The following is a 52,813-nucleotide window of genomic DNA, read 5'->3' on the forward strand; positions in this document are numbered from 1 at the left end:
TGTGCCGGGGGTTGGTGTTTGTTAAACTGTTTTAAAACAGTTTTACCCACTCACGACCCCGGGCGGCACAGACCTCGCTCGTACGCCAGCAAGCCGGCTCCGGTCCGGTGCGCGCAGCCCAGCTTCCGCACCACCTGGGCCACCAGGGTCCGCACCACCGGCTCCGCCACGCCCAGCCGCGTCGCGATCTCCGCGTTCGACAGCGCCGAGCCGATGCCGACCAGCACCTCCCGCTCGCGCGCGGACAGCCGGTCCACGCCCGCGAGCCGCTCGTCGCGCGGGCCGGACAGCCGCGTCGCCGCCGAGACCAGCCGGCGGGAGGCGTCCGGGGACAGCACCACGTGCCCGTCCGCGGCCAGGCGGACCACCCTGATCAGCTCGTTGCGCCGGGCCGAGCGCAGCACGTACCCCGAGGCCCCGTCGCGCAGGGCCCGCAGGATCCCCGCGTCGGAGTCGAACGTCACCAGCGCCAGGACCGCCGGGCGGCGGAACACCGGCCCCAGCGGGCCCAGCCGCAGGTCCAGCAGCACGACGTCCGGCAGCCGGCGGCGCAGCGCGGTCCGGGCCGCCGGCGCGTCCGGGGCCGACCCGATCAGCTCGATGCCGTCCGCCTCGCCCAGCAGGGCGCCCAGCCGGGCCCGCACCGCCGGGTCGCGTTCGGCCACCAGGACCCGGACCGGCGGTGGCGGCAGCACCCTCAGTCCTTGGGCCGCAGGCGGATCAGCGGCAGGTCGGTGCGCGAGGCGCCCACCAGGTCACGCCCGCCCGGGCCGCGCAGCCGCAGCTCGCGGAACCGCACCGAAGACAGCTGCGCCGCTTCGATCGGGTACACGTCGCCGTAGCGCTTGATCTTGTCGACCAGTTCCTTGCCCAGCAGCTCCACCAGCCCGGCGTGCCGCGTCGAGCCGCCGCCGAGGGGCACGTCGAGCTGCTTGCGGACCTCGGGGAACCGCTGGTCCAGCTCGACCGCCAGCTGGTGGATGGTCACGTAGGCCGGACCGAACTCCGGCGCGTCCGGGCCCGGCGGGATCTCCTTCAGCACCTTGATGAGCTTGTCGTCCATCCCGAGCCTGTCCCACAGCGTCACCGCCGCAGGTCTACCAGAGGACCGGCACGCGGTCCACTCCCCCGGTCACGCGGTTGGTGCGGACCTCCAGGTCGTCCAGCGGCACCGCGAGGCGCAGCCCCGGGAACCGGCGGAACAGCGAACCGAACACGACGCGCAGCTCCGTGCGGGCCAGGCTCGCGCCGATGCAGAACCAGCCGCCGTACGCGAACGCCACGTGCGAGTTCGGCTTGCGCCCGGCGTCGAACTCCGCGGCGTGCGGGAACACGGCCGGGTCCCGGTTCGCGGCCCCCAGCGCCAGGACGACCGCGTCCCCGCGCGCGACCCGCACGCCGCCGAGCTCGACGTCGTCGTGCGCGTACCGCAGGACGCCGAGCCCGCTCGGCGCGGACAGCCGCAGGATCTCCTCGACCACGCCGTGCACGAGGCCGTCGGGGTCGGCGACCAGGGCGTCGCGCCGCGCCAGGTCGGAGAGCAGGTAGAGGACGCCGAGGTCGATCCGGTTCGACGTGGTCTCGTGGCCGGCGAAGAGCAGGCCGGCGGCGAGCCGGGCGAGGTCGTCGTCGGTGAACGCGGGGTCGTCGGCCTGGGCCCGGACCAGGTCCGAAACGACGTCCTGGCCGGGGTCGCGCCGCTTGGCGGCCGCGAGCCGGCCCATGTAGGCGGCGAACTCGTCGAGGGCGGCGTCGGCGCCGGAGCCGATGTCCATCCGGCCCATCCGCTCGGACAGGACGCGGAAGGTGTCGCGGTCTTCGTACGGGACGCCGAGCAGTTCGCAGATCACCAGCACCGGCAGCGGGAAGGAGAGGTGTTCGTGCAGGTCGACGGGCTCGTCCCCGTGCCGGGCGCGCTCCATCGCGGCGAAGCAGCCGTCGGCCAGCTCCTGGACGTGGCCGGCCAGCCGCCGGATCCGGTTGGCGGAGAACGCGGGCACCAGCAGCCGGCGCATCCGCGCGTGCTGGGCGTGCTCGGTTTCGTGGTCGCCCTGCGGCCGGCTGAGGATGGCGGCGTCCGACAACGCCGACGCCTCTTCGGGCGCGGGGTGCGAGCGGCCGAAGCGCGGATCGGTGAAGACGGCGCGGACCTCCTCGAACCCGGTGACGAGCCAGGCGGGATCCCCGGCGGGAGTGGTCACCGCGGTGACCGGCCCCTGCCGGCGCAGCACCTCGAACAGCGGGGCGATCTCCAGGACGTTCGGCCGCTCGAACGGCAGGCGCGGGGTGTCCGTGGTCGCGGTCATCGGGTCTCCTCCCGAGCGCGGCCGGTTGGTGCGGACGCGGGCGGGCCGGTCACCGGCCGCTCCCCCGGTCCCCCTGAGGTCCACGGTACTCAGAAACCCCGGCCAGGGCGGGGAACGCCCGATTCCCCGCCCTTTCGGGCCAATCCCCGAAACTGTCGGTGCCCTTCGGTAGCGTGGACACCGGGGGCCGGAGGCGCGCGCTAGCTGTACTGCCTGGGGAGGTTGGGGACGCGGCTGACCGGTGGGTGGCCAGCGAGAGCGGTGTGTCCGCGGTGATGGTTGTAGGTGTGCAGCCAGTCTGGCAAGGCGCGGCGTCGTTCGGTATCGGTGTGATAGGGCCGGGCGTAGGCCCACTCCTCGAGCAGGGTCCGGTTGAACCGCTCCACTTTTCCGTTCGTCTGAGGCCGGTAGGGCCAGGTTCGTTTCGGGCTGATGCCCGTATCGCGCAGCGTGTCGCGCCAGAGGCGGGAGCGGTAACAGGAGCCGTTGTCGGTCAGCACCCGGCGAACACCGTGATGCCCGTAGCCGGCGAAGAACGCCTGCGCCCGACTGCAGAACGCGACCGCGGTCTCCCGGGTCTCGTTGGCATGGATTTCGGTGTAGGCCAGGCGGGTGTGGTCGTCCACGGCGTTGTGCAGGTAGGCGTAGCCGTGGCCGCGTTGGCCGCTGTTGCGGCGGCCGGCGGCGCGGCCGTGCACCTTGTGGCCGCCGCCGTCGGGAATGTTGCCCAGCTTATTGATGTCCACTTGCACCAGGTCACCGGATGTGGGGTGTTCGTAGCGGCGGACCGGGGTGGCGGTGGCTCGGTCCAGGTGGGTGAGCCGGGGTAGCCGGTAGCGGGTCAGGATCCGGTGCACCGTGGAGGGGTTGAGACCGAGCAGGTAGGCGATCCGGGCCGGGCCCCATCGGCGCAGAACACGGACCTTGATGACCCGCCGTTCCGTTTTGGACGGGGTGCGGTCGGGCTGGTGCGCGGGCGGCTGGACCGGTCGGTCATGCCGGCTTCGCCGTGGTCGCGGTAACGGCAGGCCCACCGGGCGGCGGTGGAGACCGAGACCTGGAACCGCTCGGCGGCCCGCCGCAGCGGCCAGTCCTCGTCCACAACACAACGGGCCAGGCGGAGTCTGCCGGTCGGGGTCAGCGGTGCGTTAGCGTGGGTCACGAGGGCCTCCGTTGCTCGGCGTAGATGTCGCAATCCACACCGAACCCGGAGGCCCTCCCTCACACCAAGATCATCCGATCACGTGTCACCACGATCGCAACCTCCCCGGACAGAACAGCTACAGCATCTGCCACGCCCGCGTCAGCGTGTCCCGCAGGATCTGCTCCATTTCGTCGAACTCGGCCTGGCCGCAGATCAACGGCGGCGACAGCTGCACCACCGGCTCGGCCCGGTCGTCGGCCCGGCAGTACAACCCGGCCTCGAACAACGCCTCCGACAGGAACCCGCGCAGCACCCGTTCCGACTCCGCGGCGCTGAACGTCTCCTTGGTCGCCTTGTCCTTCACCAGTTCGATGCCGTAGAAGAACCCGGCCCCGCGGACGTCGCCCACGATCGGCAGGTCCGTCAGCTTGTCCAAAGTGGACCGGAACGCGTCCTCGGCGGAAAGCACGTGCTCGTACAGCCCCTCCCGCGCGATCAAGTCCAAGTTGGCCAATGCCACCGCGCACGACACCGGGTGCCCGCCGTAGGTCGATCCGTGCATGAACGTGGTCGACCCCCGGGTGAACGGCTCCATCAACCGCTCCGAAGCGAGCACCGCACCCAGCGGCGCGTACCCGGACGTCAGGCCCTTCGCCGTCGTGATGATGTCCGGCTGGTACCCGTAGCGCTTCGCGGCGAAGTCGTACCCGACGCGGCCGAACGCGCAGATCACCTCGTCGGACACCAGCAGGACGTCGTGCTTGTCGCAGATTTCGCGCACCCGCTCGAAGTAGCCGGGCGGCGGCACGAAACAGCCGCCGGTGTTCTGCACCGGCTCGAGGAACACCGCCGCGACCGTGTCCGCACCCTCGAACTCGATGGCCTGCTCGATCTGGTCGGCGGCCCAGCGCCCGTAGGCGGCGTAGTCGTCGGCGTGCTCGGTGGCGCGGTAGAAGTTCGTGTTCGGCACGCGCAGGGTGCTCGGCACGAGCGGCTCGAAGTCGGCCTTCGCGCCCGGGATGCCGGTGATCGACAGCGCGCCCTGCGACGTGCCGTGGTAGGCCAGCGCGCGGCTGATCACCTTGTGCTTGGCCGGTTTGCCGACGAGCTTGAAGTACTGCTTGGCCAGCTTCCACGCCGTCTCGACGGATTCGCCGCCGCTCACGGTGAAGAACACGCGGTTCAGGTCGCCGGGGGACGCGTCGGCCAGCCGCGCGGCGAGTTCGATCGCCGTCGGGTGCGCGTGGCCCCACAGCGGGAAGTACGCGAGCTGCCTCGTCTGCCGCGCGGCGGCTTCGGCGAGTTCTTCACGGCCGTGGCCGACCTGGACCGCGAACAGGCCCGCGAGCCCGTCCAGATAGCGCTTCCCGCGGGCGTCCCAGATGTACGGGCCTTCCCCGCGCACGATCACCGGGACGTCGGTCTCGTCGTAGGAAGAGTGGCGGGTGAAGTGCATCCAGAGGTTGCTGCGGGCCGCCCGGGCGAGGCCGGCGGCGTCGACGGAAGCGAGGTCGGCGGTAGTGGTCATGCCTCGGTTATCGCACGCAGTAAGCCGCCGAAGCAAGCGATTCAGTCGTCCAGCCGAACTTGCCCGACTAATTCAAGGTCATCTAAGCGCCGGAACCTTCGGATTTAGTCGTCACGCTCAGCGAGTGCCCCACTGGTAGGTCTGTTTCCGCAGCTTGAGGTACACCATCGCCTCCGCGTGCCGGACGCCCGGCAGCGCACGGATCCGCGTCGAGATCAGCTGCAGCAGCGCCTCGTCGTCCGCGCAGACGGCCTCGCACAGCAGGTCGTAGCGCCCGGCGCAGAGGATCACGTACGCGATTTCGTCCATTTCGGCCAGTGCGTCGCCGACCGGCTCGAGGGGCCCCTCGACGGTGATCGCGATCATCGCCTGCCGGAAGAGCCCGACCTGCAAGGGATCCGAGACGGCGACGATCTGGATGACGCCGGAGTCGGACAGCCGCTGCACCCGCTGCCGGACGGCGGCTTCGGAGAGGCCGACGGCCTTGCCGATCGTCGCATACGCGCGCCGGCCGTCCTCCTGCAGCTGCGCGATGATCCGCCGCGAGATGTCGTCGAGCACCGGCGGCGCGGGCCTGGGGGTGTCCTGGCTGCTCACGCCCCGGATCATCCCCGACGCGGGCGACACAGGGCAATCCCGGCACGCCGTCACACCCCGTGACTAAATCCGAAGGCCCAGTTCCGTCCGGACGACGATTTCAGTCGTCTTCCCGGCGTTGACAACACCGAAACGGTGCTGTTCCATCCGTCGCACCTTGCCCCCGGCCGGAGGGAACGCCCATGCCCCGCACTCCCGCCCCGCCCGACGTCACCGCGCCCGCCGAAGCGAAGAAGACCCTCACGCGTTCCATCGGCGTCGGCGGCGGCACCCTGCTCACGCTCAGCTGCGTGACGCCGGCGTCGTCGCTGTTCGTCCTCGTGCCCCCGCTGTTCGCCGACCTCGGCACCGGCACCGCGCTCGCCATCGCCCTCGCGGTGCTGCTCTGCGTCGGGATCGCCTTCTGCTACTCGGAACTCGGCACGCTGGTGCCGAGCGCGGGCGGCGAATACGCCATGGTGACGACGGTGGCGAACCGCTTCGCCGGCTGGCTGACGTTCATGCTGTCGTTCATCGTCATCCTCGTCGTGCCGCCGATCATCGCGATCGGCGTCGCGGACTACGTCGCCGCGATCGCCGACATCGATCCGTCGGTGGCCGGGGCGCTGGTGATGCTCGCGTCCACCGTGATGGGCCTGCTGAACCTGCGCGCCAACGCCTGGATCACCGGGATCTTCCTGGTGATCGAGGTCGTCGCGATCTTCGCCGTGTCCCTGCTCGGGTTCACGCACACGACGCAGAGCCCGGCCGTGCTGCTGAAGCCGAGCCTCGGGACGAGCCCGATCGGGCTGATCGCCGTCGTCGCCGGGCTCGCCGTCGCGTTGTTCGTGGTGCAGGGCTTCAGCACCGCCGTCTACCTCGCCGAGGAGATGCGGGAGCCGCGCAGGACCGTCGCCCGCACCGTGTTCTGGACGCTCGGGATCAGCGCGCTGGTCATCCTCGTCCCGGTCGTCGCGGTGACCCTCGCCGTGCCGGACGCCGCCGCGCTCGCCGGCGTCGACCTCACCGCGCTGGTGACCGGCTGGAGCAACTCCGCCGTGGGCGCGGCGATCAGCCTGTGCATCGCGGCGGCGATCGTCAACGCGGTGATCGTCATGGTCATCCAGAACTCCCGCGTGCTCTACGCCTCCGCGCGCGACCAGGCGTGGCCGACGCCGGTCAACCGCGCGATGAGCGTGGTGAGCGACCGGTTCGGCGCGCCGTGGGTCGCGACGCTCGTGGTCGGGCTGTCCGAAGCCGTCCTCTGCTTCGTGCCGGTCGAAACGCTCAGCGGGGTCACCGGTGTCGCCGTCGTCGCGCTCTACCTGAGTGTCGCGGCCGCCGCGTTGCGGGCCCGCCGGGCCGCGCACCGGAAGCCGCACGTGTGGCGGATGCCGGCCTGGCCGGTGGTGCCGGTGCTCGCCGTCGGGGCGCTCGCCTACGTCCTGGTGGAGCAGAGCGCGCTCGACCTCGGGATCACCGCCGGCGTGCTGGTGGTGTCGGCGCTGTACTGGTGGGGCTACCTGCGCCGCCGTCCCGAACGGTGGGTCGTGACGGTCCCCCAGGAGTAGCTCAGTCCTTCCGGCGGCCCAGCAGCTGCCGCAGGCCGACGACGATGACGGCGAGCAGGCCGGCGATCACGACCACGGTCCAGATCCAGCCGGGGATGCCGGTGTCCACCGCCACCGGGGCGGGCGACTGAGCCTGGACGGTGGACGCGGCGGTCGCCGGCGCGGCGCCGGAGGCCGCGGTTGTCACGGTGAAGTGCACGGTGCCGGTGAGGTTGTCGCCGTCCTTCGCGATGACCTTCCAGGTCAGCGTGTAGGCCTGGGGTGGTCCGGACGGCGTCACCGGCGCCGTCACGACCGCCCCGGCGACGGTGGGCGTGCCGACCGTCCAGGCGGTGCCGTCGCGGCCGGTGACCTTGACGGCCTCCGGCGGCAGCGTCACGGGCTCCTCGAAGGTCAGCCGGACCTCGGCCGGCGCGGACGTCAGCGAGGCGCCTTCGGCGGGCGAGCTGGACGTCAGCTCGGTGTGGGCGGTGGCCGGCCCGGCCAGCACCACGAGCCCGGTGAGGGCGGCGAGAACGGCTCCGAACGCACGACGCGGGATCATCCGGACATCCTGCCCTATCCGCCCGTGCAGTCTTCATGTCCACCCGTGCACCCGGGCGGGTCGCTCTTCTCAACGCGGCGGCCACCGGCCAGGATGGACGCCTGGGTGGCGAGGGAGGACCTCCATGGCGACTGTGCGCGACGAGGCCGACGCGCGGCGGCAACTGCAGGCGGAACGCGAGCACCACCGGCCGGTCATCGCGGAGCCGGCCGGCGCGCCGGGTATCGAGCTGCACTACGACGGCGTCGAGGACGCCAAGAGCGCCATCGACGCGCACTACGACGAGCTGGCCCGCCACCTCGAGACGGCCGGTGCGCTCGACACCGAGCTGGCCGACGGCAAGGGCCCGGTGGCCCACTGGATGCGCCGCTCGTTCGCGGTGCGCGGCGGCGCCGGGACCGGCGGGGTCCAGGCCGCGCTGCGGTCGTACCTGGCCGAGCTGGCGACGCTGCGGCAGACGCTCGACACCGTCGTGACGATGCACCAGGGCAACGACGAAGAGGCCGCCGCCGCACTGCCCGCGGGGGACCTCGATGCCTGAGTTCCATTCGACCCACCACGCCCCGACCGCGCGGCAGCGGACCAGGGCCCGGCGGGTGCGCCGGGAGAAGGCCGTCAACAACCGCGAAGCCACCTTCGGCAAGATCAACTGGGACGCCTACGAGCACCGCGAGCTGTGGGACATGGTGCAGTCGGCCGTCCCGGCGGAGCTCGGCCGGCACGCGGACTGGTGGAAGCAGGTGGCCGAGGGCGTCCGCTCGACGACCGACGAAGTGTCGAAACTGGTGCGGAAGCTGCGGGAGTCGTGGCAGGGGCCGTCGGCGGACCAGGCCGCGGCGTCGGTCGACCGGCTGACCGGCTGGGCCGCGACGGTCGGCGAGAACGCCCACCGCGTCGGCTCCGGGCTCGGCGAGTACACGTCGGTGGTCGGCGAAGCCAAGCACCGGATGCCCGAGCCGGTGCACTACTGGGCCGAGCGGTGGTTCAAGCAGGGGTACGCGGTGAAGCGGCTCGACGGCCCCGAAGGCACGTACATGCTGGAGCAGCTGCTCGACGACAAGCTGCCGACGAAGCGGGAAGCCGACGCCGCCAAGGCCGAGGCGGTCCGCGTGATGGAGCAGTACGAGAGCGCGAGCCACGACGTCCGCCACCGCCTGCCGCCGGAGTTCGACACGGCCCCGCCGGTGACCGCCGGCACCGCACCGCCGCCTGTGCCGCCTGCGCCTCCCGGGCCTCCCACTCCTCCTGGTCCCCCTGCTCCTCCTGGTCCGCCTGCTCCTCCCCGCCCGCCTGGCCTGGCGCCGGGTCTCCAGCCGCACGACCAATCCGGCGACGGACCGGACGACTCGACGTCGACGGCGGCCGCGCTGCCGCCCGCGTTCACCGGCACCGGCGTCCCGGGCGCGCTCGACGGGGTGATCGGCGCCGCCGGCCCGGGTTCCCCGGCGGCCGGCTTCCCCCTGGCCGGGCTACCGGGTTCCGGGACGCTCGGCGAAGGCGGCCGTGCGGGAGCGGGACGGTTCGGAGCCGGGACGGCGGGCTTCGGACCGGCCGGGGCGAGCACCCGCGGCACGGCGGGCGGGTACGGCATGTACCCGCCGGGCCAGCAGGCGCGGCGCGAGGAGGACACCGAGCACCGCGACAAGTACGCGAAGGGCTACGACCTGCTCGACGACCTCCCGCCGGCATACCCCCCGGTGTTCGGCGAATGACCGGCTTCCACGCGGACCCGGCGGCGCTGGAGGCACTGGCGTCCCGGCTGCAGGACACGGCCGCGGAGTACCGCTCGGCCGCGCTTTCGCTGGAGGCACCGGACGACCTCGGGCCGATCTCGGTCGCGCTCGCGGGGCTGACCGGCGAGTGGTCGGGCCGGATACGGGCGGCGGAGCGGGACTTCGCCACGGCAGCGGCGGGTGTCCGGACGGCCGCGAAAGCTTACCGGGCAACGGATGCGGCCGCGGCCGAGGAGCTGGACCGCACCGATGGCTGAATTCCATGGCCTCGGCTTCGATCCCGTCCCCGGCAACCCCGACACGGTCACCGAAGCCGCCGGCCGCTACACCGCCACCGCGGCCCGCCTCGAGGAAATCCCCGCCGCCGGCGAAATCCCCGGCTGGGCCGGTCGCTCGGCACAGGCACTGGCGGACCGCGCCGGACGAACCGCCGCCGGCCTGTCCTCGACCAGCGAAGCCCTCCGCGCCGCCGCCTCCGTCCTCGAAGACTGGGCCGGCACCCTCCTCGCGAACCACCGCCGCGCCGAAGACCTCGACCGCCGCGCCGCCGCCGCGCGCCGAGCCGTCACCGCCGCGCGCGACGACGTCGAACGAGCCGAAACCGAAGCCCAGTTCTCCCCCGCCACCCAGGCGGACCTCGCCACCGCCCGCGCCCGGCTCGTGGCCCGCCGCGACGACCTCGACCGCGTCCTCGCCGAAGCCCGCGACCTGGAACGCGCCCACCACAGCGAAGCCACCCGCGTCGCCGAGCGGCTCACCGCGCTCGGCGACGGCACTCCCTTGCCCGAAGCACCGGACTTCGCGGGCGTGGCCACACATCTGGAGACGTTCTCGGCCGCCGGGCGCGAGCTGGGCGCCACCGTCGCGAAGACTCCCGCCGTACCGGTCACGCCGCCGCCGGGTGCGGTCGGCGCGTTCGCCGCGGCACTGGGTGGCCGGTGAAACTCCCCGCCGTCCCGGGGATCACCCCGGTCTCCCTGGACTCGGTCGAGCGCACGACCGCCGAGCTGCACGCGCTGATGGCCCGCCTGCGCGGCCCCGACGCCGCTCGCGACCTCGGCCTCGAGGCCGCCGCCGTCCAGTGCGCGGAGATCGCCCACGAGCAGCGGGCCGGGCTGCTGGCCCTCGTCGAGCACCGCGACGCCGACCCCGCCCTGCTCCTCGCCGGCGTCGTCCCGGTCGACAACCCCGGCGAGGCCGCCGAGCTCGGCTACCACCTCGCCGACACCACCCCCGGCATCCGCGACGTCAGCACCGCGCACACCGGCCGCGGCTACCCGGTGGTGATCGTCGAGCGGATCGGCCTGTCCGGCGCGCAGCTGCAGGCCGTCGTCCTCGACCCGGACCGGCCCCGCGCGGCCGTGTTCACCCTCCACTCCCCCGGCGGGCGCGGCTGGCTGGAGGTCGCCGGCCTGGCCGGGACGCTCGTCGCCGGCGTCGACCTCACCCCCGCAGCGCCCGCTCCCGGAACTCGCGCGGCGTCCGGCCGGTCGCCTGGCGGAACGTCCGCGAGAAGTGCGGGGCGCTGGTGAACCCGCAGTCCCGCGCGATCTCCGCGATCCCGCGTCCCGCCTTCGCCGGATCGGCCAGCACCGCCTTCGCGCGCTCGATCCGCAGGCCCTTCAGCCGTTCCGCGACACCCTGGCCGTCGTCGAACAGCTGGTACAGCCGCCGGCGCGAGATGTACAGCGCTTCGGCGATCCTGTCCGCGCTGAGCGACTGCTCGCCGAGGTGCGCCCGCATGTACTCCAGGGCCTCGCGCCGCCGGGCCGCGAGCGCGTCGACGCGGTCCAGCTCGACGCGCAGCGCGCTCCGCAACACCAGTTCGGCCAGGCCCAGCAGGTGGTGCGCGAGCCCGTGCGGGTCGAGCCGCGGACCGGCCGCGACGACGTGCGCGACCGCGTTCGAGAACAGCGAGCGCAACTGCGCGTCGACCTCGACCGGGCGGAACATCAGGTGCCGCAGCTCGGCGAAGGAGATCGACAGCTTCGCCGCCGCGACGGTCAGCATCACGACGCCGGACGGCTGCAGGTGCAGCGTCGCGTCGGCGAACGTCAGCTTCGCGCCGGACTCGGCGACCGCCCGCGGAACCGGGCAGCGCAGCAGCAGCTGGACGTCCTCGGGGTCACCGCGGCCGCCGAGGATGGCGGCGCGCGCGGCCGCCGCCCCGGACGCGCGGACGACGAGGTACCCGCTCGCGGGGACGTCCATCGACTGCGGCTCGGCCATCGGGACCATCGTGCCCGACGGCGGCCGCCCGGCACGGGAAGGGGGACCATGGCGCGGCGCACCGCGACGGCGGCCGGAGTGATCCTGTCGCATCTGGAATTCGATCTCCTCTGGGAGGACCTGGGGCCGGGCGGGCCGCCGCCGTACCCGTTCGACGTGCGCTCGCACGGCGCGACGCACGCCGAGCGCGACGACCTGGGCGTCCAGGTGTTCGCGGGGCTCGCCGAGGCGGGACTCACCGACGGCGACGACGTCGACCCGGAGCTGGCGGACCTGGTCGTGCTGCTGGGTTCGCCGTCGGTGAGCGTCGACGCGCTGGTACTGGGCGAAGCGCCGTGGCGGCTGCTCGCGGCGGCGCGGGACGGTGCCGGCGTGCTCGCGGTGCTGGACGAGCGCGACCTGGTGCTGGAGCCCGTACACCCGGACGGCCTGGTCGCCGCGGTCGCCCGGATGGTGGGCGAGGTCGAGGCAGGGCCGGGTGACCAGCTGCGGCTGCCGCGCGCGGCGTATTCGGCGGCGACGGACGCGTACGCGCGCAGCGGGTACGACGCGTTCGAGCGGGCGTTGAGCACGGCCGGGATCACCGGCCGCGCGGTCCGTCCACTGGCGACGCTGGTGACGGCGCAGCGGTACACGGCCGGTCAGCTGGCGACGACCGGCCCGGCGGGCCGAAGCCCGGTGCTGGCGTGGTTCGACACGGCGGCCGGCCGGTACGCGGTGACCCCGGAGGACGTGGGCGGCGAGCCGTGGGTCACGGTCACGCCCGCCGGCGGCGCCTGGCTCGCCGACCGCCTGGCCCGGATGGTCGACGACGTCCGGTGAGCGGTCTCCCGCGGCGCTGTCGTGAGCGGGAAACAGCGTTCTAACCCTGTTTCTCACTCACGCCTGCCGGCAGCAGGTCGCCCAGCACCCCGCGGCCCTGCGCCAAGGCAGCCGCGCCCGCCTCCGCGGCCAGCCGCCGGACCAGCCCGGCCAGCTCCCCCGGCGACCGGTTCAGCGCCCACCGGTCGAACCGCAGGTCCACCAGCGCGCCGCGCAGGTCGACCACCACCGACACCCCGTCGGCCGCCGCGGTGGCGCGGATCGCCGCCAGCCGGGTCCCGTAGCCGGGATCCGGCGCCGCGAAGGCGTCGTCGGCCAGCTCCAACGCCGTGCGGTTCACTGGACCCGCCAGCTGTCCGGTGTGGTCTCTTCCGCGGCATCGTCCGGCTCGGGCAGGCCGAGCGCCTCGACGCCGTTTCGGGTGTGCCACAAGGAAGCCGTGGCCCGCGCCGAAGCGGCCGCCGTCAGCAGCAGGATCCGGCGCGCCAGCTCGGCCGGCTCCAGCCGCAGCGCCGCGGCTTCCAGGGTCAGCTCCTGCAGCGCCCCACCGGGCGCGACTTCCACGGCGACCGTCCGGTCGGCGGCTTTTCCGGTGATCACGGGTGAACCCCTCCGTAGAACGTCGACGCCGACAGCGTGTGCGTGTTCCGGCGGACCGCGTCCCCGGAGTTGCCCTCGATCATCGTGACCCGGTTCCCGTCGACCTTCTCGACGATGCCGATGTGCGTGCTCGTCGACGTGTTCTGCGGCCCGGTGCCGAAGATCAGCACGTCCCCCGGCTTCGCTTCGTGCAGCGAGTTCCTGCCGTAGGCGTGCCCGTTGCGTTCGCCCCAGTGGTAGACGTCGCCGCTGAACGGCAGGACCGGGATCTTCACCCCCGCCTTGCGCCACATCGCCGTCGCGAACGACGAGCACCACGCGGCCGTCGGCCCGTACGGGTTGCGGTTGCTGCCCGGCGGGCTCTCGCGCGTGCCCAGTTCCATCCGCGCCGCGTGGACGATCTCCTTGCCCCGCCCCGAAACCGCCGTCGCGGGCGCTGTCCTGTCCCCGACGTCGTCGTGCGTCAGGTCCTTCCGCAGTTCACGCAGCTTCCGCGCCGCCGCCTCGAGTTCCGCGTGAACGTGCCGCAAGGTCGACGCCGACTGCCGCGTGTACCGCGGCGCCAGGTCCGCGGCGTGCCCGACGGCCCGCATCAGCGCCGCCTGCGTCCCGGCCGCGACACCCGCGTCGAGAACCTGCTTGGCCTGGGCGGTGTACTCGTCGACCAGCCGCTGCACGGCCGTGTGGCCGCTGTCCACTGTGGACGCCACGTGCGCGGCGATCCGCTCCGCCGCCGAGCCGGCCGCACCGGTGACCCGAAGTTCCTTCGTCAGCTTCGCGCTGGTGTGGCGGAAGCCGTCGGCGCCGTGGCCGTGCCAGTGGCCGAGAACCGTGGTGCTTTCCTTGTGGTAGGCGTCGTGCTGGGCGTCCAGCACCGCGGCCACCCGGTGCAGGGCGTATTCGGCGCGGACGGCGTCCTCCGCCTTCCCGGCGAGCTTGTCGCGGTGCGCGACGAGGTCTTTCGCGAAGGAGCGCGCGAGCGCGGCGGTGTCCACGTCAGGCCGTCCCGTTCAGCGCGGCGGCGGCGGTGGCGGTCTCGTGGTCGCGATAGGACTTCGCGGCCTTCCCGGCCGCCGACGCGAGCCCGTCGGCGTGCGCGCCGACGCCCTTGACCTGCCGTTGCAGCGCCAGCCCGAACTCCGCCAGCGCGTCGGCGAAGCCCGATTCCTCGCCGATCTTCCCGAAGCTGTCGCGGGCGATCTCGCGGACGTCGCGCAGCTGCCCGGTCGCGGTGCCCAGCGCGTCGGCGACGTGCCGGGTCCGGTGCACGTAGGAGCGCAGCACCGCGTCGTCCACCCGGAGCGTGCCGCCACCTCCTCGCGCCTGCGGCTCGCCGTGGTGCTTCGTGACGTCTCGGGCGGCCTTGCGGGCGGCCGTCAGGTGCTGCTTGTAGGCGCCGTTCGTGTACGTCGACCAGGGCGTGAAGTCGTGGCCGTCGCCCGAGATGCGGTGGGCGACCCGCGCGTTGGTGTCCGGGTCGAACAACCGGTCGTCGGACTTCAGGTGGTACCGGCGGCGGCGTTCCGGGCCGAGCGCGCCCAGCATGTTGATCTGCCAGAGGCCGTAGGAGTCGTCCGGCGGGGTGGCGTTGTGCGCGGTCGTCCGCCCGCCGGACTCGGCCAGCGCGACCGCGACCGCGGTGGTCAGGCCCTGGCCGCGGAACCCGGCCGCGTAGGCGTGCCGGGCGATCTGCTCGGCGCTCAGCTTCGTCATGGTTCGACCTTGTCCGTCCGGGTACCCCGGGCGGTAGGCGCGGTGCACGCAGGGACAACCCGGGTGCACGCGCGGCTCAACCTCCGGGACCGCTCACCCGTACTGATCGGGGAGAACTTCGGCGAGGGGATGACGGGATGCGTGGCACCGGGGTGCTGGCCCTGCTGGGGTTGACGCTGGTCACGGCGTCGTGCGCGGCACCGCGCGCGACGACGCCGAGCCCGATCGCGGAACCCGCGCCGCTGACCGGGACGGCCACTCCGGTCACCACCGCGACGCCGCCGCCCGCGCCGCCGTGCGCGGTCACGACCGGCGCGTGCGTGAGCCTCGGGCAGCACCTGGCCTGGCTGCTGCGCGACGGCCGGGTCGTGCGCGGCCCGGTCCCGGCCGGGTTCGGGCCGCCCGGCCAGACGACGCCGGCCGGGTCCTTCCACGTCGTCTGGAAGGACCGTGAGCACACGAGCAGCGAGTACGGCACGAACATGCCCAACTCGGTGTTCTTCGCCGCCGGCGGCATCGCGTTCCACGCGGGGCCCCTCGACGCGCCGTCGCACGGCTGCGTCCACCTCACCGACGCCGATTCGGCCGCGTTCTTCGACGGCCTGAACGTCGGGGACGCGGTGCAGGTCCAGTAGGCTCCTTCCCCGTTGGACACTTCACCGATCATCTCCCGGCTGCGCGCGGCGGGCTGTGTTTTCGCCGAAGACGAGGCGGACCTGCTCGTCGCGGCCGCGTCGAGCCCCGCCGAGCTCGAGTCGCTGGTCGATCGCCGGGTCGCCGGGCTGCCGCTGGAGCACCTGCTGGGCTGGGCGGAGTTCCACGGGCTGCGGATCACCGTGCGGCCCGGCGTGTTCGTGCCGCGCCACCGCACCGAGTTCCTGGTGGACGTCGCCGTCTCGCTCGCGCCGCCGGACCCGGTGGTGCTGGACCTGTGCTGCGGCTCGGGTGCGCTGGGTGCCGCGTTCAGCGCCGCGGTGGCGCCTCGTGAGCTGCACGCGGCCGACGTCGAACCCGCGGCTGTCTCCTGTGCGCGGGTGAACCTCCCGGGCGCTCGGGTCTACGAAGGCGACCTTTACGACGCGCTTCCGTCGTCCCTGCGCGGCCGGGTCGACGTGCTGCTGGCGAACGTGCCGTACGTCCCTTCGGAGGCCGTCGCGACGATGCCGCCCGAGGCGCGGCTGCACGAACCGCGCGTCGCGCTCGACGGGGGTGCCGACGGCCTCGACCTCGCCCGCCGCGTCGCGGACGGTGCGCCGCGCTGGCTCGCGCCGGGCGGGACGCTGCTGGTGGAGACGAGCACCCGTCAGGCACCGGTGCTGAGCGGGATCTTCGCCGCGGCCGGGCTCACGCCGCGGGTGCACGAGTCGGAGGAGCTGGGCGCCACCGTCGTCACGGGTACCACGAAGGTGTGACCTCACGTTCCGGCCGTTCCGGACGTCTACAGGGTGTGATCGTGAAACCGTTCGAGCAGATCGTGGCCGAGCACGGGCCGATGGTCCTGCGCGTCTGCCGGGCCGTCCTCGGCCGGGCGGACGCCGAAGACGCCTGGTCGGAGACCTTCCTGGCCGCCCTCAAGGCGTACCCCGAGCTGCCCGCCGACGCGAACGTCCAGGCGTGGCTCGTCACGATCGCGCACCGCAAGGCCGTCGACGTCACCCGGGCGCAGGCACGCCGCCCCGTGCCCGTGGGCGAGATCCCGGACCGCCCGGGCCGCGACGACGCGTGGGACGGCGACCTGTGGGACGCGCTCGCGAAGCTGCCGGACAAGCAGCGCACCGCGGTCGCCTACCACTACCTGGCCGGGCTGCCGTACCGCGAGATCGCGGAAATCACCGGAGGCACAGCCGAGGCCGCCCGCCGCGCGGCCGCCGACGGTGTCAAGGCCTTGCGGGCCGTCTACCCCCTGGAAGGAGCGCACTCATGATCGACGCATTCTGGTCGTTCCCGGTGCAGGCCCAGGTCCTGCCGCACCACATGCACGAACGCCTCACGGCCGAAGCGGAGCGCGAGGGCCTGCTGGACGTCGCGTACCGCACGATGGACAGCCCGGTCGGGTCCCTGCTGCTGGCCGCGACGGAGGAGGGCCTGGTCAAGGTGGCGTTCGACCGCCAGGACCACGACGCGGTCCTGGCCGAGCTGGCCTCGTCGATCAGCCCGCGGATCCTCCTCGCGCCGGCCCGCCTGGAGGCCGCGGTCCGCCAGCTGGACGAGTACTTCACCGGCAGCCGCCGAAGCTTCGACCTGCCGTTGGACTTCCGCTTGGCCCGCGGGTTCCGGCTGTCGGTGCTGGAGCACCTCCCGGAGATCGACTACGGCCACACGGAGAGCTACGCCCAGGTAGCGGCGGCGGCGGGCAGCCCCAAGGCGGTGCGGGCGGTCGGCACGGCGTGCGCGCTCAACCCGCTGCCGGTGGTGGTGCCGTGCCACCGGGTGGTCCGCTCGGACGGGTCGTACGGGCAGTACGCGGGAGGCGAGGAGGCCAAGCGAACACTGTTGACGTTGGAGGCGGCTTGAGTATCGGGACGCGTGACACCGCGGGAAATTCCCGCCGACCCGATCTCACGTTTCCCCCCGCCGGGGCGTCTACCAGGTATGAGCACCTTCGAGAAACGCGTCGCCGCCGCTGATTGGGAGGCGGTGGCCGCCGAGGTCGACGACTACGGCTGCGCCCTGCTTCCGCAGCTGCTCACGCCGGCCGAGTGCGCGAAGCTCGTCGCCCTCTGGGACCAGCCCGAGCACTTCCGCGCCACCGTCAACCTGCGGCGCCACCGCTTCGGCGACCACGGCGACTACCACTACTTCGCCGAACCCTTCCCGGAACCCGTACACCGGCTGCGACAAGCCCTCTACCCCCGCCTGCTTCCCATCGCGCGGGACTGGTACGCCCGGCTCGGCCGCGATCCCGACTGGCCGTCCACATTGGACGAATGGCTGCGGGTCTGCCACGACGCCGGGCAACGAAGGCCCACCCCGATCCTCCTCCGCTACGAAACCGGCGGCTGGAACGCCCTCCACCGCGACCTCTACGGCGACAAGGTGTTCCCGCTGCAGGTCGTGATCAACCTCAACGCACCGGGCGTCGACCACACCGGCGGCGAGTTCCTCCTGGTCGAACAGCGGCCACGAGCCCAGTCCCGTGGCACCGCGACCCTCATCCCGCAGGGCCACGGCCTGGTCTTCACCACTCGCGACCGCCCGGTCCGCTCGGCTCGCGGCTGGTCCGCCTCGCCGGTGCGGCACGGCGTCTCGGCCGTGCGGTCCGGCCGGCGGCACACCCTCGGCCTGGTCTTCCACGACGCGGCATGACCGACGCGGAACTCGAGGCACTCGTGAGGCTGATCGGCCCGGCCCGGCACATCGTGCTCGGCACGGCGACGGACCCGGCCTCGCGAGCCGACGGCGAACGGATCGCCGAAGCCTGGGGCGGCCTGGTACTGGCGACCGTGACCTGGCCGGAAACGGCGGCGTCCTGGCTGCGCCAAGCCCGGCGGTTCGCGGCACCGGACCCGGACGTCTGGGTGGTCAGCGCCACCCCGGCCGGCTGGGCGGGCATGGCCCGGCGGCTGCTGCGGTCGACGTCGTGGCGTCCTGATCGGACAGTCGTCACTTCGAAATCGGCCGACGTCCGGCTGCCCGGCATCCGCGGCGCGCGGGCGGACGGCACCACTTGGGAGAACTGATGCACCACACGATCATCGACTCGCCGATCGGCGAGCTCACCCTGGTCGGCGACGGCGACGTCGTGACCGGCCTCTACTTCCCGCACCACTGGACCCGGCCGGACCGCACCGCGTTCGGCCCGCGCGACGACACGGCGTTCCGCACTGCGGCCGCGCAACTGAAGGAGTACTTCGCGGGCCGGCGCACGGAGTTCGACGTGCCCACGCGAGCCGACGGTCCGGTCTTCGACCGCGAGGTCTGGGCCGAGATCGAGAAGATCCCGTACGGCGCCACGGCGACGTACGGCGACCTCGCGCGAGCTGTCGGGGCGTTGCCGCACGAAGTCGGGGCGGCCGTCGGGCGAAATCCGCTGAGCATCCTCGTCGCGTGCCACCGGGTCGTCGGGAAGAACGGGAAGCTGACCGGATATGCGGGCGGCGTGAAACGCAAGGAGTTCCTGCTGGAGCTGGAACGACCGCCGGCCGACGAGCGCGGGCAGCTCTGGTGACTCTCACCCGTGGCTCAGCAGCATCGTCGCGCCGAGGCCGGCCATCGTGACGGCGATCAGGACGTCGAGGACGCGCCAGGCCATCGGCCGGGCGAAAAGGCCGGCGAGGCGGCGCGCGCCGAAGCCGAGAGCGCTGAACCAGACGGCGCTCGCGATCCCGGCGCCGAGCCCGAACACCCAGCGGCCGTCGCCGTGGGCGACCGCGACCGAGCCGAGGAGCAGCACGGTGTCGAGGTAGACGTGCGGGTTCAGCCAGGTGAACGCCACACAGGCGAGCACGGCCTTGCGCAGCGGCGTCCGCTCCTCGCCGACGGCCATGACCGACGGCCGGAACGCCCGCCGCGCGGCGAGGGCGCCGTAGCCGAGCAGGAAGAGCCCACCCCCGACGGCGATCACCCCGATCGCCGTCGGCCACCGCTCCAGCACGGCTCCGATCCCGCTCACGCCGAGCCCGATCAGCACGAGGTCCGAAACGGCGCAGATGACGACGAGCGGGGCGACGGCGCCGCCACGCAGGCCCTGTTGCAGCAGGAAGGCGTTCTGCGAGCCGATGGCGACGATGAGGGACAGACCGGTTCCGAAGCCGGCGAGGAGCAGCGGGAGCACGGCTCCACGGTAGGACCGCCCCGCTGGATTACTCCAGCTAAAGATTCTTACGTAACATTAGCGCTCGTGATGTCAGATCTGCCGCTCGACCAGGTCCGGACGCTGCTGGCCGTCGTGGACGAGCACAGTTTCGACGCGGCGGCAGCGGTCCTGCACGTGACGCCGTCGGCGGTCAGCCAGCGGATCAAGGCGCTGGAGCAGCGCACGGGCCGCGTGCTCCTGCTCCGCACGAAGCCGGTCACGCTCACCGAGTCCGGCCAGGTTTTGGTCCGCTTCGCGCGCTCACTGGCCCAGCTGGAACAGGACGCGCTGGCCGAACTGGGCCTCGGCTCATCGACCCGGACGCTGTCGATCGCGGTGAACGCGGACTCCCTCGCCACGTGGTTCCTGCCGAGCCTGGCCGGCCTCCCGGAGTCCCTCAAGGTGTGCTTCGACCTGCACCGCGAGGACCAGGACCACACGGCGGCGCTCCTGCGCGAAGGCCTGGTGATGGCGGCGGTAACGGCCTCACCCCAACCGGTCCAGGGCTGCACGTCGGCCCGCCTGGGCCGCATGCGCTACCGGGCGATGGCCTCCCCCGGATTCGTCGACCGGTGGCTTTCGGAAGACCCGCTCCCGGCGTCCCTACCGAATGCACCTGTGGTCCTGTTCGACCGCAAGGACGACCTCCAGGACCGCTTCCTCCGAGCGTTGACCCGCCGCCGCGCGTTCACCCCGGTCCGCCACTACATCCCGGCATCGGAGTCGTTCGCGGACGCGGTGGCAGCCGGCCTGGGTTGGGGCATGGTCCCCGAAATCCAGGCGGCAACCCGCAGCGACGCACTGGTGGACCTGGCCCCGGACCGCCCGCTGGACGTACCGCTGCACTGGCAGCAGTGGAAGCTGGACTCCCCCGCCCTGGCAACCGTGGCGGCTGCAGTCGCCGAAGGGGCGAAACAGGCACTCCGCTCACCAAGGTGAGCAAGGCATCAGTCAGTCGAAGACCGAGTTGACCTCGACCCGCGAACCGTCGCCCAGCAGGTGGCCGCCGCTGACCGGCGTGCTGCCCTGCACCCGGACCAGCAGGTTCGGGACACCGGCGAGCCCCGCGAGGTTCACCGGGCCGCCCTGCGAGATCCGCAGTTCCCGCAGGACCGGCATGCGGGTGATCGGGATGAGGTCCCGCGCCGTCCTCGCCGAGCTCACGGTCAGCCGGCGCAGGTAGGGCAACTCGGCCAGCGGCATCAAGTCGGTGACCGGCGTCCCGGTCAGGTCGAGTTCGAGCAGGTTGCCGAGCTTGGTCAGGGGCGTGATGTCGACCGGAGCGCAGTGCTGGATCGCCAAAGTGCTCAGCGAAGCCGCCCACTGCCGCGGCATTCCGGTCAGGGAACTCAGATGGTGGCACCCCACCAGCCGGATCGTGTGCGGATTCGTGAGGAACGCCAACGGGGTCAGTTCCTTGAGGTCCTCGATGAACGCCAGAGCCAGGCTGTCGAGCGGGGAGGCGTGCACGCCGAGGCCGGCGAGGTCCACGACGCGGCACCCGCCCAGCAGGGTCAGCTCGCGCAGCGAGGCCATCTCGTGCAACGCGCTGAGGTTGCGGATCCGCTTCACGCTGAGGAAGAGCGATTCGAGCCGGTCCAAGGCCACCAACGGGGCGACGTCGACCGCCTTGGTGGCGTCGATGGCGAGCGTGCGCAGCGCCGGAGTGGTCAAGGTGGAAAGGTCGACCAGTCCCGACGCGGACAGCGTCAGTTTCTCCACCTGGGCCGGCACGAACGCCAGGGAACCGAGCTGCGGCACCGAGCACTCCAGTTCCTTGACGTGCTTCAGGTGCCGGAGGCTCGGCGCCATCGCCGGGTCGTGCACCTCCAGCGCGGAGATCTGCAGGTCGGCGAGCACCTGCCGCGCGTAGGACTCGGCGTCGAACCTCGGCCACGCCGTCACCAGCTCGTGCTGGACGCTCTTGCGCTTGTCGCCGGCGAACCGGGAGATCACCGGGAGCGCTTCGTCCACCCCGATCTCGGCCGCGGCCCGGACCGTGGCCGCGGCTTCCCGAGCTGTCCGGACCTCCGCTGCCGCGAGCAGGTCCAGCACGAACAACCCCGCGGAGGCGAAGGCCCGCGCCGCGCTCAACGACTTCGGCGGCAGGAGTTCCGCCGCCCGTCGGGTGATCTCCCCGTGCAGCCGCGGTTCGAGCTCCGGCGAGGTCTCCAGGCAGGCCACCGCGAGCAGGTGCAACGTGTACCGGTGCTGTCCTTCCCGGTCACCGCGGTCCACCAGCCCGGACAGCAGCTCCTCCCGCTGTGCGCGCGAGGCGTGGCCGGCCGCCATGACGACCACTTCGTGCCACTGGTCCAGGTGCCCGTGGGCGACGAGGGTCCCGACGTCGTCAGTGTCCACAATGGCCGCGCGCGCCGCCAGGTGCTCCTGGAACGTGCGGTGCACGAAGTCGACACGTCCGTCGACGGGCTCGCGCAGCAAGCCGGTGCGCTCCAGGAGGTGCCGGTACACCGCGCCGGCGTCGGCGCCGACCTCCGGCATGCCGCGCAATCGCCGGCCGAGCTGCTCGATCGCCCGGCTCACCGCCGCATCGGTGAAGTCGTTGCGCAGGAACCAATAGGCGAGGTCCGACAGCAGCAGCGTCTTCCGCGTGCGGTTGAGGCCCGGCAGCGTCGAGACCCGGCGCTCGGCGTCACGCCGTTCCAGCAGCATCTGCAACGCAACGTCGTAGAGTTCCATGCGGTTGTCGGGAAGATCCCCGCGCCGGTCCCGGTGGAGCGCGCAGAGCAACGCGCAGAGCAGCGGGTATCCGGCGAGCTTCCGCAGGTGGTACCGGCCGGTGAGTTGCCGGAGCAGCCCGCGCTCGTACCGGTCCAGCTCGCGCCGGGCGGTCTCGTCCGGACACTGCGCGCGGACGGCCTGGTGCCAGCGGTCGACGAAGACCCGCACGTCGCTGGGGACCATCGGCTGCAGGTCCGCGACGGTGAACTCCTCGCCGCGCAACCACTCCGGCGGTGCCGCGCTCGGCCGCGAGGTCACGACGCAGCGCATCTCCGGGAACGCGGTCACCAGCTGGCGCAGCCACGAGCGTGCCTCGCCCCGGCGTTCGGCGACGAGCTCGTCCACCCCGTCGACCAGCACGATGGCCCGGCCGGTCCGCAACAGCTCCTGCACCCAGCCTTTGGGCATCTCACTGGCGATGTGCCTGCCGACCTCGTCGAGGAACCGTTCCGGCGGCGGCAGCTCGCGTTCGGCGTAGCGGCGAAGCGGGATGAAGAACGGGATCAGGTCGTTCCACCCGGTCAGCGGCGCGGGGAAGTCCGACCGCGCCCCGCGGACCGCGATCCACTGCAGCAGGGTGGTCTTGCCGAGTCCCGCTTCGCCCCGGATGAACAGCCGCCGCGTCCGCGAGAGCAGCTCCTCGATCCGGCGGCTCGGCGCGAAGGCCTCTTCGCCGGCCGACTCGGACACCGCGGTGAGGCTCAGGTACGCGACCGACAGCGGGTACCGCCGGCTCGCCTCGGACAAGGTGGCGCCGAACATCTGCACGTGGTCCAGGGTGCGCGCGACCAGCTGGCGGTAGTCGTAGCCGAAGTCCGTCGCCCGCCGTCGTTGCGGCAGCCGGCCCAGCACATCCCGGATACCCGCGACGATCTCGGTCTCGCGGCGGAGGATCTCGGTGAGCGCGTCGGGCGAGAAGACCGGCAGGCCACGCGCGATCTCGATGACGTACCCGCAGCACTCGCGCAGCAGCAGGCCGTAGAGGGTGGTCGCCCCGCTGGACAGGTCGCGGGTCGCGTCGGGGACCTTCGAGCGGAAGTGCCGGTCGAGCCGGCGAGCGTCCAGGTCGGCGGCGAACAGGTCGTCGTTGTCCAGTCCCGCCTGCTCGAACGTGGCGCGCACGGCTTCGATCGCGGCCAGCCGCTCGTTCTCCCGCAGATCGCGGTATTCGAACTCCATCATCGGGGTGAGCCGCTCGGCGACCGCGTCGGTGAAGTGCTCGATCATCCGGTGCAGCTTGCGCTGGGTGAGGTGGGTGTTGAGCCGGCCGGCCAGCTGCTCGACCACGTTGTCGCCGACCGCCGCCGCGATCGTCTTGTCGCCCAGCCAGAGCTTGGTGGCGCTGCGGACCGCGGCCGCACCCAATCCCACGAGTGCCGCCTCGATACTCACCTGGTCTCCCCCGGATCCGGTTGCGGGTACCGATCATCCAGCAGCGACGGCGGGGGGCTTCAAGCGGTCGCCGGTAACACCGCCCGATCGGCCCAGCCGACTACCGCGATCGGTCCGGGAAGTCGCCCACACCTCGCTCCACCAGGTCAAACGCCTGATCGATCACCGCGACCTGCTCCCGCCGGACCACCTCCGCGTCCTCCCCGGCCACGATCCGCCCCATGGCGTGGGAAAACACCGTCGTGATCGCCGTCGTCAGCAGCCCCGCCACCATCCGGGACCGGAACTCCTCCCCTGTCTCCGAAGCCAACACCTCCGCGATCGCCGAAGCGATCTCCCGCTCCTGCTCGTACCACCGGGCCATCAACGCCGGGCTCGAGTTCAGCACCCACCAGAACCCGGGGCCGCCGGTGATCGCGCCGGACAGCGGATGCCCCGAAGCCAGCAGCGCGTGCTGGTGCGCGCGCAGCGCGGCCACCGGCGACACCCCCGCTCCTCGGGAACGGACCACCTCGGTCAGCTCCGCCAGCCGGTCCGCGTGGCGGTCGAGGAACAGGTCCTCCTTGCGCGGGAAGTAGTTGAACACCGTCATCTTCGAGACGCCCGCGGCCTCGGCTATCTCGGCCACCGTCACCTCTTCGAAGCCGCGCTGGATGAACAGGCCCGTCGCCACGTTCGAGATCAGCTCGCGCGTGGCCCGCTTCTTGCGCTCGCGCAGTCCGTGATCCGCCATGAGCCGAGAGTATAGACCGGACACAAAGTTTGACTCGGTAAAAGTTTCGCGGCATCATCGGAGCCATGGACAGGGATGTGGTGATCTCCGGGGGCGGACCGGTCGGGCTGATGCTGGCCTGCGAACTCCGGCTGAAGAACGTGGACGTGCTGGTCGTCGAGCGGCTGAGCGAGCCGGACCTGACGATCAAGGCCGGGTCGGTCAACCTGACGACCGCCGAGGCCTTCTACCGCCGTGGCCTGCTGCCCGCGGTGGACGAGGTCGTGCGGCAGAACGCCGAACAGATCAAGAAGTTCCTCGAATCACGCGGCGGGGGCGGCCCGAAGCCCGCGCTGCCGGTCGGGCACTTCGCCGGGATCATGGTCGCCTCGAACGGCGTCGACTTCGACGATCCCGCCTTCCGGGACGTCGGCCCGGCGTCGCGGGTGGTCGTGATCCAGCAGCAGGCCGTCGAGGCGATCCTCGGCGCCCGCGCCCTCGAACTGGGTGCCGAGATCCGGCGTGGTGTCGAGGTGACCGGGTTCGACGCGGGCGACGACGGCGTGACCGTGCGGCTCGACGACGGGACCGAGATCGGCGCGAGCTGGCTCGTCGGGGCCGACGGCGGGCGCAGCTTCGTCCGCAAGCACGCCGGGTTCGAGTTCCCGGGCACCGATCCCGCCATCACCGGACGGCAGGCGCTCGCGGAGCTGACCGGCGCCGAGGCGCTCCCCCCGGGCTGGCAGCACGGCAACGGCGGGCTCTACGTCCACGGGCCGATGCCCGGCCGGATGCTGACCGTCGAATTCGACGGCCCGCCCGAGGACCGGCACACCCCGATCACCGCCGAAGAGCTGGAAGAGAGCTTCCGGCGGGTGTCCGGCGCCGACATCCGGGTCACCAAGGTCCACAGCGCGACGCGGTTCACCGACAACGCGCGGCAGGCGACCACCTACCGCAAGGGCCGCGTGCTGCTGGCCGGCGACGCCGCGCACGTCCACTCCCCCTTCGGCGGGCAGGGGCTCAACCTCGGCATCGGCGACGCCGTCAACCTCGGCTGGAAGCTCGCCGCGACCATCCACGGCACCGCGCCGGACGGCCTGCTCGACACCTACACGGCCGAACGGCACCCGATCGGCGAGTGGGTCCTCGAGTGGACCCGAGCGCAGGTCGCGCTCATGCGCAGCGACGTCCGGACGAAGGCGCTGCGCCAGGTCGTCACCGACCTGCTCCTCACCGACGACGGGGCGACCTACCTGGCCAAGAAGCTCTCCGGGGTCCTGCACCGGTACGCGATCGACGGCGAGCACGACCTCACCGGCCGCGGCGCGCCCGACTTCGCGTTCGCCGACGGCACCCGGGCGGGCGAGCACCTCCAGGACGGCAAGGCGCTCCTGCTCGACCTGGCCGAGAACGCCGAGCTGCGCGAAACGGCGAGCGGCTGGGCCCGCGACGTCACCACGCTGACCGCGAAGTGCGTCAGCGACCCGGCACTGACGGCCGTGCTGATCCGGCCGGACGGCTACATCGCCTGGGCCCGCGAAGACGGCACGACGACCGGTCTGGCGGACTCCCTGCACCGCTGGTTCGGGGAACCCGCCTGACACGGGAAAGGGCGCGCCGGGAAACCGGCGCGCCCCTTCACCTTCAGTAAGCGACCGCGAAGGCGTGACTCATCGCGTCGTAGTGCTTCACCGTCGAACCGGTCGCGTCGGGCAGACCGCCCGACGCCATCTGGACCGCGCCCGTCGAGCCGCTCACCCAGTCGGTCTTGACGTAGAAGTTGAACTTCGGCACACAGCCGTTGCCCGTCGCCGCCGTGAAGTGCGTGTTCAGCGGGACGACGTAGTGGTGGACGTCGCGGCGGACCAGTGCCGTCACGCTCGACGAGGCGTCCGACTTGCACAGCGTGCCGTCGGCCTTCCACTGGTTGACGAACAGGGTCACCCGGGCGGTCATGCTGTTCAGCGGGCAGCCGTCCTTCGGCTCGGGGTAGCACGCCATCAGTTCCATGTCGCCGAACACGCTCAGCCCGGTCACCGGCGCCATCTCGAAGATCTCCGAGGCCGGCTCGCGCACGGTCGGGGCCGCCGAGCTGAGGCCGATGACGCGGCCGGGAGGCGTGTCGCCGTCGTCGGCCTGCGGCGGCGTGCCGGCGGTCGTGTTCGCGACGCTGGTGTCCGCGAACTTCAGCTCGCCGCCGACCAGGCTCACGGTCGAGTTGCCCAGCCCGAGGTTCGCGCTGCGCAGGTACGTCGTGCACGTGACGGTGCCCGCCGCGCCCGGGTGGACGAGGAACCGCGTCGTGACGTTGATGTCCCGCAGCGACGCCGGGGTGCCGGTGGCGCTCGCGATGATGACGTTCTGCCCGAGCACCTCGTTCTTGCTCCAGCCGCTCGTGCTCGAGCAGCGGACCTCGTTGTCGATCAGCGTCGTGTTCGACGCGTTGTTGACCCGCAAGGTCGAATAGACGTACGCGGTCTGGGTGGCCGTCATCGTCAGCTGCACCGAGCCCAGCGGGGCGACGTACTGGTTGTCGTGCGGCTGGGTCACCGTGCGCGGGGCGAACGTCACCGACGTCGCCGCCTGGGCGGCCGGGGCCGCGCCGAGCAGCCCCGCGGCCGTGGCCGCGCAGGCCACGGCCGCGGCGAAGATCCTGCGTTTCATCGAAATCCCCTCGAAAAAGTGGGCGGGGACCGGAAAGATCACCGGCCGGGACCGAGTCTGCCGCCCGCCGCGGGTCGCCGGGAACGGGCGGTTCCGGCCGTTGACCGAAAGAGGACATCCGCCATGGCCGAGCTGTACCCGCCGATCGAGCCCTACGACCAGGGCTTCCTCGACGTCGGCGACGGGCACCGGATCTACTGGGAGACCAGCGGGAACCCGGCCGGCAAGCCCGCGGTCGTGCTGCACGGCGGCCCCGGCCAGGGCAGCACGCCGGGCATGCGGCGGATGTTCGACCCGGCGCGCTACCGGGTGGTGCTGCTCGACCAGCGCGGCTGCGGCCGGAGCACGCCGCACGCCCTCGATTCCGTGCGGGACAACACGACCGGCCACCTCGTCGCCGACCTCGAGCGGCTGCGCGAGCACCTCGGCATCGAGCGCTGGCTGGTGACCGGCGGATCGTGGGGAACGACCCTGGCGCTGGTGTACGCCGAACGCTTCCCGGAGCGGGTCACCGAGATCGTCGTGAGCGCGATCAGCACCACGCGCCGCTGCGAGATCGACTGGCTCTACCGCGGCCTGCGGCGGTTCTTCCCCGAGGAATGGGCACGCTTCACGCTGGGCGCCGACGACGACGTCGCCGCGTACGCGCGGCTGATGGCCGACCCCGACCCGGCGGTCCGCCGGCGCGCGGCGGCCGCGTGGTGCCGGTGGGAAGAGGTGGTGCTGTCCCTCGAACCCGGCGCGCCGCCGGTGAGCGACGCGCCGGTGGACGAGGCCGCGCTGGCGTTCGTCCGCCTCACGACGCACTACTACGCGAACGCGGGCTGGCTCGAGGAAGGCGCGGTGATCCGCGACGCCGGGCGCCTCGCCGGCATCCCGGGCGTGCTGATCCACGGCCGCCTCGACCTGAGCTGCCCGGTGACGACGGCGTTCGAGCTGGCCGAGGCGTGGCCGGGCGCGCGGCTGCTCGTGGACGACCGGTCCGGGCACCGGGCCAGCGACGTCAAGCGCGGGTGGAAGCTCGCGGCGCTGGCCCGGTTCGCGGCTTAGCCCTCGGCGGCCAGCGTCACCGCGACGTCGATGATCATGTCTTCCTGGCCGCCGACGAGGGCGAGCTCGCCGCAGCGGCGCAGGATCGCCTGCGCCGGGACGCCGTAGCGCTCCGCCGCGCGTTCCGCGTGCAGCAGGAAGCTCGAGTACACGCCGGCCCAGCCCTGGACGATCGCGTTGCGGTCCATCTTCGGCCAGCGGTTCAGGTACGGGCGGACGACCTCCTCGGCCGCGTCCAGCAGGCCGCCGACGTCGAGGCCCGTGTCGATGTCCAGGCGGTCGAACACCGCCGCGAGCACCTCCGTCGGCGAATTCCCGGCGCCCGCGCCGAGCGCGCAGAGCGACCCGTCGATGTAGCGGACCCCGGCCTCGTACGCCAGGACCGAGTTCGCGACGCCGAGGCTCAGGTTCTGGTGGCCGTGGTAGCCGACCCACGCCGCGTCGCCGACCTCGGCGACGAGCGCCTCGAACCGCGCGCGGGCTTCGTGCATCAGCAGCGCGCCCGCCGAGTCCGTCACGTACGCCGCCTGGCAGCCCGCGTCGACCATGATCCGCGCCTGCTTCGCGAGGTCCTCCGGCGGCGTCCGGTGCGCCATCATCAGGAACCCGGCGGTCTCCATGCCGAGTTCGCGCGCCAGGCCGAAGTGCTGCGGCGAGACGTCGGCCTCCGTGCAGTGCGTCGCCACGCGGACCATCTCCGCGCCCGCGTCGAACGCGCGCCGGAGGTCTTCCGCCGTCCCGATCCCCGGCACGAGCAGCACGGCGATCTTCGCCTGCTTCGCCTCTTCGCGGGCCGCCGAGATCAGTTTCAGCTCGTCGACGGCGGAGAAGCCGTAGGTGAACGACGAGCCGCCGAGGCCGTCGCCGTGGGTCACCTCGATCACTTCCACGCCGGCGCGGTCCAGCGCGCGCACGGTGTCGCGCACCTGCTGCTCGGTGAAGCGGTGGGCCATCGCGTGGCTGCCGTCGCGCAGGGTCGTGTCGACGATCCGGACGTCGTGCTTCAGTGCCGGACGGCCGGTGTGCATCGATTCGTTCGCAAGCTCACTCATGCCGGCACCTCCTGCTTCGCGCGCGCCATGAGTTCGCCGACGCGGGCGGCCGCGGCGGTCATGATGTCGAGGTTCCCGGCGTACTCCGGCAGGTAGTCGCCGTTGCCGCGGACCTCGAGGAAGATCCCGACCCGCGCGTTGCCGTCCCACTCTTCGCGCGCGTCGTCGAACTGCGGGTCGGCGCGCAGTGTGTAGCCGGGGACGTACTTCCGGACTTCTTCGGCCATTTCGTGGATGGACGCGGTGATCGCGTCGCGGTCGGCGTCGGCACCGATCGCGCAGAACACGGTGTCCCGCATGATCATCGGCGGCTCGACCGGGTTGAGGATGATGATCGCCTTGCCGCGTCCGGCGCCGCCGACTTCGGCGACCGCGCTGGACGTCGTGCGGGTGAACTCGTCGATGTTCGCGCGGGTGCCCGGCCCGGCACCGCGCGACGCCACCGACGCGACGATCTCCGCGTACGGCACCGGCGTCACGCGGGAAACCGCGTGCACCATGGGAATCGTGGCCTGGCCGCCGCAGGTGATCATCGAGACGTTCGGCGCGTCGAGGTGCGCGCCGAGGTTCACCGGCGGGCACACCATCGGGCCGAGGTGCGCCGGGGTGAGGTCGATCGCCTGGATGCCGGCTTCTTCGTAGCGCGGGGCGTTGGCGGCGTGCGCCTTCGCCGACGTCGCCTCGAACACCAGCTCCGGCAGGGGATCCTGGCGCAGCAGCCAGTCGACGCCCTCGGCGGAGGCCTCGATCCCTTGCGCGCGGGCGCGTTCGAGCCCGTCGGACTCGACCACGCCGACCACGTAGCCGACTTCGATCACTTCACTGCGTCGCAGCTTCGCCAGCAAATCGGTGCCGATGTTGCCGGGGCCGACGATCGCCGCTTTCACGGGAGCCATGCCGTCGACGGTCGCACCGGGGCGGGCGGGCAGGACAGCATTGTGTTCCGGCCAGCGGAACGTCGAGACTGGTCGTAGGGGCCCGGCGCTCGGCATCGCCTACTCGGTCGAGCCGGACTTGACGGCGGATCCGGCCGGGCTGCTCGAGGTCGCCCGGGCGCCGCGAGCCGCGGCACCCGTGCGTCGCGCTCCCCGAACCACCGCCGCCGCGGCGAGGGCCACGACACCGCCGCCGGTCATGACGGCCGGCACGGAAACCGCGTCGGCCACGAAGCCGCCGGCCAGCGCGCCGAGGGAGATCGTCGCCTGGAAGGACGCGGTGAACAGGACGGTCGCCGCCTCCGGGGCGTCCGGCGCCGCGCGGGCGAACCAGGCCTGGGAGCAGACCGGCACGGCCCCGTAGGCGACGCCCCACACCACGAGCAGCGCGAGCGCGCCGACCGGGCCGGCGTGCGGCAGGAGAACGGTCGCCAGGGCGATGAGGACGGCCGCGGCGGTGAAGTTCAGCTTGCGCAGGCCCGCCAGGAAGGTGCCCGCGATCCCGGCGGCGCCGTAGACGAGGAGATAGCCGCTCAGCACCTCCGGGCGGACGACGTCGCGCAGCAGCGGCGTGATGTAGGTGTAGGTGCCGAAGTGGGCCAGCACGACGAGGAAGGTCACCAGGAGTCCACTTCGGACTCCGCAGCGGGTCATCAGTCCTTTCAGGACGGTCACGCGGGTCGCTTCGGTCGCGGGCAGGGACGGTGTCACGAACCAGAGGGCGGCGGCGGTCCCGAGTGCGAGCAGGCCGAGCGCGAGGAAGGCCGTCCGCCACCCGGCGAGCTGGCCGACGAGGGTGCCCAGCGGCACGCCGAGCACCGAGCCGAGCGGCACCGCGGAGAAGACCACGGAGGTCGCCCGGCCGGCGGCGGCCGTCCCGACGAGCCGGGGCGCCAGGCCCGAACCGATCGACCAGAAGCCGCCGATGACGAGCCCGACGAGGAACCGGGCGGCGAGCAGGACCGCGAAGGTGGGCGCGGCCGCGGCGAGGAACCCGGCGGCCGCGAGCAGCAGCATCAGCCCGGCCAGCATGGTGCGCCGGTCGAGCCGCCCGGTGCCGACGGTGACGACCGGCGCGGCGACGGCGGCGACGAGCCCGGGAACGGTCATGGTCCAGCCGGCCGTCCCGACCGCGAGGCCGAAGTCGCCGGCGATCGGGGTCAGCAGGCCGATCGGCAGGATCTCGGTGGTGACGATGGCGAAGATCCCGACGGTGACGGCCGCGACGGCGGGCCACCGGCGAGGCGAAGAGGTGATCATGAGATTCAGTAGACCGCCGTCACCGGGCGGGTGCTGGCAGGATCGCGACAACTCCGTGCCGGTTTGATCGTCCTCCGATCGGGGCAAATTCGGGAAGTCAACCGAACGAGGAGGCGCGATGGCCGAGCAGAACCGTTGGCACGTGATCCCGAGAACGGCCCCGCTGTGCTGGATCAGCTTGGCGGCGGGCGTGTTGTTGCTGGTGTCGAGCATCATCACGTTGACAACCGCGGCGGCGCGGGTGCCGGTCCTGGAGGTGATCGTCGCGGTGGCGGCGGTGGCGTTGATCGTCTTGGCGGGCGTGGGCTTGGCCCGGCCCGACCTCCGCGGCCGCTGAGGACGGCGCGGACACCGGGAAGTAAGCCGGCCGGGTCCCGCGGCGGCGCCGGGACCCGGCCGGACGGACCTACAACTCCTGATGGTCCGCGTGCGCCACGCTCGCCTCCGGGACCGGACGCCCGTCGCTCACCCGGAAGTCGTCCACGGCGTCCAGGACGAACGTCGGCACTCCGTCCACTTTGTCCGCTCGGCAGTGGTGCACGTCCAGGTCGGCCACGTCGCGCGCCACGAAGGCCGGTCGCGTGTCCGTTGCTCCGAACCGGACGTCCACATTGTCCAGACTGATCCCCCTCGCGTGCCGGACGAAGAACCCGTACGCCGGCAGCGTTCCGAACATCGACGGTTCCGGGTAGGCCGTCTCCAGCTCCGGTGGGTTCTGGACCGCGTCGCCCGGGGTCAGGCCGCCCGCCAGGTGGTGGCGGATGTTGCTCAGCTTCACGTCCTCGATCGGGTGGCCCGGGATCCCCGCGAGGCACGACGGATACCGGGGGTCCGCGGCGAACGTCGTCACGTCGCTGATGCTCACCCGGCGCAGGAAGCCGACCGGAATGCCCGCCGGCCCGCGCATCCGCGCGCCCAGCCTCAGGAACAGCGGCATCTGGACGTTGCGCATCGTCAGGTTGGCGATCGTCACGTCCTCCAGCCACCCGCCGTCGACCGTCTCCAGCGCCAGGCCGCGGCAGTGCTCGAAGACCACGTTCGAAATCGCGATGTTGCGGAACCCGCCGTTGGACTCCGTGCCGAACTTGACGCGGCCGGTCCGCCCGTACGACGACGCCGTCTTGAACGTCCCGTCGACCAGCGTCCCCAGGTCGTAGCCGCTGACGAAGCAGTTGTCGATCGTCACGTTTTCGGTGTCGCGCACCTGGTTCAGCGCGTACGTGCTCTTCAGCACGATCGCGTCGTCGTTCGGCGAGTTCACCGTCGTGTTCGCGATCCGGACGTTCTTGCAGCAGTCGATGTTGATGCCGTCGCGGTTGGTGTCGATCACGAGACCGTCGATGCGGAAGTTGTCGACGCCGGTCGGCAGGATGCCGAAGTGCCCGCCGTTGACGATCGTGATGTCGCGGATCGCGACGTTGCGGCACAGCTTGAGCGCGATCGCCTTGTTGCCGTTGAGCGGCGCGGACTCCGCGCTGCCGCCGGCGACGAGGCCCTTGCCGTCGATCTTGCCTGGCCCCTCGATGGTGACGTTCTCCAGGTTTTCGCCCCAGATCAGGCTGTTGTGCCAGTGGCTGTGCCCGAAGTCCTGGTACGGGTTGCCCGCGCCCGGCTCGGCGGGGTCGTACCCCTTGCCGCCGGCCGGTGTCGCCGCGAGGATCGTCGCGTTCGCCGCCAGGTACAGCGCCACGTTGCTCTTGAGGTGGATCGAATAGCTGGCGTACGTCCCGGCCGGGAAGTACACGGTCCCGCCGCGCGTCGCGGCCGCGTCGATCGCCCGGTTGATCGCGGCGGTGTCGATCGTGCGCCCGTCGCCCTTGGCGCCGCACTTCGTGACGTCGAAGACGCGGCCGTCCGCGGCCAGTTCCTGCGCGCTGGCGGACGGAGATCCGATGAATGGCAGCGCGGCGCCCGCCGCCGCTCCCCAGGTGACTGCCCGACGACGGCTCAACGGTCTGCTCACGAAATGCTCCCTTTCCTAGCCACGACGGAAACACCACGCGGTGCTCCGACGGCGGATCGGGAATGCGCGAAATCAGGCTAGGAGGAAGTGATCGGACGAGTCAAGCGCGAGCGCATCACCAGCGCCGCGACGTGGTAGGAACACGGCTCCGCGCCGCGGTTGGCGTACGAATGCGTCTCGTCCGCCGGGAAGTAGACCGAATCCCCCGCCGCCAGGACGTACTCGGCCGAGCCGACGCCCAGCCACAACGTCCCCGACTCGACCGCGACGAACTCGTGCGAACCCGCCGCGTAGGCCGGAAAACTGCCCGCGTCGCACCCCGGCGGCAACGTGGTCCGGATCCATTCGAAGTTCACCCCGGGCACCACCGGCGTCAGGACCGTGCGGTGCCAGCCGCCCGGCTCCGCGACGTGGTCCTGCTCCGCCGCGCGGCGGACGATCACCCGGTCCGACTCCAGGTCGGCCAGCAGCCGCGACAACGACAGCCCCAGACCGTCGGCGATGCGGGACAGCACCACCACCGTCGGGGTCTTCTCGCCGCGCTCGATCGCCGACAGCATGCTCACGCTCACCGCCGCCCGCGCGGCCAGCGCGCTCAGCGCCAAGCCGCGGTCGGCCCGCAGGTCGTGCAGGCGGCGGCCGAGGGCACCCGGATCGATCATTCCCCTATAATACCCACTATGTCCACTATAGAGGAAGCCGTCGAGGCCGACGCCGAAGGCATCGCGGCGGTCTTCGCGCCCTACGTCACCGATTCGGTCTTCACGTTCGAGACCACGCCGCCGACCCCGGACCACTGGCGCGCCAAGATCGGCGAACTGCCGTTCCTCGTCCTGCGCGGGACGAAGGTCGACGGCTTCGCGTACGCCGCGCCGTGGCGGCCGAAGCCCGCGTACCGGCACACGGTGGAGACCACGATCTACCTCGCTCCCGAAGCCGCCGGGCGCGGACACGGCCGCCGGCTGCTGGACGAGCTGCTCGAACGGTGCGCGAAAGCCGGGGCGCGGCAGGCGATCGCGGTCGTCGTCGACTCCGGCAACCCGGCGTCGCGGAACCTGCACCGCGCCGCCGGCTTCACCGACGCCGGCGTCCTGCGCCGCGTCGGGTTCAAGCACGACCGGTGGCTCGACACCGTCCTCATGCAGCGCGAACTCGGCTGACCATCGGGCAGGATGCGCGCATGGACACCGAAGCCGACCTCCTCGAAGCGGCGCGGCGCGCGGATCGCGGCGCGTTCGACCGGCTCGTGCGGCCCTACCAGAGCGAGCTGCGCGCCCACTGCTACCGGATGCTGGGCGCCCTCCACGACGCCGAAGACGCGCTGCAGGAGGCCCTGCTCGGCGCGTGGCGCGGGCTGGCCGGGTTCGAGGGGCGCAGCTCGGTGCGCGCGTGGCTCTACCGGATCGCCACGAACGCGTGCCTGCGGCTGATCAAGCAGCGCCCGAAACGCCTGCTGCCGCGCGACTTCCACCCCGCCGCGAACCCCGGCGACCCGCTCGCCGACCCGGTCGACGGCGAGGCGTTCGTCGAGCCCTACCCCGAGGACGACTGGGACCCGCAACGCCGCTTCGAGCTGCGCGAAAGCGTCGAGCTGGCGTTCGTCGCGGCGCTGCAGCACCTGCCCGGCACCCAGCGGGCCGTGCTGATCCTGCGCGAGGTGCTCGCATTCTCGGCCGCGGAGGTCGCCGACGCGCTCGGCACGTCGGTCGCTTCGGTCAACAGCGCGTTGCAGCGGGCGCGCAAGACCCTCGACGAGCACGCGCCGTCGCGGAGCCAGCAGGCGACGCTGCGCGCACTGGGCGAGGACGCGGAACGCGCGCTGGTGGCGGACTTCGTCGCGGCGTGGGAACGCGCGGACGTCCCGGCGCTGCTGGACCTGCTCGCCGAGGACGCCCGCTTCACGATGCCGCCGCTGCCCGCCTGGTTCGACGGCCGCGACGACGTCGCCCGCTTCCTCACCGGCAGCGTGTTCGCCACGCCGTGGCGGCTGGTGCCGGTCCGGGCCGCGGGCCAGCTCGCGTTCGCCTGCTACCAGCGCCGGCCGGACGGCGTCTTCCGCATCGGCTGCGTCAACGTGCTGACCCTGCGCGGCGACCGCATCGCCGAGATCACCGGCTTCCTCGACCCGAAGATGTACGCGGGCTTCGACCTGCCGGCAGAACTGGCCTAACGGGACTTGGCCCGCAGGTGGAGCCGCTCGCCCTGCTTGCCGAACAGGCTGAGGATCTCCGCCGGGCGCCCGACCGCGCCGAACCAGTGCGGCAGCCGCGTGTCGAACTCCGCCGCCTCGCCCGGGCCCAGCGTCAGGTCACGGTCGGCCAGGATCAGGCGCAGCCGGCCCGACAGGACGTAGAGCCACTCGTAGCCCTCGTGGACCTGCGGGTCGGGCTCGCCGGTCTCCGGTTCCAGGATCATCTTGAACGCCTGGGGCGCGCCGGGCTGGCGGGTCAGCGGCAGGACCGTCATCGTCGCGCCGTTGCTGCGCGGCAGGCGGCGGGCGGTCAGCCGGACCCGCGGGTCGCCGACCTCCGGGGCGCCGACCAGCTCGTCGAGGGGCACCTGGTGGGCCTGCGCGATCGGCAGGAGCAGCTCGAGGCTCGGCTTGCGCTGCCCGGACTCCAGCCGGGACAGCGTGCTCTTCGAGATGCCCGTCGCGGCCGAGAGGTCGGCGAGCGTGACCCGCCGCTGCGTGCGGACCCGCTTGAGGCGCGGGCCGACCTCGGACAGGGCCTGGGTGATCGCGTCGGTCATCCCTCCAGGAAACGCGCTCGTTGCGGAAACGGCAACATTTGTTGTCGGATTCGCGAAGCCGGGCCCAGGGTGGCGGCATGACCGAAAACAGCTATGACGTCCTGGTGGTGGGTGGCGGCGCGGCGGGTCTGAGCGCCGCTCTGATGCTGGGCCGGGCGCGGCGGCGCGTCGCGGTCGTCGACGGCGGCTCGCCGCGCAACGCTCCCGCCCAGCACATGCACGGGTTCCTGTCCCGCGACGGCCTGCCGCCGTCCGAACTGCTCGAGATCGGCCGCGAGGAGCTCGCCGGCTACGGCGTCGAGGTCCTCGACGACCGGGTGACCCGGCTCGAAGCGGGCTTCACGGCCGAGCTGGCGAGCGGCCGGGAGCTGACCGCCCGGCGCGTCCTGGTCGCCACCGGCGTCCACGACGACCTGCCCGACCTCCCCGGCCTGCGCGAAAGCTGGGGCACCGACGCGGTCACCTGCCCGTACTGCCACGGCTACGAAGTCCGCGACCGGCCGCTCGGCGTCCTCGGCACCGAGCCGACGAGCGTCGAGCACGCACTGCTGGTGCGCCAGTGGTCGCCGGACGTCGTGTACTTCCCGCACACCACGCCACTGTCCGAAGAGGACCGCACCCGGCTCGACGCCCGGGGCATCCGGGTCGTCGACGGGACCGTCACGGCGCTGCGGCGCGAAGACGGGCACCTCACCGGGGTCGAGCTGGGCGCGCGGTTCGTGCCGCGGGTGGCGCTGTTCATCCGCACCCGGACCGTGCCGCACGACGAGCTGCTGCGCGGGCTCGGCTACGAAGAAGGCTCCACCGACGCGATGGGCGGGACGAACGTGCCGGGTGTGTGGGCGGCGGGCAACGTCGTCGACGCGCGGGCGACGGTGATCATCGCCGCGGCCCAGGGCGCGGCCGCCGCCGGCGCGCTGAACCACGACCTCGTGGCCGAAGACGTCGAGCGGGCGGTGGCGAAGTTCGGGGGGGTCACCCCGGCCGCCGAGCGCGCGGCCGCGGCGGCGCGCTGACGCACCTGGCGTCCGGCGGCCGGGCGTGCCAGGCTCGGCGGGTGCGTCCGACGTTGTACGACTTCGCCGGCGGCGACCCCGCGTTCCTCGCGCTGGCCGCCGCCCACCACGAGCGCTGCCTGGCCGACCCGGAGCTGAACCACCCGTTCTCGCACCCGGGGCAGCACCCGCGGCACGTGGAACGGCTGGCCTGGTACTGGGCCGAGGTCATGGGCGGCCCGCCGCGGTTCTCGGCGGAGTGCGGCGACCATTCGGCGGTGCTGCGGATGCACGCGGGCAACGGCGACATGAGCGACCTCGGCCGCCGGTTCGTCGACTGCTTCGTCCGGGCCGCGGACGACGCCGGACTGCCCGCCGACCCCGAGTTCCGCGCCGCGCTGCGGTCCTACATGGAGTGGGCGGTGGCGGAGGTCCTCACCTACCCCGGGCCGGCCGGGGAAGTGCCCGGCGGGCTGTCGGTGCCGCGCTGGTCGTGGACGGGGTTGCAGCCGGTGTAACGCCCGGAGCGGCGGCGACGTCTTGCAGGCAACGACCGGCTGTGCAGGTCCGTCGCAGAGCCGGCCCCGGGCGCGTTTCCCCCAGCCCGCCCGGGCCGGCTCGTCCACGGCGTCCGAAACCCGCCTGCGCCGCGGCCGGCCCCGGGCCAGACTGGCGGCATGCTCCTCGATCGCTTCCTCCTTGCCGCCAACGGTTTCGAACGGCACGTCCGCGCGATCCCGCCCGGCGGCTGGCACGCGCCGACGCCGTGCACCGAATGGGACGTCCGGGCGCTGGTGAACCACATGACCCGGGGCAACCTGAACTACGTCGGGCTGCTGCGCGGTGCCACCCGCGAGGAGTTCCTGGCCGCCCGCGCCGCCGACGCCCTCGGCGACGACCCCGTGACCGCGTACACCGAGTCGGTGCGGGCCTGCGCCGAGGCCTTCGCCGAAGACGGCGCGCTGGACCGGGTCGTCGACTACCCCCTGGGCAAGCTGACCGGGCGGCGCGCACTGGCCGTCCGGACCGCCGACAGCACCGTGCACACCTGGGACCTCGCCCGCGCCCTCGGCGCCGACGAGACCCTCGACCCCGGCCTCGTCGCGTGGATCGACGAGAGCTACGACGACATCTTCGCCGGGCTGGCGCTGAACTCCCGCGTCTTCGCCGACCCACCGGCGGCCGCGCCCGGCGCGTCCCGGCAGGATCGGCTGCTCACGCGCTTCGGCCGCGATCCTCGCCGGGCGAGCACCCCAGCCGCGCCGCCAGCTCGGTGAGCGCCCGGCCCAGCGGCAGGTCGACGCGCACCGAGGCGTAGCGGTCGCCGCGGGTCTCGCCGCGGTTGACGATCACCACGGGCTTGCCCGCGGCCGCCGCGTGGCGGACGAACCGCAGCCCCGACATCACCGTCAGGGACGAGCCCAGCACCAGCAGCGCGCCGGCTTCGTCGACCAGCCGGTAGCACTGCTCGACGCGGGGCCGCGGCACGTTCTCGCCGAAGAACACGACGTCCGGCTTGAGCACGCCGTCGCACGAGGCGCACGGCACCGGCGTGAACCGGCGCACGACGTCCTCGGGCAGCTCGACGTCGCCGTCCGGGTTGATCCGGGTGGCCGCCCCGCCGAAGTCCGGGTTCGCCGCCCGCAGCCGCCGGTCCAGCTCGGCGCGCGGGCTGGTGCGGCGGCAGTCCAGGCAGATCACCCGGTCGAGGCTGCCGTGCAGCTCGACGGCGTCCGCGGTGCCCGCCGCCTGGTGCAGGCCGTCGACGTTCTGCGTGATGACGCCGCCGAGGTACCCGCCGTCGCGCAGGGCGGCGACCGCGCGGTGGCCGTCGTTCGGGTCGGCGCGGGCGATGGTGCGCCAGCCGAGGTGGCTGCGCGCCCAGTACCGCTGCCGCCCCTCGGCGCTGGTGACGAACTCGTCGTAGGTCATCGGCGTGTGCCGGCGCAGGCTGCCGGACTCGCCGCGGTAGTCGGGGATCCCGGACTCCGTCGACAGCCCGGCCCCGCTGAGCACGGCGACGCTCCCCCGCGCCACGACGTCGGCGACCTCGTCGAGGCTCGAGGTCCGGGGCAACGGCGCGTCCGGGGACGTCCAGGTCAAGGTGGGGCGGGTCCGCACCACGCCAGGGTACGTGGGCCCGGGAGGTGCTTGCCGATCCGATGATCGGCTGTAACGCAACGCCGTCCGAAGCAGACTTCCCGGTGTCAGGGTGCCTTGCGGAAAGGGTGCGTGTGAGCTGGCAGTTCGGCCCGTACCGCGTCGAGTCCTTGATCGCACGCGGTGGCATGGGCGAGGTCCTGCGCGCCTACGACTCCCGCCACGACCGCGTCGTGGCCCTGAAGCTGCTGGCCCCGGCGTTCGCGGCCGACCGCGACTTCCGGGAGCGGTTCCGGCGGGAGGCGCACGCGGTCGCGCGGCTGCGCGAGCCGCACGTGATCCCGATCCACGCCTACGGCGAGCTCGACGGGCGCCTCTACCTCGACATGCGCCTGGTCGACGGCGACGACCTCGGCACCCGGCTGACCCGCGGCGGCGCGCTCGCGCCGGCCCAAGCGGTCGACGTCGTCGGGCAGGTCGCGCAGGCGCTGGCGGCCGCGCACGCCGAAGGCCTGGTGCACCGGGACGTCAAGCCGTCGAACGTGCTGGTCGGCGCGACCGGGTTCGCCTACCTCGTCGACTTCGGCATCGCCCGCGCGGCCGGGCCCGGCACCGGGATCACCGCGACCGGCGGGGCCGTCGGCACCCTCGACTACATGGCGCCCGAGCGCTTCACCGACGCCCCTGCCGACCACCGCGTCGACGTCTACTCGCTCGCCTGCGTGCTGCACCAGTGCCTGACCGGCAGCAAGCCGTTCGCGGCGACGACGACCGCGGCGCTGATCGGCGCGCACCTGCACCAGCTGCCGCCGCTGCCGAGCGCGCTGCGGCCCGGGCTGCCCGCCGCGTTCGACGCGGTGATCGCGCGGGGCATGGCGAAGGACCCTGCCGGGCGTTTCGGCAGCGTGACGGAACTGGCGGCCGCCGCCCGGGCCGCACTCGGCGGTACCGCCCCCGGCCACCCCCTCACTCCCCCGGCCCGGCAGGCGACCCGGACGACGCCGGTCCCGGAGCCGGGGCGGCCGCGGAAGGCCCCGTGGCTGGTCGCCGGGGTGGCCGTGCTCGCGCTCGCGGCCGTCGTCGGGTGGTTCACCGTCCTCAAGCCGTCGTCGCCGGCCGCTTCCGGCTCGGTACCGCCCGCGTCGCCGCCGGTCACCACCACCCAGGTGAGCGTCCGGACGTCCGTCGCCACCCGGGTCGCGAGCGGCGCGGACCTCGGCCTGGCGACGGCCATGACGACCCCGGCGTGCGACGGCTCGTTCGTCGTGATCCTCGGTTCGGCCGTCACCCCGGCCGGCTACCGCGCCGACGTCCAGCGGTTCCTCGACGCCCACCCGGGCGCGGGGTACCTGCACGCGCCGAGCACGGGCTGCGGCTCGCTGCGGCAGCAGGTGGACGGCGCCGACGTCTACGCCGTCTACAGTGGACCGTTCAGCACGAAGGACGCGGCCTGCGCCCACCGCAGCGGCGGCGCGTACGTCAAGCGGCTCGACCACACGACGCCGCCGACGCAGATCGTCAACTGCTGAGCGCGTTCCACACGGATTCCGCGTCCACAAAGGACTCCAGCAGCGTGGACAGCCGCGGGTCGCCGCGCCCGTTGAGCGCGTCGGAGGCGATCCGGCGGGCGACGCCGGCGAGGAAGTCGGCGACCTGCACGCGGGCGTCGGAACGCGAGTCGACGAACCGGACGCCGGCCAGCCGATGGCCGAGCGTGGCCTTGAGCTGCAGCACGCGCTCGCCGGTAAGGGCCAGCTGCTCGTCGTGGACCAGGACGACCGGCGTGCCGTTCGCGCTGAAGTGCCGGACGGTGTGGATCACCGCGGGCACCAGCGGATCGAGCACCGGGACCAGGCCGGGGTCGGTCGCCAGCCGGGCGCGGTAGCCGGCGACGCGTTCGCCGCCGTCCTTGAGGTGGCCGAGGATTTCGCCCGCCTCGCCGGGGACCTCGGCGAGCTCGCCGGCCAGCGCGAAGAACTCCGCGGGCGACGTCGTCACCCCGCGCCGCGGCCGCAGCCGCAGCACGCTGGTGAACGCGGCCAGGAAGTACGCCCACCGCTCGGCGCCGAACGCCGCCGGCCCGGCGCGGTGGAGGGTGCGCGCCATCGCGTCGGTGCCGTCTTCGGCCAGCAGCGTGACGGCGGCCCGCACGGCGAAGAACGTCTTGTCGGTCAGGTGCACGTGCCCGCGGCCGGCGAGGGGGCCGCCGGGGTCGAGCAGCCACTCGAGCACCGGGCGGTGCTTGGCGCGCAGCAGGTGGTTGGCCTTGTACTCCTCGGCGGGCGAGCCGATCCGGGCCCGGATTTCGGCCACGCAGGCACGCGCGGCTTCCGGGGTCAGCCGGACGCCCGCGTGGGCGAAGACGTCCGTTTCGCCGCCGACGAGGTTCTCCCCCTCGGAGCCCGACTCGTCGCAGGCGATCTCGACCGGGCTCACCGGTCCGATGGTGCCAGACGGACCGCCCGGCGGCGACCGATTACCGGCTCCGGCGGCCGTCCGAGGTGAACCGGCGCACCGGCGTGAACGCCTGGGGCGAGGGTCCGTGCTCCCGGAGGAATCCCAGCCGCGCCAGGGCCTGGCCGACGGTGGGCCGCCGGCCACCGGCCACCCACCACAGGGCGGTGGCGGGCGGCGGCGCCGGCGCGAACCAGTCGCGCCGGCGCAGGAGGAACCGCCCGTGCGCGCTGCGGTAGACGAACTCGTGCAGGCTGCGGTAGTCGCGCCACACCGACACGTTGACGACGACTTCGACCCCGCGGGTGGTGGCGAGGACGGCGTGCCCCGACTCGGCACCGAGCCGCCAGACGAAGCCGGGCGCGGCATCGGCGAGCCGCGCGACGACACCGAAGGCGTTCGCGAAGCCGGCCATCACGGGGTCGTCGAGCGGCGCCCGCGGCACGGCGACGTTGACTTGGGCGAGTTCGGCCACCCGCCCAGCCTAAGTCCGGTGTGGTCACGGTTGGGCCATGGCGGCTCGCCGGCCCAGCCCAAGTCCGCCGCGGTCACGGCTGGCCCCGACGGCGGCTCGCCGGGACCGAGGTCGACACACCCGCCGGGTCGCCGAGCGGCGCCCGCGGCACCACGACGCCGCCTCGGCCGAGTTCCGGCCACCCACCCAACCCCAAGTCCGCCGCGGTCACGGTTGGGCCACGGCGGCTAACGACCACGACCGGTCCGGTGACTTGCGGAGAGCAGGTGTTCCGGGAGGCGCCGATGGCCACGAACGACCGGCCGGCCCGGCTCGCACTGACCGCGGCGGTGCTCGTGCTGCTGCTCGGTGGGGCCGGAGTGCTGGTGCAGCAACGGTATTCCGCGACGGCGAGTCCGGGTGGGACGGTCGCCGGCATCGAGGTCGACGGGGCCCGCGTCTCCGTGCGGCCGGCGGCCGAACCGGCCGGCGCGGTGCCCTTGACGCGCCGGTTCGGCGGGGGCGGGGACCTGGTCTTCGACGGCGCTCAGCCGGTGCGAGTCCGGATTCCCGTGCCCTCGGCGCCGCCCGCCGGGTTCGGGCCCGTCGTCTTCGGCGGGCGAACGCTCGTCCCCGCGGTCTACGACGCCGCGAGCCGGAGCATCGTCGCGGACCTGACTCGGGAAGGCCCGTTCTGGGGCGGGCTGCTCGACTTCGCCGCGCTCGGCCGCGAAGTCCGGTCCGAACCGGCGCCCCGGCCGGGCTGCGCCGGCCGCCCGGCCGGCTCCGACGGTGTCGTCGTCGCCTTCGGAGCCGTGGACCCGGCGGCGCCGCTGTCCCCCTGCGTGACCGTTCGACGTCCGGGCCTCGCGAGCGTCACCCTGACGTCGAACGCCCGCGTGCCCTACCGGATCACGCTGCCGCCGGGCTGGCCCGAGCCCGCCGCCCGGACGGTCGTCGCCGGCCAGCTGCCGGGCCGGCCGCGGCAGCGTGACCTGCTGTGGCCGGGCGCCGCCGTGACCTACGACGTCCCGGTCGGCCGGCTGCCCGGCACCGTCGGCGGCCAGGCCGAGCCCGGGCCCGCGATCGGCACCACGCTCGCCGCGGCCGCCCACCGCCTCGCCGTGCTGTTCGGCATGACCGACTCCACCGAGCCCGCTCCCGAGGTGCTGGCCTGCGCCGCCGACGCCGGCGCCGGGCACTTCACCGGGGACCGGCCGGAGGCCGCCGCCTGGGCCGCGCTCCCGTCGTGCCACCCGGCCGGTGGCGACGTCGTCCGCCGGTTTCTCGCGCCCGGGATCGGGCCGGTGACCGCCGGGCTCGCCGCGGCGCACCCCGCGTTCGAGGTCCCGGTCACGACGAGCCGTGCCAAGCGCTTCACGCAGACCGTCGAGTACCGGCCGCGCGCCACGACGGCCCGCGCGAGCGGCACCTGCGCGTCGGTGTCCGCGGTGTCCGGCCGCCACGACGCCTACCGCTGCACGAGCGGCGCCGCGACGTACGACCCGTGCTTCGCCGTGCCGGGCACCCGGGTCGTCTGCCCGGTCTCGGCGGTGCGGGCGGTGGCGCTGACCTACGCCGGCGCCCTGCCCGTGCCGTCCGAGCCCGGCGGCACCGGCGACCCGTTCCTGCTCTCGCTGGCGAACGGCGTGCAGTGCGCCGCCGTCCCCGAGGATCCGGGTACCCGGTTCGCTTGCGCGGACGGGACCGTCCTGTCCGGTGCGCTGGACACCTCAAGTCCACTGTGGACGATCGATGGGCGGACCGTCGAGAAGGCCTACGTCTAGGCCAGCGTGATCTTGCCGTTCGCCACGGTGACCGGCTTCTTGTCGAGGGGTTTCGCCGCCGGGCCGTTCGCGACCGAGCCGTCGGCGATCTTGAACTTGCTGCCGTGGCACGGGCAGTTGATGGTGCCGCCGGAGACGGTGTCGACCGTGCAGCCCTGGTGCGTGCAGATCGCCGAGAAGGCCGCGAACGTGCCCGCCACCGGCTGGGTCACCACGACCTGCTTGTCCGCGAACACCTTGCCGCCGCCGACCGGGACGTCGGCCACCGCGCCCAGCTCGGTGCCGCCCGGTGCCCCGGGCTGCGCGGCCGACGAAGGCGTGCCCGAACTCCCGCCGTAGGTGCTGCAGCCGGCCACCAGGCTCGCGCCGGCCACCGCGATCGCCGTCCGGCGGGTGACCGCCGGGTCGAGGTCGTTGTCCACGATCGCCCCCTAGAAGGTCAAGCCCGATTGGGTGAAGAACCACAGCGACGCGCTCAGCCAGAGCCCGACGAGCCCGGTGAAGACGAGCCCGCCGAGGACGGGGAGCGCCCAGCCGGGCGCGCCGTCCTTGCGCAGCAGCAGCATCTTCGCGACGAACGCGCCGTAGAAGAAGCAGCCCAGCAGGGAATGCAGCAGCACGCGCGTGTCGAACGTCTGGAACCCGAGCGCGTAGAGGCAGTGCAGCGCCACCGGGATCGACACGAGGAACGCCAGCCGCCCCGACCACCGGTGCACCGGCGACACCCACGCCGGCGCGTTCCGGCCCAGTTTCCCGTACATCGCCAGCGCCGAAAGCAGCTGCACGACCGCCAGCACGACGACCACCGTGGCCAGCCACGCCTTCACCGACTGCGGGCCCGAGAACCCGGCGACGTTGATCGCGACGCCGGTCGGGGTGTGCAGGCTGCCGTAGACACCGAGCGCCACCGAGACGACGGCGCCGACGGCCAGCGGCACGAGGAGCGCGGCCGCGGCGCGGTTGCCCGCCGTGGTCATCGGAAGTCACCGTTCCCGGTGAGGCCGCTGACCGGCTCGGCGGTCACGGTTGCGCCGTCGACGGTCGCGGTGCCGGCCGCCGCGTCGAGCGCGGGCGCCGGCGACGGGTCCTCGTCCGTCGTGAGGATGCCGACCTGGCTGCCGTCGGGCTGCACGATCCAGCCGACCTTGGCCTGCTTGCCCTTGACCTTCGGTGCCGCGCGGTAGAGTCCCGCGGGTTTCTTCGCCGTCGGCGCGGTGAACTGCCAGGTCTTGCCGGACGCCGTCACGGTCCCGGTGACCGAAGCGGCGTCGAAAGTACCCGTCAGGCTGGCGTCCTTGGCCCCCTTGAGATCGAGCTTCCCGCCGACCGTCACGCCCTGCAGCCAGGCTTCGACCTTCTTGCCGTCGCAGAGGTAGGCGATGGCGTGGCCGTCGCGCACCGACACCGCGACGGACGCGCCGCCGCCGGTGACGCGCCCCGCGTAGTCCGCCCGGGCGGGCGCTTCCGCCTTGGGCGCTTCGGTTTTCGGCGCTTCCGACGTCTTGGGCGGCGCCACAGAGCTGCCGGCGGCCGCGTTGGCGGCCCCGGCGACCGGCGCGACGCCCGTCCCCGTGGCCAGGTTGGCGATCCCGATGCCGCCGGCGAGCACGACACCGGCGAGCAGTGTGAACAACGGCCCCGGATGTTTCATGGTCTTCCCCGCATTCCCCTAACCCACCACCGTGCCCATAACACGTTGGTCGGGGCGAAACGGCTCAACGCTACGCGCGGAAAAGAGGTATCGCTTAGCCCCCGCAACCGGTTGGGGCGTGGTTGACTGGCGGCATGCTGCCCTGGGACGGCGACCTCGCCGGCCGGCTCGACCGGCACACCGTCACTTCCGCCTTGCTGCGCGGCAACCCGCTCGGCGACCCGCACGAGCGGCCGCTGTGGGTGTACGTCCCGCCGGGCTACGACGACGGCGACGAGCGGTACCCGGCGGTGTACGTCATCCAGGGCTACACCGGGCACCTGTCGATGTGGGCCAACCGGACGCCGTTCCGCCAGCCGTTCGTGGAGACGGCGGACGCGGTGTTCGCGGACGGCGCGCCGGGTTGCGTCGTGGTGTACGTCGACGCGTGGACGGCGTACGGCGGCTCGCAGTTCGTCGACTCGCCGGGCACCGGCCGCTACCACTCGTACCTGTGCGACGAGATCGTCCCGTGGGTCGACGAGCACTACCGGACGATCCCGGACCGCGAGTCCCGCGCGATCGCGGGCAAGTCCTCGGGCGGGTTCGGCGCGATGATCACGCCGATGCTGCGCCCGGACCTGTTCGGCGCGCTGGCGACGCACGCGGGCGACTCGCTGTACGAGCTGTGCTACGTCCCGGACTTCGGCAAGGCGGTCCGCGCGTTGCGGGGCTACGACGGCGACATCCGGCAGTGGTGGGCGGACTTCCGCTCCCGGCCGGCGTTCACCTCCCCCGACGACCCGGTGCTGCTGCAGCTGCTCGGGGTCTCGGCGTGCTTCTCGGCCCGCCCCGACGGGACGCCGGAGCTGCCGTTCGACCCGGCGACGGGGGTGATCCGCCCGGAGGTGTGGCAGCGCTGGCTGGACTGGGACCCGGTCCGCATGGTGCCCGCGCGGGCGGCCGCGGTGAGTTCGTGGCGAGCGGTGTGGATCGATGCGGGCACGAGCGACGAGTACTTCCTCGACGTCGGCGCGGAGGCGTTCCGGGCGGAGGTCCTCAAGGCGGGGCTGCCGCCGGAACGCGTCCACTTCGAGCTGTTCGACGCGGGTCACGCGGCGATCGACTACCGGTACCCGTTGTCCTTGGCCTGGCTGGCCGGAAAGCTGGCCCGGTGAACGTCACCGAAACCGATCTCGCACTGCCCGGCGGGCGCACCCTGCACGTCTACGACACCGGCGGCCCCGCGCGCCTGACCGTCCTCTGGCACCACGGCACACCCAACCTCGGCGCGCCGCCCGGGCCGCTGCTGCCGCTCTCCGAAACGCTCGGTGTCCGCTGGATCTCCTACGACCGGCCCGGCTACGGCTCGTCCACTCCCCTGCCCGGCCGGACGGTCGGGGACGCCGCCGAGTGCGCGGCTGCCGTCGCCGACGCGCTCGGGGTCGGCCGCTTCGCCGTCATGGGTCACTCCGGCGGATGCTCGCCCGCCCTCGCCACCGCGGCCTTGCTCCCCGACCGCGTCCGCGCCGTCGCGATCCTCGCCGCCGTCGCGCCCTTCGAGGCCGAGGGCTGGTTCGACGGCATGGCCGCCGCCAGTGCCGCTTCCCTGCGTGCCGCCGCCGAAGGCCGGGCCGCCAAGGAAAAGTACGAGGCCGCCGCCGAGTTCGATCCCGAGGTCTTCACCGAAGCCGACTTCGCCGCCCTCAACGGCTCCTGGTCCTGGCTCAACGACGTCGTCCGGCCCGCGCTCGGGGCCGTCGGCCTGATCGACGACGACCTCTCCGCCGTCCGACCATGGGGCTGCGACCTCGCCGCCGTCACCGCGCCGGTCCTGCTGGTGCACGGCGAGGACGACCGGATGATCCCCGCCACGCACAGCAAGTGGCTCGCCGGCGCGATCCCCGGCGCCGAGCTCCGGCTCTCCCCCGGCGACGGCCACATCTCCGTCCTGAGCCACGCCGCCGACGCGCTCACCTGGCTCGCCGGTCAGGCCACCAGCGCCAGCGACGCGACGACCGGTGCCAGGTAGAGCACGGGGAACACCAGGTGCCCGTACGACCGGGCGCGGGCCACGGTGACCACGGCGCCGAGGAAGTAGAGCACCAGCCCGATCGCCGCGGCGATCCCGATCGGCGTCCAGAACAGGCCGGCGACCAGCCCGGCCGCTCCGGCGGCCTTCGCCGCGCCGAGCCAGTTCCACCACGCCCGCGGCACGCCGTAGGAGGTGATCGGCTCGACCACCCACTTCGCGCGGGTGAAGACGGAGACGGCCGAGAAGCCGACGAACGCGGCGGCGAACAGGGTGACGATCACGGTGGCGGTGGACATCGTGACTCCTTCGGGGAGCGCGGGCACCGGGGTTTCGGTGTCCGTCACCGCCTCGACTCCGCCGGCCGCACCGATGTGACCGGCCGTGACGGCGATCACAACCCGAGCCGCAGGACGATCTCCCCGTGGTCGATCTCGCCGGTCCGCGTGAACCCGTACTTCCGGTAGAACGCGCCGGGCCCGTCGTCGCCCGGCTGGTGGCTCGTGAGCAGTTCGGTCCCGCCGTCGGCCCGCACCAGCGCGACGACCTCGTCCAGCACCGCGCGGCCGATCCCGCGGCCCTGGTGCCGCCCGTCGACGAGCAGCCGCCACAGGAAGTACGGCCCGAGGATGCCCGCCCGGCCGGGCGGGACGTTCCAGCTGAGCATGACGAACGCAACCGGCTCACCGCCCGCGTAGACGGCCCGGTACCAGGGCTCGCCTTCGGGCGTCGCCGCGGCGTCCTGCAGCGACTTCGCCACCGACGCGACGAACCGCTCCTGCCCGGGCCGCACCCGCAGGGCACACACCGCGTCCCGGTTGGCGTCGGTGATCTCGACCAAGCGCACCGGGGTGGTCATGCCGCTCCCGTCGGCTCGGGCACACGCACCTCGCCGGGTGCCCGGTCCGGGCGCAGGCCGCGCCACGACGTGTGGCGCAGCCGCCGGTCCGGCGTCACGCGGCGGTAGACGACTTCGCCGACCAGGTCCGGCTCGACCCAGTGCGCGCCCCGGGCGCGGTCGCGCGGTACCTCGGTGCCGAACGGGCACTCCCCGCGGGCCAGCGGCGCCAGGATGTCGCGGAGGCGGTCGAGCGCGTCGTCGGTGAAGCCGGTGCCGACGTCGCCGATGTACACCAGGGTGCCGTTGTCGTCGTAGCCGCCCAGCAGCAACGCACCCAGGGTGCCGGCGCGGCGGCCGGCGCCGGTCCGCCAGCCGCCGACGACCACTTCGCGCGTCCGGGTCAGCGCGTGCTTGGTCCACGCCGGCGATCGCGTGCCGGGCAGGTAGGGCGCGTCGAGCCGTTTCGCGACGACGCCTTCGATGCCGTGCTGGGCCGCCGTCGCCAGGAGCTGGTCCGGCGCGATGTCGGCGCGGGTGTACCAGGGCGGCACGACGAGCCTGCCGTCGGCGGGCCGGACCAGCTCCGCCAGGAGTTCGCGACGCTGCTCGTACGGCCGGTCCAGCAGCGACTCCGTCCCGATCCGCAGCAGGTCGAACGCGAAGTAGACGACCGGGACCTCGGCGCGCAGCTTCGCCGTCGGCTCGTGCATGGCGCGGCGCTGCATCAGTTCGAACTCCGGGCGCCCGGCCGCGTTCAGCGCGACGACCTCGCCGTCGAGCACCGCCGCGTGCCCGCCGAGCGCGGGCGCGAAGACGTCCTGCAGCTCCGGGTAGCGGTGGGTGTGGTCGCTGCCGCTGCGGCTGGCGATCCGCGCCTCGCCGGTGCCCGCGACCCGGGCGCAGCCGCGAAAGCCGTCCCACTTCCACTCGTAGCCGTGCCGGTCGTCGTCCGGGAGGGTCCCGTCGACCGCCAGCATCGGCGCCACCGCGTCCGGCACCGTCCCCATCGCTCCAGTGTGGAGGATCGCCCCGCGTCGCGTCACCCGGCCGGCAGCAACGGCAGCAGGTCCTGGTGGCTGCCCGCGCGGCGCAGCACGGGTGAGCCGGGTCCGTCCGGAGCCAGGTCCCCGGCGCGCAGCGCGGCCAGGAACCGCACGACCACCCGCGGCGGCGGCAGGATGTCGGCCCCGCCGAGGTAGGCGAGCACGATCATCTCCTCCCCGCACGCCGCCTCGACCGCGACGGCCCAGCCGTGCACCTCGTCCCACAGCAGCGCCACGTCGCGCTCGGGGTAGCGGCGCAGCCGCCAGTCCACCGCGACGTAGGCCGACACCGGGACGTCGACGTCCACGGTGCAGGATTCGAAGCCGCAGCCGAGCGCGCCCGCCACCTCGCCGAGGTAGGCGCGCAGACCGCGCTGGAACCAGAACTCGAGATCGGTGTCGATCAGGACGGACACCCGTTTCCTTTCTTCCCGGATCCCCGCCGGACGCCCTGCCCGGCCGGGCGAAGCGGATCAGCCGGCCGCCGTGAGCGCGTCGGCCCGATCCCGGTAGCAGGCGAAGCCGGCGGCGCCGGTCCCCCGCAGGAGACGCCGCAGCGCCGGCGTGCACACCACCCACGCGACCGGGACGGCGGCTTCGTCCGCACGGTGCTGCACCCGGTGCAGCGCCCGGAAGCCCGCGCCGGAGCAGAACGGCACGCCGCCGAGGTCCACGACGAGCGCGCCGCCGCGGTCCAGCGCCATTTCCACGCATTCGACAAAAGTGGCAACAGTCGCCAAATCGATGTCGCCCACCACCACGAGAAGCGTGCACCGATCGTCGGGGAACGTCGTGGTCACCGAGAACGGCTCGCACAACGCCCCCGGCGACGTACGACCGAAAGCGCGCGAAAGCCGCGGCGGTTTCTGGATCTTCATGACCGGCTCCGGCGGTTCGGGACGAACGATTACGGGTAGACCGTACCCACTTCGTCCACCCTGCCGCACAACAAGATCTTCCCGGCCACCGGGGTGTGCAGGGACACGGCCGTCTGCACGTGCAGCAGTCCACAAGGGACGATCGAAAGCACCTGCTCGGCCCCGCGGTTCCACAATTCCGCAGAACCGTCCGATCGGTACCCGGCGGAACCGGAGTGTCCACACCGGAGAATTGCGGTTTCCGAATTCAGCCGAATGCGGGAATCGCGGCGCGCGTCCGGCCCAGATCCGCGAACAGGTCGCCGAGATCGGCGACGCGGTCGAGCACCTCGTCCGCGGTGAAGCGCAGGTGCGAGACGTGCCGGCACGCGCGCACCTCGTCCCAGGTGACCGGAGTGGACACGGTCGGCTCGTCGCGCCCGCGCAGCGAGTACGGCGCGACCGTCGTCTTGAACGGGTTGTTCTGGCTCCAGTCGATGAAGACCTTGCCCGGGCGCAGGGTCTTCGTCATCCGCGCCACGACGAGGTCCGGCGTCTCGGCGGCGAGCCGTTCCGCGAGCGCCTTCGCGTACCGCGACGTCTCGCCGGGGTCCGTCGTCACGACGCCGGCGTAGAGCTGCATTCCCTTGGAACCACTGGTCTTCGCGACGGGGGTGAGCCCGTCGGCGGTCAGCACGTCGTGCAGCCGCTCGGCGACGCGGCAGCAGTCGACGACCGTCGCGCCGGGACCGGGATCGAGGTCGAAGACGAGCCGGTCGGGTGTGCTCCGCTCGTCGCCTTCGTCGACGGTCCACTGGTGGACGTGCAGTTCGAGCGCGGCGAGGTTGGCCGCCCAGACGAGCTCGGGCAGGTCGTTGATCAGCGGGTAGGCGACGATCTCGGAGTCCTTCCCGCGGCCGCCGACGGCGAGGCGCGCGGTGCGCACCCAGTCGGGCGCGTGACGTGAGACGTCCTTCTCGAAGAAGGAGCCGCCGGCGACGCCGTCCGGGAAGCGCACGAAGGTCATGGCCCGGTCGCGGATGTGCGGCAGCAGCACCGGCGCGACGCGCGTGTAGTAGTCGAGCACCTCGCCCTTGGTGAACCCGTGCCGCGGGTAGAGGACCTTCTCGAGGTTGGAAAGCGTGAGCTGCCGCTCGCCCACCCGCACCGTGATCCGGCTCCCCGCCACGCCGCACACGCTATCACCCATGGTTATGATGCAGTCGTATCACAACCGGGAGGGGACGACGTGAAGTTCGACGTGCTGCAGATCGTGGGGGCGGTCCTGACGGTCCTGGGTGCCCAGGGCGCGATCCGGCTGCTGGTGGACCACGGGAACACCGGCCTGCTGGCGTGGCTGGGGGCGGGATTCGCCGGGACGCTGGCCGGCTACCTGGTGGCGACCGTCGCCGGGGTCGTGCTGGCCGGCTGGGCGCACGATCGCGCCAAGGCGCTGGGGCGGCGCCGGCGCTAAGCGCCATCCTCGCCGGCGAGGGCGCGGTAGACCGGCCGGAGCAGCTCGGCGACGTCTTCGCCGCCCGCCGTGATCGCGAACGGCGCGGCCTGACCCAGGAGCGCGTCGGCCGCCGTCGGCGGACCGTGCAGCGGCGCCTCGCCGCCCAGGCCCGGGGCCGCACCGCAGTCGAAGAAGGTGTCCATGACTTCGGTCAGGGCCGGAGCGCCGGGATCGAGCGGCTCGGCGGCGATGAGCCGGTTCTTCAGCTCCTCGAGCAGTGTTTCGCGGTCCCGGCCACGCAGCGCGAGGATGGTGAACGGGTCGTCGGCGACCCGGGCCACGAGCGCGGAGAACACGGCGTTCAGGTGACCGCACGGCACCTCGGCGGCCGGGCAGGTGCAGTCCAGGGACACCTCCCGGGCCGACGACGGGAACAGGGGCAGCCGCACCGCCTTGAAGATCTCTTCGACGTCCCGGGGCAGCTCGCCGCGGAGCAGCAGGACCGTGGCCGACGCCTTCGCGGCGAGCGCGTGGGTGACCGCCGCCCAGTCGGTCTTCCCGAACGCCGTCAGCCCGATCCGCACCTGGTGCGGGCGGTCGTCCCGCACCTCGGCGTCGACGCGCCCGGCGCCGACCGTCAGGGAGACGACGCGTCCCCGGCCGGGTGCGGGCAGGAGGAAGCCCATCGCCGTCAACGCCCGGACGAACCGGGCCGGCCACCACGGGAGCGGCTCAGTCATCGATCGCCTCCTCCCCCAGGGTGAGCACCTCGCGCAGCGTGTCCGTGGACAGTTCGGTGAGCCAGCTGTCGCCTTCGCCGACGACCATCCCCGCGAGCGCGCGCTTCCGGGCGATCAGGGTGTCGATGCGCTCCTCGATGGTGCCCGGGCAGAGGAACTTGCGGACCTGGACGTTCCGTCGCTGCCCGATCCGGAACGCCCGGTCGGTCGCCTGGTTCTCCACGGCGGGGTTCCACCAGCGGTCCAGGTGCAGGACCTGGCCGGCGGCGGTCAGCGTCAGGCCCGAGCCGCCTGCCTTGAGCGAGAGCAAGAGAATCCGCGGCCCGTCGCCGGCCTGGA

63 protein-coding genes and 1 pseudogene (1 of these 64 cut by a window edge) are annotated in these 52,813 nt (G+C 73.0%); 28 read left to right on the forward strand and 36 right to left on the reverse strand.

Translation table 11 applies throughout. From position 1 onward, the window contains the following. Positions 1-50: 50 nt before the first annotated feature. From AB0J40_RS44855 to AB0J40_RS44880, 6 genes and pseudogenes are all read right to left on the reverse strand, one after another. Complete coding sequence (locus AB0J40_RS44855; RefSeq protein ID WP_364466322.1) at positions 51-695, reverse strand: response regulator transcription factor; 645 nt, start codon at positions 693-695, stop codon at positions 51-53. 2 nt (positions 696-697) lie between these two features. After that, entirely contained in the window at positions 698-1,087 is a 390-nt protein-coding gene (locus AB0J40_RS44860) for a hypothetical protein (protein ID WP_364466324.1), read from the reverse strand. A 10-nt stretch (positions 1,088-1,097) separates the two neighbouring features. Then, positions 1,098-2,306 (reverse strand): cytochrome P450, encoded by a 1,209-nt coding sequence (locus AB0J40_RS44865; protein WP_364466326.1) that lies wholly within the window; start codon positions 2,304-2,306, stop codon positions 1,098-1,100. Between the two features lie 200 nt (positions 2,307-2,506). Next, positions 2,507-3,468: pseudogene (locus tag AB0J40_RS44870) on the reverse strand (IS481 family transposase). Between the two features lie 118 nt (positions 3,469-3,586). Then, a complete protein-coding gene (locus AB0J40_RS44875; RefSeq protein WP_364466328.1) occupies positions 3,587-4,978 on the reverse strand; it encodes an aspartate aminotransferase family protein in 1,392 nt (463 codons plus the stop codon). A 117-nt stretch (positions 4,979-5,095) separates the two neighbouring features. After that, on the reverse strand, positions 5,096-5,587 hold the full coding sequence (locus tag AB0J40_RS44880; RefSeq protein WP_364466488.1) for an Lrp/AsnC family transcriptional regulator: 492 nt from the start codon (positions 5,585-5,587) through the stop codon (positions 5,096-5,098). Between the two features lie 170 nt (positions 5,588-5,757). Between AB0J40_RS44880 and AB0J40_RS44885 the strand changes: the two genes are divergently transcribed. Continuing rightward, positions 5,758-7,125 carry an APC family permease gene (locus AB0J40_RS44885; RefSeq protein WP_364466330.1) on the forward strand — a complete coding sequence of 456 codons (1,368 nt, stop codon included), beginning with the start codon at positions 5,758-5,760 and terminating at the stop codon, positions 7,123-7,125. Position 7,126: 1 nt separating this feature from the next. Here AB0J40_RS44885 and AB0J40_RS44890 read toward each other — a convergent pair whose 3' ends face one another. Continuing rightward, positions 7,127-7,669, reverse strand: coding sequence for a copper resistance CopC family protein (locus tag AB0J40_RS44890; RefSeq protein WP_364466332.1), 543 nt, complete (start codon positions 7,667-7,669; stop codon positions 7,127-7,129). A gap of 124 nt (positions 7,670-7,793) precedes the next feature. Between AB0J40_RS44890 and AB0J40_RS44895 the strand changes: the two genes are divergently transcribed. The 5 genes from AB0J40_RS44895 to AB0J40_RS44915 are packed head-to-tail and all read left to right on the forward strand — an operon-like array spanning position 7,794 to position 10,934. Then, positions 7,794-8,210: a hypothetical protein gene (locus tag AB0J40_RS44895; RefSeq protein WP_364466334.1), complete on the forward strand. Its 417-nt coding sequence runs from the start codon at positions 7,794-7,796 to the stop codon at positions 8,208-8,210. Next, positions 8,203-9,381 carry a PPE domain-containing protein gene (locus AB0J40_RS44900; RefSeq protein WP_364466336.1) on the forward strand — a complete coding sequence of 393 codons (1,179 nt, stop codon included), beginning with the start codon at positions 8,203-8,205 and terminating at the stop codon, positions 9,379-9,381. Before AB0J40_RS44895 ends, AB0J40_RS44900 begins: the two co-directional genes overlap by 8 nt. Next, positions 9,378-9,659, forward strand: a complete 282-nt coding sequence (locus AB0J40_RS44905) for a hypothetical protein (protein WP_364466338.1) — start codon at positions 9,378-9,380, stop codon at positions 9,657-9,659. Before AB0J40_RS44900 ends, AB0J40_RS44905 begins: the two co-directional genes overlap by 4 nt. Then, positions 9,652-10,344 (forward strand): hypothetical protein, encoded by a 693-nt coding sequence (locus AB0J40_RS44910; protein ID WP_364466340.1) that lies wholly within the window; start codon positions 9,652-9,654, stop codon positions 10,342-10,344. The genes AB0J40_RS44905 and AB0J40_RS44910 overlap by 8 nt, the downstream gene beginning before the upstream one ends. Next, entirely contained in the window at positions 10,341-10,934 is a 594-nt protein-coding gene (locus AB0J40_RS44915) for a hypothetical protein (protein WP_364466342.1), read from the forward strand. Before AB0J40_RS44910 ends, AB0J40_RS44915 begins: the two co-directional genes overlap by 4 nt. Here AB0J40_RS44915 and AB0J40_RS44920 read toward each other — a convergent pair. Further along, positions 10,846-11,631, reverse strand: coding sequence for a helix-turn-helix transcriptional regulator (locus AB0J40_RS44920; RefSeq protein ID WP_364466344.1), 786 nt, complete (start codon positions 11,629-11,631; stop codon positions 10,846-10,848). The genes AB0J40_RS44915 and AB0J40_RS44920 overlap by 89 nt on opposite strands. Positions 11,632-11,679: 48 nt before the next feature. Here AB0J40_RS44920 and AB0J40_RS44925 point away from each other — a divergent pair, with 48 nt between their 5' ends. After that, entirely contained in the window at positions 11,680-12,453 is a 774-nt protein-coding gene (locus AB0J40_RS44925; protein ID WP_364466346.1) for an ESX secretion-associated protein EspG, read from the forward strand. A gap of 40 nt (positions 12,454-12,493) precedes the next feature. On the opposite strand, the gene AB0J40_RS44930 is transcribed toward AB0J40_RS44925, so the two are convergent. Genes AB0J40_RS44930 through AB0J40_RS44945 form a run of 4 tightly spaced genes read right to left on the reverse strand, consistent with a single transcriptional unit; the run spans position 12,494 to position 14,766 of the window. Next, a complete protein-coding gene (locus AB0J40_RS44930; protein ID WP_364466348.1) occupies positions 12,494-12,793 on the reverse strand; it encodes a hypothetical protein in 300 nt (99 codons plus the stop codon). Then, positions 12,790-13,053, reverse strand: coding sequence for a YbaB/EbfC family DNA-binding protein (locus AB0J40_RS44935; protein WP_364466350.1), 264 nt, complete (start codon positions 13,051-13,053; stop codon positions 12,790-12,792). The genes AB0J40_RS44930 and AB0J40_RS44935 overlap by 4 nt, the downstream gene beginning before the upstream one ends. After that, a complete protein-coding gene (locus tag AB0J40_RS44940) occupies positions 13,050-14,048 on the reverse strand; it encodes a CHAP domain-containing protein (protein WP_364466352.1) in 999 nt (332 codons plus the stop codon). The genes AB0J40_RS44935 and AB0J40_RS44940 overlap by 4 nt, the downstream gene beginning before the upstream one ends. Before the next feature lies 1 nt (position 14,049). Next, a complete protein-coding gene (locus tag AB0J40_RS44945) occupies positions 14,050-14,766 on the reverse strand; it encodes a transglycosylase SLT domain-containing protein (protein ID WP_364466354.1) in 717 nt (238 codons plus the stop codon). Between the two features lie 137 nt (positions 14,767-14,903). Between AB0J40_RS44945 and AB0J40_RS44950 the strand changes: the two genes are divergently transcribed. From AB0J40_RS44950 to AB0J40_RS44980, 7 genes are all read left to right on the forward strand, one after another. Beyond that, entirely contained in the window at positions 14,904-15,401 is a 498-nt protein-coding gene (locus AB0J40_RS44950; RefSeq protein ID WP_364466356.1) for a L,D-transpeptidase, read from the forward strand. A 12-nt stretch (positions 15,402-15,413) separates the two neighbouring features. Continuing rightward, positions 15,414-16,178 carry a putative protein N(5)-glutamine methyltransferase gene (locus AB0J40_RS44955; protein WP_364466358.1) on the forward strand — a complete coding sequence of 255 codons (765 nt, stop codon included), beginning with the start codon at positions 15,414-15,416 and terminating at the stop codon, positions 16,176-16,178. A 35-nt stretch (positions 16,179-16,213) separates the two neighbouring features. After that, positions 16,214-16,690, forward strand: a complete 477-nt coding sequence (locus AB0J40_RS44960; RefSeq protein ID WP_364466360.1) for a sigma-70 family RNA polymerase sigma factor — start codon at positions 16,214-16,216, stop codon at positions 16,688-16,690. Then, on the forward strand, positions 16,687-17,280 hold the full coding sequence (locus AB0J40_RS44965) for a methylated-DNA--[protein]-cysteine S-methyltransferase (protein ID WP_364466362.1): 594 nt from the start codon (positions 16,687-16,689) through the stop codon (positions 17,278-17,280). The genes AB0J40_RS44960 and AB0J40_RS44965 overlap by 4 nt, the downstream gene beginning before the upstream one ends. Positions 17,281-17,358: 78 nt before the next feature. Next, positions 17,359-18,072 (forward strand): 2OG-Fe(II) oxygenase, encoded by a 714-nt coding sequence (locus tag AB0J40_RS44970; RefSeq protein ID WP_364466364.1) that lies wholly within the window; start codon positions 17,359-17,361, stop codon positions 18,070-18,072. Then, a complete protein-coding gene (locus tag AB0J40_RS44975; protein WP_364466366.1) occupies positions 18,069-18,446 on the forward strand; it encodes a hypothetical protein in 378 nt (125 codons plus the stop codon). The genes AB0J40_RS44970 and AB0J40_RS44975 overlap by 4 nt, the downstream gene beginning before the upstream one ends. Beyond that, positions 18,446-18,934: a methylated-DNA--[protein]-cysteine S-methyltransferase gene (locus tag AB0J40_RS44980; protein WP_364466368.1), complete on the forward strand. Its 489-nt coding sequence runs from the start codon at positions 18,446-18,448 to the stop codon at positions 18,932-18,934. The genes AB0J40_RS44975 and AB0J40_RS44980 overlap by 1 nt, the downstream gene beginning before the upstream one ends. Before the next feature lie 3 nt (positions 18,935-18,937). Here AB0J40_RS44980 and AB0J40_RS44985 read toward each other — a convergent pair whose 3' ends face one another. Continuing rightward, the gene (locus tag AB0J40_RS44985) at positions 18,938-19,540 is read right to left on the reverse strand and encodes a LysE family transporter (RefSeq protein WP_364466370.1); all 603 of its coding nucleotides are present in this window, start codon (positions 19,538-19,540) and stop codon (positions 18,938-18,940) included. Positions 19,541-19,606: 66 nt separating this feature from the next. On the opposite strand from AB0J40_RS44985, the gene AB0J40_RS44990 reads away from it, so the two are divergent. Continuing rightward, positions 19,607-20,500, forward strand: a complete 894-nt coding sequence (locus tag AB0J40_RS44990; protein WP_364466372.1) for a LysR family transcriptional regulator ArgP — start codon at positions 19,607-19,609, stop codon at positions 20,498-20,500. 12 nt (positions 20,501-20,512) lie between these two features. Here the strand turns inward: AB0J40_RS44990 and AB0J40_RS44995 are convergent, their stop codons facing one another. Continuing rightward, a complete protein-coding gene (locus tag AB0J40_RS44995; protein ID WP_364466374.1) occupies positions 20,513-23,695 on the reverse strand; it encodes an NACHT domain-containing protein in 3,183 nt (1,060 codons plus the stop codon). Positions 23,696-23,795: 100 nt separating this feature from the next. Further along, positions 23,796-24,428: a TetR/AcrR family transcriptional regulator gene (locus AB0J40_RS45000; protein WP_364466376.1), complete on the reverse strand. Its 633-nt coding sequence runs from the start codon at positions 24,426-24,428 to the stop codon at positions 23,796-23,798. A 65-nt stretch (positions 24,429-24,493) separates the two neighbouring features. Between AB0J40_RS45000 and AB0J40_RS45005 the strand changes: the two genes are divergently transcribed. After that, a complete protein-coding gene (locus AB0J40_RS45005; protein ID WP_364466378.1) occupies positions 24,494-26,011 on the forward strand; it encodes an FAD-dependent monooxygenase in 1,518 nt (505 codons plus the stop codon). Between the two features lie 43 nt (positions 26,012-26,054). Here the strand turns inward: AB0J40_RS45005 and AB0J40_RS45010 are convergent, their stop codons facing one another. After that, on the reverse strand, positions 26,055-27,074 hold the full coding sequence (locus tag AB0J40_RS45010; protein WP_364466380.1) for a hypothetical protein: 1,020 nt from the start codon (positions 27,072-27,074) through the stop codon (positions 26,055-26,057). Between the two features lie 123 nt (positions 27,075-27,197). Between AB0J40_RS45010 and pip the strand changes: the two genes are divergently transcribed. Then, a complete protein-coding gene (gene pip / locus AB0J40_RS45015) occupies positions 27,198-28,124 on the forward strand; it encodes a prolyl aminopeptidase (protein ID WP_364466382.1) in 927 nt (308 codons plus the stop codon). On the opposite strand, the gene dmpG is transcribed toward pip, so the two are convergent. The 3 genes from dmpG to AB0J40_RS45030 all read right to left on the reverse strand — a co-directional run bounded on the left by dmpG (position 28,121) and on the right by AB0J40_RS45030 (position 31,371). After that, on the reverse strand, positions 28,121-29,176 hold the full coding sequence (dmpG, locus tag AB0J40_RS45020) for a 4-hydroxy-2-oxovalerate aldolase (RefSeq protein WP_364466384.1): 1,056 nt from the start codon (positions 29,174-29,176) through the stop codon (positions 28,121-28,123). The two genes, pip and dmpG, sit on opposite strands and share 4 nt — an antisense overlap. Next, positions 29,173-30,072: an acetaldehyde dehydrogenase (acetylating) gene (locus AB0J40_RS45025; RefSeq protein WP_364466386.1), complete on the reverse strand. Its 900-nt coding sequence runs from the start codon at positions 30,070-30,072 to the stop codon at positions 29,173-29,175. Before AB0J40_RS45025 ends, dmpG begins: the two co-directional genes overlap by 4 nt. Before the next feature lie 99 nt (positions 30,073-30,171). Continuing rightward, positions 30,172-31,371 carry an MFS transporter gene (locus AB0J40_RS45030; protein ID WP_364466388.1) on the reverse strand — a complete coding sequence of 400 codons (1,200 nt, stop codon included), beginning with the start codon at positions 31,369-31,371 and terminating at the stop codon, positions 30,172-30,174. Positions 31,372-31,489: 118 nt separating this feature from the next. On the opposite strand from AB0J40_RS45030, the gene AB0J40_RS45035 reads away from it, so the two are divergent. After that, positions 31,490-31,708: a hypothetical protein gene (locus tag AB0J40_RS45035; RefSeq protein WP_364466390.1), complete on the forward strand. Its 219-nt coding sequence runs from the start codon at positions 31,490-31,492 to the stop codon at positions 31,706-31,708. A gap of 69 nt (positions 31,709-31,777) precedes the next feature. Here AB0J40_RS45035 and AB0J40_RS45040 read toward each other — a convergent pair whose 3' ends face one another. Next, positions 31,778-33,274, reverse strand: coding sequence for a glycoside hydrolase family 28 protein (locus tag AB0J40_RS45040; RefSeq protein WP_364466490.1), 1,497 nt, complete (start codon positions 33,272-33,274; stop codon positions 31,778-31,780). A gap of 137 nt (positions 33,275-33,411) precedes the next feature. Further along, on the reverse strand, positions 33,412-33,996 hold the full coding sequence (locus AB0J40_RS45045) for an XRE family transcriptional regulator (protein WP_364466392.1): 585 nt from the start codon (positions 33,994-33,996) through the stop codon (positions 33,412-33,414). Between the two features lie 18 nt (positions 33,997-34,014). On the opposite strand from AB0J40_RS45045, the gene AB0J40_RS45050 reads away from it, so the two are divergent. Next, a complete protein-coding gene (locus tag AB0J40_RS45050; RefSeq protein ID WP_364466394.1) occupies positions 34,015-34,494 on the forward strand; it encodes an N-acetyltransferase family protein in 480 nt (159 codons plus the stop codon). Between the two features lie 20 nt (positions 34,495-34,514). Further along, on the forward strand, positions 34,515-35,504 hold the full coding sequence (locus AB0J40_RS45055) for a sigma-70 family RNA polymerase sigma factor (RefSeq protein ID WP_364466396.1): 990 nt from the start codon (positions 34,515-34,517) through the stop codon (positions 35,502-35,504). On the opposite strand, the gene AB0J40_RS45060 is transcribed toward AB0J40_RS45055, so the two are convergent. Continuing rightward, positions 35,501-36,085 (reverse strand): XRE family transcriptional regulator, encoded by a 585-nt coding sequence (locus AB0J40_RS45060; RefSeq protein WP_364466398.1) that lies wholly within the window; start codon positions 36,083-36,085, stop codon positions 35,501-35,503. The two genes, AB0J40_RS45055 and AB0J40_RS45060, sit on opposite strands and share 4 nt — an antisense overlap. 77 nt (positions 36,086-36,162) lie before the next feature. Here AB0J40_RS45060 and AB0J40_RS45065 point away from each other — a divergent pair, with 77 nt between their 5' ends. The 3 genes from AB0J40_RS45065 (at position 36,163) to AB0J40_RS45075 (ending at position 38,357) form a co-directional block, all read left to right on the forward strand. After that, complete coding sequence (locus AB0J40_RS45065) at positions 36,163-37,101, forward strand: NAD(P)/FAD-dependent oxidoreductase (protein ID WP_364466400.1); 939 nt, start codon at positions 36,163-36,165, stop codon at positions 37,099-37,101. Between the two features lie 41 nt (positions 37,102-37,142). After that, entirely contained in the window at positions 37,143-37,598 is a 456-nt protein-coding gene (locus AB0J40_RS45070; RefSeq protein ID WP_364466402.1) for a group II truncated hemoglobin, read from the forward strand. Between the two features lie 159 nt (positions 37,599-37,757). Beyond that, positions 37,758-38,357: a TIGR03086 family metal-binding protein gene (locus AB0J40_RS45075; protein WP_364466404.1), complete on the forward strand. Its 600-nt coding sequence runs from the start codon at positions 37,758-37,760 to the stop codon at positions 38,355-38,357. Here the strand turns inward: AB0J40_RS45075 and AB0J40_RS45080 are convergent. Next, positions 38,296-39,201, reverse strand: coding sequence for an NAD-dependent protein deacetylase (locus tag AB0J40_RS45080; RefSeq protein ID WP_364466406.1), 906 nt, complete (start codon positions 39,199-39,201; stop codon positions 38,296-38,298). The genes AB0J40_RS45075 and AB0J40_RS45080 overlap by 62 nt on opposite strands. Before the next feature lie 113 nt (positions 39,202-39,314). Between AB0J40_RS45080 and AB0J40_RS45085 the strand changes: the two genes are divergently transcribed. After that, the gene (locus AB0J40_RS45085; RefSeq protein ID WP_364466408.1) at positions 39,315-40,709 is read left to right on the forward strand and encodes a protein kinase; all 1,395 of its coding nucleotides are present in this window, start codon (positions 39,315-39,317) and stop codon (positions 40,707-40,709) included. On the opposite strand, the gene AB0J40_RS45090 is transcribed toward AB0J40_RS45085, so the two are convergent. Further along, complete coding sequence (locus AB0J40_RS45090; protein WP_364466410.1) at positions 40,699-41,616, reverse strand: DUF3800 domain-containing protein; 918 nt, start codon at positions 41,614-41,616, stop codon at positions 40,699-40,701. The two genes, AB0J40_RS45085 and AB0J40_RS45090, sit on opposite strands and share 11 nt — an antisense overlap. Positions 41,617-41,656: 40 nt before the next feature. Beyond that, positions 41,657-42,109 carry a DUF3291 domain-containing protein gene (locus AB0J40_RS45095; protein WP_364466412.1) on the reverse strand — a complete coding sequence of 151 codons (453 nt, stop codon included), beginning with the start codon at positions 42,107-42,109 and terminating at the stop codon, positions 41,657-41,659. A gap of 284 nt (positions 42,110-42,393) precedes the next feature. On the opposite strand from AB0J40_RS45095, the gene AB0J40_RS45100 reads away from it, so the two are divergent. After that, positions 42,394-43,875 carry a hypothetical protein gene (locus AB0J40_RS45100; protein WP_364466414.1) on the forward strand — a complete coding sequence of 494 codons (1,482 nt, stop codon included), beginning with the start codon at positions 42,394-42,396 and terminating at the stop codon, positions 43,873-43,875. Here the strand turns inward: AB0J40_RS45100 and AB0J40_RS45105 are convergent. The 3 genes from AB0J40_RS45105 to AB0J40_RS45115 are packed head-to-tail and all read right to left on the reverse strand — an operon-like array spanning position 43,872 to position 45,526. Continuing rightward, a complete protein-coding gene (locus AB0J40_RS45105) occupies positions 43,872-44,297 on the reverse strand; it encodes a Rieske (2Fe-2S) protein (RefSeq protein ID WP_364466416.1) in 426 nt (141 codons plus the stop codon). The two genes, AB0J40_RS45100 and AB0J40_RS45105, sit on opposite strands and share 4 nt — an antisense overlap. A 9-nt stretch (positions 44,298-44,306) precedes the next feature. Further along, on the reverse strand, positions 44,307-44,852 hold the full coding sequence (locus AB0J40_RS45110) for a DUF6529 family protein (RefSeq protein WP_364466418.1): 546 nt from the start codon (positions 44,850-44,852) through the stop codon (positions 44,307-44,309). After that, complete coding sequence (locus AB0J40_RS45115; RefSeq protein ID WP_364466420.1) at positions 44,849-45,526, reverse strand: hypothetical protein; 678 nt, start codon at positions 45,524-45,526, stop codon at positions 44,849-44,851. Before AB0J40_RS45115 ends, AB0J40_RS45110 begins: the two co-directional genes overlap by 4 nt. A gap of 134 nt (positions 45,527-45,660) precedes the next feature. Here AB0J40_RS45115 and AB0J40_RS45120 point away from each other — a divergent pair, with 134 nt between their 5' ends. Continuing rightward, positions 45,661-46,683 (forward strand): alpha/beta hydrolase-fold protein, encoded by a 1,023-nt coding sequence (locus AB0J40_RS45120; protein ID WP_364466422.1) that lies wholly within the window; start codon positions 45,661-45,663, stop codon positions 46,681-46,683. Then, positions 46,680-47,537 carry an alpha/beta hydrolase gene (locus AB0J40_RS45125; protein WP_364466424.1) on the forward strand — a complete coding sequence of 286 codons (858 nt, stop codon included), beginning with the start codon at positions 46,680-46,682 and terminating at the stop codon, positions 47,535-47,537. Before AB0J40_RS45120 ends, AB0J40_RS45125 begins: the two co-directional genes overlap by 4 nt. Here AB0J40_RS45125 and AB0J40_RS45130 read toward each other — a convergent pair. The 6 genes from AB0J40_RS45130 to ligD (AB0J40_RS45155) form a co-directional block, all read right to left on the reverse strand. Then, the gene (locus AB0J40_RS45130; RefSeq protein WP_364466426.1) at positions 47,495-47,836 is read right to left on the reverse strand and encodes a DoxX family protein; all 342 of its coding nucleotides are present in this window, start codon (positions 47,834-47,836) and stop codon (positions 47,495-47,497) included. The genes AB0J40_RS45125 and AB0J40_RS45130 overlap by 43 nt on opposite strands. 95 nt (positions 47,837-47,931) lie before the next feature. Beyond that, positions 47,932-48,396, reverse strand: a complete 465-nt coding sequence (locus AB0J40_RS45135) for a GNAT family N-acetyltransferase (RefSeq protein WP_364466428.1) — start codon at positions 48,394-48,396, stop codon at positions 47,932-47,934. Beyond that, positions 48,393-49,385: a non-homologous end-joining DNA ligase gene (ligD, locus tag AB0J40_RS45140; protein ID WP_364466430.1), complete on the reverse strand. Its 993-nt coding sequence runs from the start codon at positions 49,383-49,385 to the stop codon at positions 48,393-48,395. Before ligD (AB0J40_RS45140) ends, AB0J40_RS45135 begins: the two co-directional genes overlap by 4 nt. A gap of 32 nt (positions 49,386-49,417) precedes the next feature. Next, the gene (locus AB0J40_RS45145) at positions 49,418-49,837 is read right to left on the reverse strand and encodes a DUF6292 family protein (RefSeq protein ID WP_364466432.1); all 420 of its coding nucleotides are present in this window, start codon (positions 49,835-49,837) and stop codon (positions 49,418-49,420) included. Positions 49,838-49,894: 57 nt separating this feature from the next. Continuing rightward, positions 49,895-50,221 (reverse strand): STAS domain-containing protein, encoded by a 327-nt coding sequence (locus AB0J40_RS45150; protein ID WP_364466434.1) that lies wholly within the window; start codon positions 50,219-50,221, stop codon positions 49,895-49,897. A 325-nt stretch (positions 50,222-50,546) separates the two neighbouring features. Further along, a complete protein-coding gene (ligD, locus tag AB0J40_RS45155) occupies positions 50,547-51,467 on the reverse strand; it encodes a non-homologous end-joining DNA ligase (protein ID WP_364466492.1) in 921 nt (306 codons plus the stop codon). A gap of 60 nt (positions 51,468-51,527) precedes the next feature. Between ligD (AB0J40_RS45155) and AB0J40_RS45160 the strand changes: the two genes are divergently transcribed. Further along, entirely contained in the window at positions 51,528-51,752 is a 225-nt protein-coding gene (locus AB0J40_RS45160; protein WP_364466436.1) for a hypothetical protein, read from the forward strand. On the opposite strand, the gene AB0J40_RS45165 is transcribed toward AB0J40_RS45160, so the two are convergent. Together AB0J40_RS45165 and AB0J40_RS45170 are read right to left on the reverse strand one after the other, a co-directional pair. Continuing rightward, positions 51,749-52,474 carry a hypothetical protein gene (locus tag AB0J40_RS45165; RefSeq protein WP_364466438.1) on the reverse strand — a complete coding sequence of 242 codons (726 nt, stop codon included), beginning with the start codon at positions 52,472-52,474 and terminating at the stop codon, positions 51,749-51,751. The genes AB0J40_RS45160 and AB0J40_RS45165 overlap by 4 nt on opposite strands. Continuing rightward, positions 52,467-52,813, reverse strand: partial view of a DEAD/DEAH box helicase gene (locus AB0J40_RS45170; protein ID WP_364466440.1) — the 3' end only. Its footprint extends 2,662 nt past the window's final position; the window shows 347 of its 3,009 coding nt (coding positions 2,663-3,009); its start codon lies beyond the right edge, outside the window — the gene reads right to left on this strand; it ends in the stop codon at positions 52,467-52,469. Before AB0J40_RS45170 ends, AB0J40_RS45165 begins: the two co-directional genes overlap by 8 nt.

Source organism: Amycolatopsis sp. NPDC049691, from assembly GCF_040675005.1.
Classification (GTDB): Bacteria; Actinomycetota; Actinomycetes; order Mycobacteriales; family Pseudonocardiaceae; genus Amycolatopsis.

What these genes read in the sequence shown, in the direction of transcription:
- AB0J40_RS44895 (WP_364466334.1), top strand. Translation starts at nt 7,794, where the DNA reads ATGGCGACTGTGCGCGACGAGGCCGACGCGCGGCGGCAACTGCAGGCG.
- AB0J40_RS44950 (WP_364466356.1), top strand. Translation starts at nt 14,904, where the DNA reads ATGCGTGGCACCGGGGTGCTGGCCCTGCTGGGGTTGACGCTGGTCACG.
- AB0J40_RS45050 (WP_364466394.1), top strand. Translation starts at nt 34,015, where the DNA reads ATGTCCACTATAGAGGAAGCCGTCGAGGCCGACGCCGAAGGCATCGCG.
- AB0J40_RS44875 (WP_364466328.1), bottom strand. Translation starts at nt 4,978, where the DNA reads ATGACCACTACCGCCGACCTCGCTTCCGTCGACGCCGCCGGCCTCGCC.
- AB0J40_RS45110 (WP_364466418.1), bottom strand. Translation starts at nt 44,852, where the DNA reads ATGACCACGGCGGGCAACCGCGCCGCGGCCGCGCTCCTCGTGCCGCTG.
- AB0J40_RS45005 (WP_364466378.1), top strand. Translation starts at nt 24,494, where the DNA reads ATGGACAGGGATGTGGTGATCTCCGGGGGCGGACCGGTCGGGCTGATG.
- AB0J40_RS44980 (WP_364466368.1), top strand. Translation starts at nt 18,446, where the DNA reads ATGCACCACACGATCATCGACTCGCCGATCGGCGAGCTCACCCTGGTC.
- AB0J40_RS44975 (WP_364466366.1), top strand. Translation starts at nt 18,069, where the DNA reads ATGACCGACGCGGAACTCGAGGCACTCGTGAGGCTGATCGGCCCGGCC.
- AB0J40_RS45165 (WP_364466438.1), bottom strand. Translation starts at nt 52,474, where the DNA reads ATGACTGAGCCGCTCCCGTGGTGGCCGGCCCGGTTCGTCCGGGCGTTG.
- AB0J40_RS45045 (WP_364466392.1), bottom strand. Translation starts at nt 33,996, where the DNA reads ATGATCGATCCGGGTGCCCTCGGCCGCCGCCTGCACGACCTGCGGGCC.
- AB0J40_RS44970 (WP_364466364.1), top strand. Translation starts at nt 17,359, where the DNA reads ATGAGCACCTTCGAGAAACGCGTCGCCGCCGCTGATTGGGAGGCGGTG.
- AB0J40_RS45075 (WP_364466404.1), top strand. Translation starts at nt 37,758, where the DNA reads ATGCTCCTCGATCGCTTCCTCCTTGCCGCCAACGGTTTCGAACGGCAC.
- AB0J40_RS45135 (WP_364466428.1), bottom strand. Translation starts at nt 48,396, where the DNA reads ATGACCACCCCGGTGCGCTTGGTCGAGATCACCGACGCCAACCGGGAC.
- AB0J40_RS44865 (WP_364466326.1), bottom strand. Translation starts at nt 2,306, where the DNA reads ATGACCGCGACCACGGACACCCCGCGCCTGCCGTTCGAGCGGCCGAAC.
- AB0J40_RS44920 (WP_364466344.1), bottom strand. Translation starts at nt 11,631, where the DNA reads ATGGCCGAGCCGCAGTCGATGGACGTCCCCGCGAGCGGGTACCTCGTC.
- AB0J40_RS44925 (WP_364466346.1), top strand. Translation starts at nt 11,680, where the DNA reads ATGGCGCGGCGCACCGCGACGGCGGCCGGAGTGATCCTGTCGCATCTG.
- AB0J40_RS45115 (WP_364466420.1), bottom strand. Translation starts at nt 45,526, where the DNA reads ATGAAACATCCGGGGCCGTTGTTCACACTGCTCGCCGGTGTCGTGCTC.
- AB0J40_RS44910 (WP_364466340.1), top strand. Translation starts at nt 9,652, where the DNA reads ATGGCTGAATTCCATGGCCTCGGCTTCGATCCCGTCCCCGGCAACCCC.
- ligD (WP_364466430.1), bottom strand. Translation starts at nt 49,385, where the DNA reads ATGGGGACGGTGCCGGACGCGGTGGCGCCGATGCTGGCGGTCGACGGG.
- dmpG (WP_364466384.1), bottom strand. Translation starts at nt 29,176, where the DNA reads ATGAGTGAGCTTGCGAACGAATCGATGCACACCGGCCGTCCGGCACTG.
- AB0J40_RS44890 (WP_364466332.1), bottom strand. Translation starts at nt 7,669, where the DNA reads ATGATCCCGCGTCGTGCGTTCGGAGCCGTTCTCGCCGCCCTCACCGGG.
- AB0J40_RS45000 (WP_364466376.1), bottom strand. Translation starts at nt 24,428, where the DNA reads ATGGCGGATCACGGACTGCGCGAGCGCAAGAAGCGGGCCACGCGCGAG.
- AB0J40_RS45065 (WP_364466400.1), top strand. Translation starts at nt 36,163, where the DNA reads ATGACCGAAAACAGCTATGACGTCCTGGTGGTGGGTGGCGGCGCGGCG.
- AB0J40_RS45030 (WP_364466388.1), bottom strand. Translation starts at nt 31,371, where the DNA reads ATGATCACCTCTTCGCCTCGCCGGTGGCCCGCCGTCGCGGCCGTCACC.
- AB0J40_RS45120 (WP_364466422.1), top strand. Translation starts at nt 45,661, where the DNA reads ATGCTGCCCTGGGACGGCGACCTCGCCGGCCGGCTCGACCGGCACACC.
- AB0J40_RS44900 (WP_364466336.1), top strand. Translation starts at nt 8,203, where the DNA reads ATGCCTGAGTTCCATTCGACCCACCACGCCCCGACCGCGCGGCAGCGG.
- AB0J40_RS45055 (WP_364466396.1), top strand. Translation starts at nt 34,515, where the DNA reads ATGGACACCGAAGCCGACCTCCTCGAAGCGGCGCGGCGCGCGGATCGC.
- AB0J40_RS44905 (WP_364466338.1), top strand. Translation starts at nt 9,378, where the DNA reads ATGACCGGCTTCCACGCGGACCCGGCGGCGCTGGAGGCACTGGCGTCC.
- AB0J40_RS44945 (WP_364466354.1), bottom strand. Translation starts at nt 14,766, where the DNA reads ATGACGAAGCTGAGCGCCGAGCAGATCGCCCGGCACGCCTACGCGGCC.
- AB0J40_RS45100 (WP_364466414.1), top strand. Translation starts at nt 42,394, where the DNA reads ATGGCCACGAACGACCGGCCGGCCCGGCTCGCACTGACCGCGGCGGTG.
- AB0J40_RS45025 (WP_364466386.1), bottom strand. Translation starts at nt 30,072, where the DNA reads ATGGCTCCCGTGAAAGCGGCGATCGTCGGCCCCGGCAACATCGGCACC.
- pip (WP_364466382.1), top strand. Translation starts at nt 27,198, where the DNA reads ATGGCCGAGCTGTACCCGCCGATCGAGCCCTACGACCAGGGCTTCCTC.
- AB0J40_RS44885 (WP_364466330.1), top strand. Translation starts at nt 5,758, where the DNA reads ATGCCCCGCACTCCCGCCCCGCCCGACGTCACCGCGCCCGCCGAAGCG.
- AB0J40_RS45010 (WP_364466380.1), bottom strand. Translation starts at nt 27,074, where the DNA reads ATGAAACGCAGGATCTTCGCCGCGGCCGTGGCCTGCGCGGCCACGGCC.
- AB0J40_RS45130 (WP_364466426.1), bottom strand. Translation starts at nt 47,836, where the DNA reads ATGTCCACCGCCACCGTGATCGTCACCCTGTTCGCCGCCGCGTTCGTC.
- AB0J40_RS44965 (WP_364466362.1), top strand. Translation starts at nt 16,687, where the DNA reads ATGATCGACGCATTCTGGTCGTTCCCGGTGCAGGCCCAGGTCCTGCCG.
- AB0J40_RS44880 (WP_364466488.1), bottom strand. Translation starts at nt 5,587, where the DNA reads ATGATCCGGGGCGTGAGCAGCCAGGACACCCCCAGGCCCGCGCCGCCG.
- AB0J40_RS45035 (WP_364466390.1), top strand. Translation starts at nt 31,490, where the DNA reads ATGGCCGAGCAGAACCGTTGGCACGTGATCCCGAGAACGGCCCCGCTG.
- AB0J40_RS45060 (WP_364466398.1), bottom strand. Translation starts at nt 36,085, where the DNA reads ATGACCGACGCGATCACCCAGGCCCTGTCCGAGGTCGGCCCGCGCCTC.